The sequence below is a fragment of the Brevibacterium sp. UBA7493 genome, assembly GCF_002479565.1.
GTDB lineage: Bacteria > Actinomycetota > Actinomycetes > Actinomycetales > Brevibacteriaceae > Brevibacterium > Brevibacterium luteolum.
In genome coordinates, this window is record NZ_DLOD01000008.1 from 1 (window position 1) to 56,210 (window position 56,210).

Annotated in this window: 54 protein-coding genes, 1 tRNA gene and 1 pseudogene (1 of these 56 running past the window's edge); 21 read left to right on the plus strand and 35 right to left on the minus strand. The window is 67.9% G+C overall.

Going from position 1 to position 56,210, the window contains the following annotated elements:
- From B4E96_RS13365 to B4E96_RS05010, 3 genes are all read right to left on the minus strand, one after another.
- Positions 1-95: PTS transporter subunit EIIB (locus B4E96_RS13365; protein WP_414632674.1), on the minus strand; the 95-nt coding region annotated here is incomplete at its 3' end.
- Positions 92-1,024, minus strand: coding sequence for an N-acetylmuramic acid 6-phosphate etherase (murQ, locus tag B4E96_RS05005; protein WP_286956617.1), 933 nt, complete (start codon positions 1,022-1,024; stop codon positions 92-94). The genes murQ and B4E96_RS13365, both read right to left, overlap by 4 nt.
- Entirely contained in the window at positions 1,021-1,947 is a 927-nt protein-coding gene (locus tag B4E96_RS05010; RefSeq protein WP_286956618.1) for a MurR/RpiR family transcriptional regulator, read from the minus strand. Before B4E96_RS05010 ends, murQ begins: the two co-directional genes overlap by 4 nt.
- A 167-nt stretch (positions 1,948-2,114) precedes the next feature.
- On the opposite strand from B4E96_RS05010, the gene ptsP reads away from it, so the two are divergent.
- A complete protein-coding gene (gene ptsP / locus B4E96_RS05015) occupies positions 2,115-4,121 on the plus strand; it encodes a phosphoenolpyruvate--protein phosphotransferase (RefSeq protein WP_286956619.1) in 2,007 nt (668 codons plus the stop codon).
- Between the two features lie 49 nt (positions 4,122-4,170).
- On the opposite strand, the gene B4E96_RS05020 is transcribed toward ptsP, so the two are convergent.
- Entirely contained in the window at positions 4,171-4,629 is a 459-nt protein-coding gene (locus tag B4E96_RS05020; protein ID WP_349680641.1) for a PTS glucose/sucrose transporter subunit IIB, read from the minus strand.
- Between B4E96_RS05020 and B4E96_RS05025 the strand changes: the two genes are divergently transcribed.
- Positions 4,585-5,955 (plus strand): PTS transporter subunit EIIC, encoded by a 1,371-nt coding sequence (locus B4E96_RS05025; protein WP_286956622.1) that lies wholly within the window; start codon positions 4,585-4,587, stop codon positions 5,953-5,955. The two genes, B4E96_RS05020 and B4E96_RS05025, sit on opposite strands and share 45 nt — an antisense overlap.
- 234 nt (positions 5,956-6,189) lie before the next feature.
- Here the strand turns inward: B4E96_RS05025 and B4E96_RS05030 are convergent, their stop codons facing one another.
- The 4 genes from B4E96_RS05030 to B4E96_RS05045 all read right to left on the minus strand — a co-directional run bounded on the left by B4E96_RS05030 (position 6,190) and on the right by B4E96_RS05045 (position 9,877).
- Complete coding sequence (locus tag B4E96_RS05030) at positions 6,190-6,525, minus strand: TfoX/Sxy family protein (RefSeq protein ID WP_286956624.1); 336 nt, start codon at positions 6,523-6,525, stop codon at positions 6,190-6,192.
- Between the two features lie 74 nt (positions 6,526-6,599).
- Positions 6,600-6,672 (minus strand) — tRNA-Thr (locus tag B4E96_RS05035).
- A gap of 183 nt (positions 6,673-6,855) precedes the next feature.
- A complete protein-coding gene (locus B4E96_RS05040; RefSeq protein ID WP_102161988.1) occupies positions 6,856-7,737 on the minus strand; it encodes a DsbA family protein in 882 nt (293 codons plus the stop codon).
- Between the two features lie 139 nt (positions 7,738-7,876).
- Positions 7,877-9,877 (minus strand): protein kinase domain-containing protein, encoded by a 2,001-nt coding sequence (locus B4E96_RS05045; protein WP_286956625.1) that lies wholly within the window; start codon positions 9,875-9,877, stop codon positions 7,877-7,879.
- Positions 9,878-9,939: 62 nt separating this feature from the next.
- Between B4E96_RS05045 and B4E96_RS05050 the strand changes: the two genes are divergently transcribed.
- A complete protein-coding gene (locus tag B4E96_RS05050) occupies positions 9,940-12,363 on the plus strand; it encodes a trehalose-6-phosphate synthase (RefSeq protein ID WP_286956626.1) in 2,424 nt (807 codons plus the stop codon).
- A gap of 41 nt (positions 12,364-12,404) precedes the next feature.
- On the opposite strand, the gene B4E96_RS05055 is transcribed toward B4E96_RS05050, so the two are convergent.
- Together B4E96_RS05055 and B4E96_RS05060 are read right to left on the minus strand one after the other, a co-directional pair.
- The gene (locus B4E96_RS05055; protein WP_286956627.1) at positions 12,405-13,472 is read right to left on the minus strand and encodes a LacI family DNA-binding transcriptional regulator; all 1,068 of its coding nucleotides are present in this window, start codon (positions 13,470-13,472) and stop codon (positions 12,405-12,407) included.
- Complete coding sequence (locus tag B4E96_RS05060) at positions 13,472-14,524, minus strand: LacI family DNA-binding transcriptional regulator (RefSeq protein WP_286956628.1); 1,053 nt, start codon at positions 14,522-14,524, stop codon at positions 13,472-13,474. Before B4E96_RS05060 ends, B4E96_RS05055 begins: the two co-directional genes overlap by 1 nt.
- Positions 14,525-14,643: 119 nt before the next feature.
- Here B4E96_RS05060 and B4E96_RS05065 point away from each other — a divergent pair, with 119 nt between their 5' ends.
- The 3 genes from B4E96_RS05065 (at position 14,644) to B4E96_RS05075 (ending at position 18,391) form a co-directional block, all read left to right on the plus strand.
- Positions 14,644-16,014: a DUF4032 domain-containing protein gene (locus B4E96_RS05065; protein WP_286956629.1), complete on the plus strand. Its 1,371-nt coding sequence runs from the start codon at positions 14,644-14,646 to the stop codon at positions 16,012-16,014.
- Positions 16,011-16,805: an SDR family NAD(P)-dependent oxidoreductase gene (locus B4E96_RS05070; RefSeq protein ID WP_286956630.1), complete on the plus strand. Its 795-nt coding sequence runs from the start codon at positions 16,011-16,013 to the stop codon at positions 16,803-16,805. Before B4E96_RS05065 ends, B4E96_RS05070 begins: the two co-directional genes overlap by 4 nt.
- A 179-nt stretch (positions 16,806-16,984) precedes the next feature.
- Positions 16,985-18,391 (plus strand): MFS transporter, encoded by a 1,407-nt coding sequence (locus B4E96_RS05075; RefSeq protein ID WP_102161994.1) that lies wholly within the window; start codon positions 16,985-16,987, stop codon positions 18,389-18,391.
- A 412-nt stretch (positions 18,392-18,803) separates the two neighbouring features.
- On the opposite strand, the gene rlmB is transcribed toward B4E96_RS05075, so the two are convergent.
- The gene (rlmB, locus tag B4E96_RS05080) at positions 18,804-19,736 is read right to left on the minus strand and encodes a 23S rRNA (guanosine(2251)-2'-O)-methyltransferase RlmB (protein WP_286956631.1); all 933 of its coding nucleotides are present in this window, start codon (positions 19,734-19,736) and stop codon (positions 18,804-18,806) included.
- A gap of 115 nt (positions 19,737-19,851) precedes the next feature.
- Complete coding sequence (cysS, locus tag B4E96_RS05085; protein ID WP_286956632.1) at positions 19,852-21,306, minus strand: cysteine--tRNA ligase; 1,455 nt, start codon at positions 21,304-21,306, stop codon at positions 19,852-19,854.
- A 281-nt stretch (positions 21,307-21,587) separates the two neighbouring features.
- On the opposite strand from cysS, the gene B4E96_RS05090 reads away from it, so the two are divergent.
- The 4 genes from B4E96_RS05090 (at position 21,588) to B4E96_RS05105 (ending at position 25,339) form a co-directional block, all read left to right on the plus strand.
- Positions 21,588-23,234, plus strand: a complete 1,647-nt coding sequence (locus B4E96_RS05090; protein WP_102161997.1) for a sodium-dependent transporter — start codon at positions 21,588-21,590, stop codon at positions 23,232-23,234.
- Complete coding sequence (locus B4E96_RS05095; RefSeq protein ID WP_102161998.1) at positions 23,231-23,353, plus strand: methionine/alanine import family NSS transporter small subunit; 123 nt, start codon at positions 23,231-23,233, stop codon at positions 23,351-23,353. Before B4E96_RS05090 ends, B4E96_RS05095 begins: the two co-directional genes overlap by 4 nt.
- Positions 23,354-23,555: 202 nt before the next feature.
- Positions 23,556-24,650 carry an S-(hydroxymethyl)mycothiol dehydrogenase gene (locus tag B4E96_RS05100; RefSeq protein ID WP_102161999.1) on the plus strand — a complete coding sequence of 365 codons (1,095 nt, stop codon included), beginning with the start codon at positions 23,556-23,558 and terminating at the stop codon, positions 24,648-24,650.
- Complete coding sequence (locus B4E96_RS05105; protein ID WP_102162000.1) at positions 24,647-25,339, plus strand: MBL fold metallo-hydrolase; 693 nt, start codon at positions 24,647-24,649, stop codon at positions 25,337-25,339. Before B4E96_RS05100 ends, B4E96_RS05105 begins: the two co-directional genes overlap by 4 nt.
- Before the next feature lie 117 nt (positions 25,340-25,456).
- Here the strand turns inward: B4E96_RS05105 and B4E96_RS05110 are convergent, their stop codons facing one another.
- Entirely contained in the window at positions 25,457-25,918 is a 462-nt protein-coding gene (locus B4E96_RS05110) for an FABP family protein (protein ID WP_102162001.1), read from the minus strand.
- Between the two features lie 220 nt (positions 25,919-26,138).
- Here B4E96_RS05110 and B4E96_RS05115 point away from each other — a divergent pair, with 220 nt between their 5' ends.
- Entirely contained in the window at positions 26,139-26,669 is a 531-nt protein-coding gene (locus B4E96_RS05115) for a hypothetical protein (RefSeq protein WP_286956634.1), read from the plus strand.
- Between the two features lie 9 nt (positions 26,670-26,678).
- Here the strand turns inward: B4E96_RS05115 and ispF are convergent, their stop codons facing one another.
- The 3 genes from ispF to B4E96_RS05130 are packed head-to-tail and all read right to left on the minus strand — an operon-like array spanning position 26,679 to position 28,380.
- On the minus strand, positions 26,679-27,176 hold the full coding sequence (ispF, locus tag B4E96_RS05120; RefSeq protein WP_102162003.1) for a 2-C-methyl-D-erythritol 2,4-cyclodiphosphate synthase: 498 nt from the start codon (positions 27,174-27,176) through the stop codon (positions 26,679-26,681).
- The gene (gene ispD, locus B4E96_RS05125) at positions 27,173-27,904 is read right to left on the minus strand and encodes a 2-C-methyl-D-erythritol 4-phosphate cytidylyltransferase (RefSeq protein ID WP_102162004.1); all 732 of its coding nucleotides are present in this window, start codon (positions 27,902-27,904) and stop codon (positions 27,173-27,175) included. The genes ispF and ispD overlap by 4 nt, the downstream gene beginning before the upstream one ends.
- The gene (locus B4E96_RS05130) at positions 27,898-28,380 is read right to left on the minus strand and encodes a CarD family transcriptional regulator (RefSeq protein ID WP_102162005.1); all 483 of its coding nucleotides are present in this window, start codon (positions 28,378-28,380) and stop codon (positions 27,898-27,900) included. The genes ispD and B4E96_RS05130 overlap by 7 nt, the downstream gene beginning before the upstream one ends.
- 279 nt (positions 28,381-28,659) lie before the next feature.
- Between B4E96_RS05130 and B4E96_RS05135 the strand changes: the two genes are divergently transcribed.
- A complete protein-coding gene (locus tag B4E96_RS05135; protein WP_286956636.1) occupies positions 28,660-29,214 on the plus strand; it encodes a hypothetical protein in 555 nt (184 codons plus the stop codon).
- A 101-nt stretch (positions 29,215-29,315) separates the two neighbouring features.
- On the opposite strand, the gene B4E96_RS05140 is transcribed toward B4E96_RS05135, so the two are convergent.
- A complete protein-coding gene (locus B4E96_RS05140; protein ID WP_102162007.1) occupies positions 29,316-29,996 on the minus strand; it encodes a response regulator transcription factor in 681 nt (226 codons plus the stop codon).
- Positions 29,993-31,252 carry a sensor histidine kinase gene (locus B4E96_RS05145; RefSeq protein WP_257995104.1) on the minus strand — a complete coding sequence of 420 codons (1,260 nt, stop codon included), beginning with the start codon at positions 31,250-31,252 and terminating at the stop codon, positions 29,993-29,995. The genes B4E96_RS05140 and B4E96_RS05145 overlap by 4 nt, the downstream gene beginning before the upstream one ends.
- Positions 31,253-31,482: 230 nt before the next feature.
- On the opposite strand from B4E96_RS05145, the gene phoU reads away from it, so the two are divergent.
- Positions 31,483-32,148 carry a phosphate signaling complex protein PhoU gene (gene phoU, locus B4E96_RS05150; protein ID WP_102162009.1) on the plus strand — a complete coding sequence of 222 codons (666 nt, stop codon included), beginning with the start codon at positions 31,483-31,485 and terminating at the stop codon, positions 32,146-32,148.
- Between the two features lie 22 nt (positions 32,149-32,170).
- Here the strand turns inward: phoU and B4E96_RS05155 are convergent, their stop codons facing one another.
- The 8 genes from B4E96_RS05155 to B4E96_RS05190 form a co-directional block, all read right to left on the minus strand.
- A complete protein-coding gene (locus B4E96_RS05155; RefSeq protein WP_286956638.1) occupies positions 32,171-33,100 on the minus strand; it encodes an EamA family transporter in 930 nt (309 codons plus the stop codon).
- A gap of 96 nt (positions 33,101-33,196) precedes the next feature.
- Positions 33,197-33,940: a phosphoglyceromutase gene (locus B4E96_RS05160; protein WP_259798921.1), complete on the minus strand. Its 744-nt coding sequence runs from the start codon at positions 33,938-33,940 to the stop codon at positions 33,197-33,199.
- 84 nt (positions 33,941-34,024) lie between these two features.
- Complete coding sequence (locus B4E96_RS05165) at positions 34,025-34,543, minus strand: YbjN domain-containing protein (RefSeq protein WP_102162012.1); 519 nt, start codon at positions 34,541-34,543, stop codon at positions 34,025-34,027.
- 42 nt (positions 34,544-34,585) lie between these two features.
- Positions 34,586-35,824, minus strand: a complete 1,239-nt coding sequence (locus tag B4E96_RS05170) for a glycosyltransferase (protein ID WP_286956639.1) — start codon at positions 35,822-35,824, stop codon at positions 34,586-34,588.
- Complete coding sequence (locus B4E96_RS05175; protein ID WP_286956640.1) at positions 35,821-36,654, minus strand: alpha/beta fold hydrolase; 834 nt, start codon at positions 36,652-36,654, stop codon at positions 35,821-35,823. Before B4E96_RS05175 ends, B4E96_RS05170 begins: the two co-directional genes overlap by 4 nt.
- Positions 36,651-36,968 (minus strand): DUF2516 family protein, encoded by a 318-nt coding sequence (locus B4E96_RS05180; RefSeq protein WP_102162015.1) that lies wholly within the window; start codon positions 36,966-36,968, stop codon positions 36,651-36,653. Before B4E96_RS05180 ends, B4E96_RS05175 begins: the two co-directional genes overlap by 4 nt.
- Before the next feature lie 4 nt (positions 36,969-36,972).
- Positions 36,973-37,317: an AzlD domain-containing protein gene (locus B4E96_RS05185; protein ID WP_259844632.1), complete on the minus strand. Its 345-nt coding sequence runs from the start codon at positions 37,315-37,317 to the stop codon at positions 36,973-36,975.
- Entirely contained in the window at positions 37,314-38,012 is a 699-nt protein-coding gene (locus tag B4E96_RS05190) for an AzlC family ABC transporter permease (RefSeq protein ID WP_286956641.1), read from the minus strand. Before B4E96_RS05190 ends, B4E96_RS05185 begins: the two co-directional genes overlap by 4 nt.
- Before the next feature lie 64 nt (positions 38,013-38,076).
- Between B4E96_RS05190 and B4E96_RS05195 the strand changes: the two genes are divergently transcribed.
- The gene (locus B4E96_RS05195; protein WP_286956642.1) at positions 38,077-38,628 is read left to right on the plus strand and encodes a helix-turn-helix domain-containing protein; all 552 of its coding nucleotides are present in this window, start codon (positions 38,077-38,079) and stop codon (positions 38,626-38,628) included.
- 54 nt (positions 38,629-38,682) lie between these two features.
- Here B4E96_RS05195 and B4E96_RS05200 read toward each other — a convergent pair whose 3' ends face one another.
- On the minus strand, positions 38,683-39,834 hold the full coding sequence (locus tag B4E96_RS05200) for an FUSC family protein (protein ID WP_286956643.1): 1,152 nt from the start codon (positions 39,832-39,834) through the stop codon (positions 38,683-38,685).
- Positions 39,835-40,013: 179 nt separating this feature from the next.
- Here B4E96_RS05200 and B4E96_RS05205 point away from each other — a divergent pair, with 179 nt between their 5' ends.
- Positions 40,014-40,640 (plus strand): ClpP family protease, encoded by a 627-nt coding sequence (locus tag B4E96_RS05205; protein ID WP_286956644.1) that lies wholly within the window; start codon positions 40,014-40,016, stop codon positions 40,638-40,640.
- Positions 40,640-41,226 (plus strand): annotated as a pseudogene (locus B4E96_RS05210) (ClpP family protease). The gene B4E96_RS05205 and the pseudogene B4E96_RS05210 overlap by 1 nt, the downstream one beginning before the upstream one ends.
- A 28-nt stretch (positions 41,227-41,254) precedes the next feature.
- Here the strand turns inward: B4E96_RS05210 and B4E96_RS05215 are convergent.
- Entirely contained in the window at positions 41,255-41,617 is a 363-nt protein-coding gene (locus B4E96_RS05215; RefSeq protein WP_286956645.1) for a helix-turn-helix domain-containing protein, read from the minus strand.
- 158 nt (positions 41,618-41,775) lie between these two features.
- Between B4E96_RS05215 and pepN the strand changes: the two genes are divergently transcribed.
- On the plus strand, positions 41,776-44,430 hold the full coding sequence (pepN, locus tag B4E96_RS05220) for an aminopeptidase N (protein ID WP_286956646.1): 2,655 nt from the start codon (positions 41,776-41,778) through the stop codon (positions 44,428-44,430).
- A 275-nt stretch (positions 44,431-44,705) separates the two neighbouring features.
- Here the strand turns inward: pepN and B4E96_RS05225 are convergent, their stop codons facing one another.
- Together B4E96_RS05225 and B4E96_RS05230 are read right to left on the minus strand one after the other, a co-directional pair.
- The gene (locus tag B4E96_RS05225) at positions 44,706-45,158 is read right to left on the minus strand and encodes a hypothetical protein (RefSeq protein ID WP_180964749.1); all 453 of its coding nucleotides are present in this window, start codon (positions 45,156-45,158) and stop codon (positions 44,706-44,708) included.
- A gap of 358 nt (positions 45,159-45,516) precedes the next feature.
- Positions 45,517-46,587, minus strand: coding sequence for an LLM class flavin-dependent oxidoreductase (locus tag B4E96_RS05230; protein ID WP_102162024.1), 1,071 nt, complete (start codon positions 46,585-46,587; stop codon positions 45,517-45,519).
- Positions 46,588-46,680: 93 nt separating this feature from the next.
- Between B4E96_RS05230 and B4E96_RS05235 the strand changes: the two genes are divergently transcribed.
- The gene (locus B4E96_RS05235) at positions 46,681-47,670 is read left to right on the plus strand and encodes a bile acid:sodium symporter family protein (RefSeq protein WP_286956648.1); all 990 of its coding nucleotides are present in this window, start codon (positions 46,681-46,683) and stop codon (positions 47,668-47,670) included.
- 181 nt (positions 47,671-47,851) lie between these two features.
- Here B4E96_RS05235 and gabT read toward each other — a convergent pair whose 3' ends face one another.
- The 5 genes from gabT to B4E96_RS05260 form a co-directional block, all read right to left on the minus strand.
- A complete protein-coding gene (gene gabT, locus B4E96_RS05240; RefSeq protein ID WP_102162026.1) occupies positions 47,852-49,216 on the minus strand; it encodes a 4-aminobutyrate--2-oxoglutarate transaminase in 1,365 nt (454 codons plus the stop codon).
- Positions 49,217-49,333: 117 nt separating this feature from the next.
- Positions 49,334-50,521, minus strand: a complete 1,188-nt coding sequence (locus tag B4E96_RS05245) for a YgfZ/GcvT domain-containing protein (protein ID WP_286956649.1) — start codon at positions 50,519-50,521, stop codon at positions 49,334-49,336.
- Positions 50,522-50,607: 86 nt separating this feature from the next.
- Positions 50,608-51,390, minus strand: coding sequence for a hypothetical protein (locus B4E96_RS05250; protein WP_286956650.1), 783 nt, complete (start codon positions 51,388-51,390; stop codon positions 50,608-50,610).
- 6 nt (positions 51,391-51,396) lie between these two features.
- The gene (locus B4E96_RS05255; RefSeq protein WP_286956651.1) at positions 51,397-51,999 is read right to left on the minus strand and encodes an FABP family protein; all 603 of its coding nucleotides are present in this window, start codon (positions 51,997-51,999) and stop codon (positions 51,397-51,399) included.
- A 169-nt stretch (positions 52,000-52,168) separates the two neighbouring features.
- Entirely contained in the window at positions 52,169-52,957 is a 789-nt protein-coding gene (locus B4E96_RS05260; RefSeq protein ID WP_239557083.1) for an ammonia permease, read from the minus strand.
- Between the two features lie 169 nt (positions 52,958-53,126).
- Here B4E96_RS05260 and mshD point away from each other — a divergent pair, with 169 nt between their 5' ends.
- The 3 genes in view from mshD to B4E96_RS05275 are tightly spaced (at most 24 nt apart) and all read left to right on the plus strand, a layout consistent with a single transcriptional unit that may run on beyond the window.
- Positions 53,127-54,044, plus strand: coding sequence for a mycothiol synthase (mshD, locus tag B4E96_RS05265; protein WP_286956652.1), 918 nt, complete (start codon positions 53,127-53,129; stop codon positions 54,042-54,044).
- 1 nt (position 54,045) lies between these two features.
- Positions 54,046-56,181: an RNA degradosome polyphosphate kinase gene (locus tag B4E96_RS05270; protein ID WP_286956653.1), complete on the plus strand. Its 2,136-nt coding sequence runs from the start codon at positions 54,046-54,048 to the stop codon at positions 56,179-56,181.
- Positions 56,182-56,205: 24 nt separating this feature from the next.
- On the plus strand, positions 56,206-56,210 hold the start of the coding sequence (locus B4E96_RS05275) for an NUDIX hydrolase (RefSeq protein WP_259799009.1). 970 nt of this gene lie beyond the right edge of the window; 5 of the gene's 975 nt are visible here — the first part of the coding sequence; its start codon is at positions 56,206-56,208; its stop codon lies beyond the right edge, outside the window.

The window sequence follows — 56,210 nt, forward strand, 5'->3', positions numbered from 1 at the left end:
AGGCGGGTGATGCAGTTCTCGACGGAGTCGACATTGCCGGGCCCGCCGAGGGCTGCGAGCACCTCCTGGGAGATGGTCTGCGGGGATGCGGTCATGACTGCTCCTTCGGGGAGTTCGGGGTGTGGGTGGTGAGGGCTTCACGCAGTACGCCGCCGGCTGCGGCGAGTGCGTCTTCGGCTGCGGGCGCATCGAGGCCTGCGAGGATCATGAGGATGGCGGTCTTGGCCTTCCCGCCGGCGGCCTCGACGGCGGTGGTGACGGTGTCCTGGTCGGCGCCGGTGGCTTCGGTGACGATGCGGTGCACGCGGGTAGTGAGCTTGTGGTTGGTGGCATCGACGTCGACCATGAGGTTGCCGTAGGTCTTGCCCAGCCGGATCATCGTCATCGTCGAGAGCATGTTGAGCACGAGCTTCTGGGCGGTGCCGGCCTTGAGGCGGGTGGAGCCGGCGATGAGCTCAGCGCCGACGACGACCTCGATCGGCACCTCGGCGGCGGCACCCAATGCGGAGTCTGCATTGCAGGAGATCCCTGCGGTGAACGCGCCGGCTTCCCGGGCGGCGGTGACGGCGGCGACCGTGTACGGGGTTGCGCCGGAGGCGGCGATGCCGACGACGGCGTCATCGGGTCCGACTCCCTGGGCTGCGATATCGGCACGGCCTAAGGCGGTGTCGTCTTCTGCGCCTTCGACGGCGGTGATGAGGGCATCCCGGCCGCCGGCGATGAGCCCGATGACAAGACTCGGGTCGGTGCTGAAGGTCGGCGGGCATTCGGAGGCATCGAGCACGCCGAGCCGCCCGGCGGTGCCGGCGCCTGCGTAGATGAGTCGCCCGCCGCGGCGCATCCGCTCGGTGATCCCGTCGACCGCCTGGGCGATCTCGGCCAGGTGCGCGCCGACAGATGGTGCGACGCGGGCGTCTTCGTTGTTCATCACGCCGGCCAGCTCGATCGTGGTGAGCGTGTCGATGTGTGCGAACCGGGAGTCGATCGCCTCGGTCGTGGAGGTGGGGGTGGTCTCGTGGGTCATGAGGGGTCCTTTCGGTGCCGGCGCGGGGCGAGCATCTGGTGGGAGGTGGTGACGGCAGCGCCAGCCTGCTCGGCGCGGCGCTGGTAGACAAGGGCGAAGAGGGAGTCGACGATGAACAGCTGGCCGGACCGTGAGCTCATGGCCGCCGGGCGCATCCCGCTTTCGCGGGCGGCGACAGCGATGAGGACGTGGTCGGCTGCGGTGATCCGCGAGCGCGGGCGCACGGTGATCGCCACGGTGGGGATGCCGGCGGCCCGGGCGGCGTCGAGGGGTTCGAGGATGTCGGCGGTCTCACCGGAGGCGCTGATGACGATGAGCAGGTCGACCGGCTCCATGACCGCTGCGGCAGTGAGCGCGTGGTGGCCTTCGGTGATCGGCTGGCTGATGATGCCGATGCGCTCGAGCTTGGCTGACAGGTCGCGGGCGACGATACCCGAGGCGCCGATGCCGGTGATGACGACACGCCGGGCCGTGCAGATCGCGTCCGCCGAGGCGGTCAGCGCTGCGATGTCGAGGGCGGCTGCGGAGTCGGCCAGCGCCTGCTGCTCTTCGGCCAGCAGCTTGGCCACGACCTCGGCCGGGGCGTCGTCGAGTTCGATGTCGGCCGGCAGCCGGCCGGTGCCAGCCGGGCCTGCCGCTGCGGTCTGCACCGCGGTCGAGGCGGCGAGCAGGGCCCGGAATTCGCGGTAGCCGGTGCAGCCGATCGCTTGGGCGAGCCGGGTGACCGAGGCGTCGCTGGTGTCGGTGTGGGCGGCCAGCTGCCGCATCGTCATCGGCACGATCGCCTGCGGGTCAGCAAGCACCGCCCGGCCCACCTGTGCCGGGCCGCGGCTCAGCGTCGGCACGAGCGAGCGCAGGCTTGCGAGCAGCGCCTCCGGGGCGGGCGGCTGGCTCTGCCCCGGCTTTGAGGAGTTTTTCTCCACATAATTCGGCATAGACTGAAGTTTTCCACCTGACCTATGCTGTGTCAAAAGTCACAGCTTCATTCCATCGCCTCGGCTTCCACTGCAGCAGGCTTCGCGGCCTCTAGGATGAGCGGGGCAGCCAGCAGGCGCACCTGTCGGATGCGAGAGCAGAAGGAGACAGACATATGCGAGGCATCGGAGCCAGTGAGGGCTGCGCCCTCGGGCCGGTCCACCACGTCGATCGCAGCATCGCCGAACCAGCGGCAGACCCGCGGCCATCCGAATCCGACCCCACAGCGGAGGTCACCCGCTTCACCGAAGCCGCCGACGCCGTGACGACAGCCCTCGAGACCGCCGCCTCGAACGCCTCGGGCGAGGCTGCCGAGATCCTCTCGGCCACCGCCCAGATGGCCTCCGACCCCGCCTTGGCCGAATCGGCCAGCAGGCTCATCCGGGATGAGAACCTCACAGCCGAGCGCGCCGCCTGGGTGGCAGCCGGTCAGCTGCGCGAGAAGCTCGAGAGCCTCGGCGGCTACCTCGGGGAGCGCGCGGCCGATGTTGCCGATGTCCGCGACCGGATCATCGCCTCGCTGCGCGGTGAGGAGAGCAGCTTCGAGTCTCCCGATGAGCCGTTCGTGCTCGTCGCCGAGTCCCTCTCCCCTGCCGATACCGCCGACCTTGACACCGCACTCGTCCTCGCCCTCGTCACCGTGCAGGGTGGGCCGCAGTCCCATTCGGCGATCCTCGCTCGTGCGCTCGGCATCCCCGCCGTCGTCGGCACCGACCCTGCCATTACCCAGATCGCTGCCGGCACCGAGGTGTTCGTCGACGGCACCGAGGGCACCATCAGCACCGAACCCGGAGATGAGGAGAAGGACCGGGCCGCGCAGTGGCAGGCAAACCGCGAGCAGGCTGCCGCGTTCTCCGGCCGCGGTGAGCTGGCCTGCGGTCACCGGGTGCAGCTGCTGGCCAACATCGGCTCAGCGGCCGACGCCGAGACCGCCGCGAAGGCCGGTGCGGAGGGGGTCGGGCTACTGCGCACCGAGTTCCTCTTCCTCGACCGGGCCGATGAGCCCAGTGTGGACGAGCAGGCCGAGGTGTATGCCGCGATCTTCGCTCACTTCGCCGGCAAGCCGGTTGTCATCCGCACGCTCGATGCCGGTTCGGACAAGCCGATGCCCTTCATCACCGCAGCCCAGCGCAGCGAGGACAGCCAGGTGAGCGAACCGAACCCGGCGCTCGGGATGCGCGGCTTCCGCACCCACTCCTTCGCCCCGGCCGTGCTCGAACGCCAGCTGCAGGCCATCGCCCAGGCCGCCCAGCAGTCCGAGGCCGAGGTGAAGGTCATGGCCCCGATGATCACGACCGCAGACGAGGCCGCCGAGTTCGCATCGCTTGTCACTGCAGCCGGGCTGGAGACCGCCGGGATCATGGTCGAGACTCCGGCTGCGGCCCTGTGCGCGGCTGCGACGCTGGCGCCGGTGGCCTTCGCCTCGATCGGCACGAACGACCTGACCCAGTACACACTGGCCTTCGACCGTGAGCTGCCCGATTACGGTGGACTGCAGTCCTCTGGGCATCCGGCCGTGCTCAGCCTCATCGGCGCGACCGTCCGCGGCGCCGAACAGGCAGACGCGCAGACCGGTGACGGAAAGCAGCGCACCGTCGGGGTGTGCGGTGAGGCCGCAGCCGATCCGCGGCTGGCCGTCATCCTCGCAGGACTCGGCGTCACCTCGCTGTCGATGTCGGCCCCAGCGCTGGGCCGGGTCGCGGCGAAACTCGCCGAAGTCACCCTCGCCGAAGCACGTGAAACCGCCGCCGAAGCGCTGAGCGGCTCGGTTGTGACCGCCGCCGTCACCGCCCAGGACTCCCCTGCCGACGACACGGCTGATGCCGAGGCGCCCACCGCCTCTGGCGCGGGAGAGACCGACGTGCGCCGCACGATCGAGGTGACCGCACCGACCGGGCTGCACGCCCGCCCGGCCGCAGTGCTCGCCAAGGCGCTCAAAGCACTCGACGCGAGCGTGCAGATCACACACGCCGGCAGCGGCAACACCGCCGACGGCGGCAGCGTCATGGAGATGATGGCTCTCGGCGCCGACCCCGGCGACACGATCGACGTCCACGCCACCGGACCGGCAGCAGGCGAGGCAGTCGAGGCCGTCGAGGCCGCGGCCACCGGAGACACATGAGCCGGTGCTGAGATCTCAGCACCGGCTCACGGAAGGGAACAGACAGTGATCAGGGAAGCAGGTCCTTGATGTCGTCGACGAGGATGTCGGCCTCAGGACCGACGACGACCTGGACGATCTCGCCCTGGGAGACGACGCCGAAGGCGCCGGCGGCCTTGAGTGCGGCCTCGTCGACCTGGCTGCCGTCGGTGATCTCGACGCGCAGGCGCGTGATGCAGGCCTCGATGTCCTCAATGTTGTCTGCGCCGCCGAGCCCGGCGACAATCTGCTCCGCCTTGTCCATCTGTGACTCCTCTGTCGTAGGTGTGCGTGCCCCGGAGCGGGATCCGCCCGGGTCTCGTGTGCACCAGTCTACGGCCGTTGACGTCAGCGGCGGCGCAGCCGCGCAGCCCAGACCCACCGGTTCGCACAACCCGCGTTCCGCCGCACCCGGCGGGCGCCCACCTTGAAGGGAAGGACAGCGATGTCTACCGAAACAGCCTCCGGCGCAGGCAAGAAGAAGCGCCACATACCCGGGTTCGCGCAGCTCCAGCGCGTCGGCCGCTCGCTCATGCTGCCGATCGCCGTGCTGCCTGCTGCCGCCCTGCTCATGCGTTTCGGCCAGCCCGATATGCTCGGTGCCGACGGTCTGGCGCAGTACGCGTCGTGGCTGCAGCCGGTCGCCGAGGTGTTCGCTGCCGCCGGCAGCGCCCTGTTCGACAACCTGGCGCTCATCTTCGCCGTCGGTGTGGCGATCGGGTTCGCGAAGAGGGCCGACGGATCGACGGCACTGGCCGGCGTGGTCGGCTACCTTGTCCTCACCAATGTCTTCAAGGCCCTGGCCCCGTACTTCGGCTCCGATGGCGGGGACGGTCAGAAGGTCATCAACTACGGTGTGCTCGCCGGCATCATCATCGGCATCATCGCCGCGGTGCTCTACCAGCGCTACTACCGCATCAAGCTGCCGGACTACCTCGGGTTCTTCGGCGGGCGCCGCTTCGTGCCGATCGTCACCGCGGTGGCCGCGATGGTCACCGGTGTCATCATGGCGATCATCTACCCGATCTTCGACGCACTCATCAACAAGGGCGTCGGCGGATTCCTCATGGAGCACGGCTCGAACCCGGCCACCGGGTTCATCTTCGGCACCATCAACCGTCTGCTCATCCCGTTCGGCCTGCACCACCTGCTCAACAACCTGCCGTGGTTCCAGCTCGGATCGTGCAAGAACGCCGCCGGTGAGACGCTGCACGGCGACATCACCTGCTTCTACAGTGGTGTCGACGGGACAGCTGACTGGACCGGTTCGTTCATGACCGGGTTCTTCCCGATCATGATGTTCGCCCTGCCGGCTGCTGCCCTGGCGATCTACCACACCGCGCACAAGTCCCGCCGCAAGCTGGTCGGTGGCATCATGCTGTCGGTTGCCCTGACAGCTTTCGTCACCGGCATCACCGAGCCGCTGGAGTACGCGTTCGCCTACGTGGCGTTCCCGCTCTACGCCGTCCACGCTGTGCTGACCGGCACCTCGCTGGCGCTGGTGAATGCGCTCGGCATCAAATCCGGGTTCGGGTTCTCCGCCGGTGCGATCGACTATCTGCTCAACCTCGGCCGAGCCGCAGAGCTCTCCGGCGGCATCGGCAAGGTGCTGCTGCTCATCGTCATCGGCCTGGTGTATGCCGCGATTTACTACTTCCTGTTCCGCTGGGCGATCATCAAGTTCAACCTGCACACGCCTGGCCGTGAAGAGGAGGGCGACGCCGGTGAGGGCGCTCCCTCGGTCTTCGACGAGGCGCAGGAAGCTGCCGCTGAGTCGACCGGCAAGAAGCGTGCGCAGAAGGAGGGCAGGCAGTAGTCCTTCGTGACTGACTGCGCGTGACCCGCGCGCGTGACCAGTTCTGTGGAGCAGCTCGTCTGAGCTGCTCCACAGTTCTTTTCGGCCGAGGTGCGCACTTGAGCCCGCTCATCTGAGCTGCTGAAGGGAAAGTTTGTAGAGTTGTTCAGATTTCCGACCCTGGAAAACCTGAACACCGCTACAAACCTTTCAGGCCGGGACGAGGCAGCCCGGTATACGAACCTGCAGGCACCCTCAGCCCGCTGCGCGGTTGTGCTTAATCGCGACGTCCAGCCATGCGGCCAGACCCTCTTCACTGTCGATCGCAGCGGCGTCGACTTCAATCCAGCCAGGACCCATCTCACGGTCGGCGCCCATCGTCGCCTGCTGCGCGCCGGGCCGGGTCAGCAGGTCGTCATGCTGTTCGGCGCCCACCCGCACGAGCAGGCCGCCTGACTTGAGCGCACTGACGGCCAGCTTCTCATTGACCATGAACGACCGGCCGCCGAACATCGACACCTCACGCAGCACCGGTTCGTCCGCAAGCAGGCTCCGCAGGCGATCGACGAGAGCTTCTTGTGCAGGGGTCATGACTGGGCCCTTCGGTTCCGACCAGAACAGACATCAGGATATCGGACCGCAGGCAGGTGTCAGGGCATGAGAAGAGCCCCCTGTCAGACTCGAACTGACGACCTTCGCTTTACAAGAGCGGTGCTCTACCAACTGAGCTAAGGAGGCGCGCTCACCGCAGTGAGCCTAAGACAGTGTAGAACATCGGCCTGCCGTCCGCCACGCACGCCCCCACGACTGCGCCCCAATCTTCTCGGCACCAGCCCCACAACCGCACCCGCCAACGACTGACGCCCGCCGGTCACGAATTCCGTGACCGACGGGCGTCTGCCAGCTCAAGCGCTCAGGCGATCAGTTGCCGCCGGCGGCGCGCAGCACCTCAAGCGGGAACTTCTGCGGATCCTGCTCGCGGAAGGACTCGGTCTCCTTGCCGTTGATGAGCACACGCGGGGTGCCGGAGAGTCCGCGCTCGTCGAACGCGGCCTTCGTCTCCTTCTCCACCGACTTCGCGAAAGCCTGCTCGGTGATGCAGCTGCGCACATCCGAGGCATCCGAATCCTCGGGCTCGACCTTCGCGCTGACATCGACGCCGGCGTCTTCGGCGATCTTGATGATCTGGTCATCCTCCATGCCCTCAGCACCTTCCTGCGGCTGCTGAGCGAACATCGCCATGACGAAGTCCGAATATCTCTGTACCTGGCCAGAGTCGGCGACACAGGCAGCAGCGTTGGCCGCACGAGTGGAGTACTTGTTGCCGCCCGAGGCGTTGTCGAGGAACGCGACCGGCGCGTACTGCAGGGCGATCTTGCCCTCCTCGACGAGCTTATTCAGCGTCTTGCCGTGGGTGTCCTCGAAGGCCTTGCAGGCCGGGCACTGGAAGTCGAAGTACACCGTCACGACAGCAGCGTCGGAGCCGAGCGGAGATTCGGCGATCGGCGGCGGCGGGTTCTCGCCGGGCTCCTCGATGCCGGGCGCGGTGTAGGCCTTGAGCTCATCGCCGTCCTTGGCCACGGTCATCGTGCCCTCGGCGTAGTTGCGGGGGCCGGCCACCGGCTGCATGCTCTGGAAGATGAGGAAGCCGACGACGGTGAGGAAGGCGACGACGACGACACCCACCGAGGTGAAGAGGATCGTCTTGGCCTTCTTCTCCCGCCGCGCGTCGTTCTCTGCGATCTGCCGCGCCTTCTCGCGCGCTGCCTGTCGGCGATCGGCGGCCGATGAGTTCTTCGCCATGTTTCCTCACGTGATGTCGGGCGCTGCGCGGGCTTCGGCGCAGGCGCTTACTGGTTCGACAGCTATCTTAGATCCTCGGCCATCCTACGCGGTTCAGCAGTTCTTCAGGGGGATCCGCTCCCGAGGCGGTGGCTGGGTCCTACAGTTCGGAGGCGCGTGGGATGAGCTCGAGTGGGTTGAAGGTCAGCGGCCACCAGGTGACGCCGGCGGTGGAGAGGATGACGCTGACGGCCATGACGAACAGCAGCGCGAGCACCCCGAACATGATCCATTCGCCGGTGCGGTTGCGGGCGATCGAGGTGAGCGCGGCCCGTGAGCCGACGCGCAGGTTCGCCGATCCCGGCCCGAACCACAGCACGAGCGCATAGGACAGCCCGGCTGCCCACAGGGTCCATTCGAAGGACCGGCCAGAGGGCACGATGCCGGCGATGTCGAGGCGCATGAGCACGGCGACTGCGACGAAGGCGATGGCCGGCAGGATCATCGAGAACAGCGAGGTGAACACCGACCGGAACAGCGCACCGGGCAGGCTGGCGATCGAGGACCACACCGATACACCGGAGGGTCCGTCGTTGAACTGCCGCCAGTTGCGCACCTGGGCCATCGACCCGGTCGTGCGGGCGGCGACCTGCCACAGGTAGGAGGCAATGAGCATGATGACCGGCCCGAGCGCTACGAGCGTGACGGCCAGCAGGTTGAGCATGAGCAGCGGCCATGCTCCGCCGAGGCGCGGCGGACGCGGCGGGCCGGGCGCCTGCAGCTGCTGGGGTTGCCAGGGCTGCTCGGCCGGCACCGGGGCGCCGGCATGCTGATAAGGCTCGACCTGCTGGTGCGGCTGGGGCCGCGGGTCGATGCCGAGCGGGCCGTAGGCCGGCGGTGAGCCGACGGCAGCATGCGCCGGGCCCGAGGCGTGCGCCGGCGGGCCCGAGGCATGTGCTGAACCTGAACCAGCTGGCTGGCTGCCCTGCATGCGGCCTTGCTGGCTGCCGTAGGGGGCTGCTCCCCCGTAGATGCTGCCGCCGGGTGTGCCAGACGAGGGCTGGACAGGCTGCGGGCGACCGCCGGGAGCGTTGCCGTGGCGGGGAACCCCGTGCTGGTCGGGGCGGTGGCCGGCGAAGCCGCCGGCCTGGAAGCCCTCCATCGCGCCGGGTTCGCCGCCGAGCTGGTAGGCGCCACCGGGTCCGGTGCGGCCCATCGGGCCGGTCGGCGGGGCCAGTGGATCATAGGCTGCCCCGGCTGCAGCACCGGCAGCGCCTGCCGCACCGACGGCAGGCAGGTCGACCCGGGTGCCGCCAATATCGCCGCGGCCGGGTCCGGCTGCGTGGCGGGGGCTGCCGAGTGCAGGCAACTGCCCAGATTCGATGTCGACGAGGGCGTCGAGGATCATAGCCCCCGATGGCCGCCGTTCAGGTTTGGGGTCGAGGCAGGCCTGCAGCAGCGGCACGAACAGCTCCGGTGCCCCTTCGAGGTTGTGCCGCCCGGTGGCCACGCGTCCGAGCACTGCTTCGAGCGGGCCGGAGCCGTACGGGTTGCGGCCGGTGGCCGCAAACGCCATCGTCGCCGCCCAGCCCCACCAGTCGGTCTTCTCGCTGGCTTCGCGGCCGTCGGCGATCTCGGGGCTGAGATAGCCCGGGGTGCCCATGACGAGGCCGGTGGCGGTGACCTTGACCTCGTCGGCGGCCTGGGCGATACCGAAGTCGATGACCATCGGCTCACCGTCCATGATCATGACGTTGGCCGGTTTGAGGTCGCGGTGGATAACGCCGGCTTCGTGCACGGCGTTGAGCGCATCGAGCAGCGCATGGCCGAAGTGGACGAGCTCATCCTCGGCGAACGGGCCGTTGTCGCGCACATCGTCAGACAGCGTCTGCCCGTCGACGAACTCGGTGATGATGAACGGCTGGGCGGTCTCAAGTTCGGCGTCGAGGACCGCTGCGATCCGCGGATGCTGAATCCGCCTCAGTGTCCGCACCTCACGGGCGAGCCGCTTGCGGGCGGTCTCGTCGTTGGCGATGTGCGCGTGCAACACTTTGACGGCGACCGGGTTGTTCTCAGCATCCACCCCGAGGTGGACGACGCCCATGCCGCCGGAACCGAGTTCATTCAGCAGCCGGTAGCCGCCGAGTTCCTGTACTGCCACTCAACCCAGGTTAGCTGAGGCGGTAGAGTTTCTCATGAGGATCGAGTGCTGATAGGAGTAACGTGATTCACACCTCCGCCCCGTTGGAAGCTCGTTCAACCCTGGTGGCCCCGCCGGAGGATGGGGCCGACTTCATCGTCGTGGCCAACCGGCTCCCAGTGGACCGCGATACCTCAGGTGAGACGCCGTCCTGGCGCACCTCACCTGGAGGTTTGGTCACCGGCGTCGCCCCGGTCATGCAGACCCACAAGGGCGCTTGGATCGGCTGGGCCGGAGTCGCCGATGAGGAATTCGATCCGTTCCACATCGACGGCATGCACCTCGTGCCGGTGCCGCTGAGCTCGGAGGAAGTCCGCCGCTACTACGAAGGCTTCTCCAATGCCACGCTGTGGCCGCTCTACCACGACGTCATCGTGCCCCCGGAGTTCCACCGCACCTGGTGGAACAGCTACCGGACGGTCAACCGACGCTTCGCCGAGGCGGTGGCGCGCACCGCCTCGGAAGGGGCGACTGTGTGGGTGCACGACTACCAGCTGCAGCTGGTGCCCTATCTGCTGCGCGGCATGCGCCCGGATGTGCGCATCGGCTTCTTCAACCACATCCCGTTCCCGCCGTGGGAGATCTTCGCGCAGCTGCCGTGGCGCGCCCAGATCCTGCGCGGCCTGCTCGGCGCCGACCTCATCGGCTTTCAGCGCCCGGCCGATGCCCAGAACTTCCGCCGTGCCGTGCGCATCTGCCTGGGCCTGCCGAGCTCGGGCAACCTCGTGAAGATCCCGGCGGCAGAAGACCCGGCCAGCGAACTCGGTGATACGACGACGATCACCCGCACCGCCGAGGCGAGCGCGTTTCCGATCTCGATCGACACCGAACATCTGGCCCAGCTCGCCCGCGACCCGAGGATCTGTGCGCGGGCCAAGGAGATCCGCGCCGAGCTCGGCAACCCGGAGACGATCCTGCTCGGTGTCGATCGGATGGACTACACCAAGGGCATCCGCCACCGGCTCAAGGCCTATGGCGAGCTGTTCAACGACGGTGTGCTCGATCCGGGCACGGTGACTCTTGTGCAGATCGCGACCCCGAGCCGTGAGCGCATCGACCAGTATCAGCAGATCCGCACCGATGTGGAGCTGGCGGTCGGCCGGATCAACGGCGAGTACTCCGGGATGGGGCATCCGGTCATCCACTACTTCCACCACTCCTATCCGCGCGATGAGATGACCGCGCTCTACATCGCCGCCGACGTCATGCTCGTGACCGCCCTGCGCGATGGCATGAATCTGGTGGCCAAGGAATACGTCGCCTGCCAGACTGATGACGACGGAGTGCTCGTGCTCTCCGAGTTCGCCGGTGCCGCCGAGCAGCTGACCCAGGCGGTGATGGTGAATCCGCATGACATCTCCGGCCTCAAGTCCCGCATCGCCGCAGCGGTGACGATGGATCCCGGTGAGAAGCGCGCCCGCATGCGCGCCATGCGCGAGGGCCTCGCTGAGGAGGACGTGCGCGCCTGGTCCGATGCCTTCCTCGCCCGCCTCCAGCAGACCGACCGGGCCGGCCTGGCCGAGGCCGCAGCCCACATGCGCACCGACCAGCACCCGACCGACGCTGATGCCCAGCCGGATTCCGCCCCCGGCTACTCGGATCCCGACGACATCGACATCACCGCGCTGGCAGCGGCCGACCGGCTGCTCGTCGGCCTCGACTTCGACGGGGTCATCGCCCCGCTGGTCGACAATCCGATGGACGCCGCGCCGCTGCCGGCCTCGGCTGCCGCGGCCGAGGCGCTGGCTGCTGAACCGAACACGGTCGTCGGCTACATCTCCGGGCGCAACCTCTCGGTGCTCAAGCAGCTGTCGAACGCACCCGAGGGTGCGATCTTCATCGGCTCGCACGGGGTGGAGAGCGATTTCAGTGCAATCGGCGGGGAGGACATCGGCCCTGCCGACGGTCGCCGCTCGGGCGGCAATCCGGCCGCAGGCACCTACGCGAGCGGGCCGAGCAATGATGAGCAGGCGCTGCTCGATGAGCTTGATGCCGCCTTCACCGACATCCGCACCCGCACCCCCGAGGAGGGCCACGGGCTGCTGCGCATCGAGCGCAAGCCGCTCGGCCGGACCTTCCACACCCGCGGCTGCTCGGAGAACCGCACCGCCTTCTATGCGACCGAGCTCGAGGCGCTGGCCAAGCGGCTGGGCCAGCTGCGATTCCTCACCGGGCATGAGATGTTCGAGTTCGCGCTGCGCCACCAGACGAAGGGCAACGGCCTGGAGCGGATGATCCGCCAGACCGGTGCGACTGCCGCGCTCTACATCGGCGATGACCGCACAGATGAGGATGCGTTCAAGAAGCTGCGCACCTATCCGGAGGACTTCCCGCGCCTGTCGATCAAGGTCGGGCCCGCTGGCACCGCCGCCGAGGTGCGCCTCCAGTCCCCCGATGACGTCGCCGTGTTCCTCGGCCGGCTCGCCGCCGCCCGCGCCGGACGCTGACCACCGGGCTCTGCGGTTCCGGCTGGTGCTGACCGGCTGGTTCAGCGCCGGCCGATGGCCCGTTCGGACGCCCGCAGGACGAGTTCGGGGCTGACGCGGTAGTCCGGCAGCTGGGGTGTGCGTCCACCGCCGGCACCCGCCGCGCCGACACCGGACCCGCCGGCACCGGATCCAGCAGCCCCTGCACCATCGGCGCGCATGAGCCGTTCGAGCTCGCGCAGTGCGGCCTCCGCCAGGGCGGCCCAGTCGAAGGTCACCTGCGACATCGGCGGGTGGATCACCTCGGCGTCGGGCATATCCCCGACCGTCAGCAGCGAGAAGTCCTGCGGGACTGCCAGGCGCAGCCGGCGGGTCGATTCGAGGAACCCGAAGGTGATCGCCGGCGCGCAGCTGATCGCCGCCGAGCACTGTGCCTCCAGCAGCTCATCGGCTGCCTGCGAACCGGCCAGGATCCCCGGACCTGCCACGACGACCGGGGCCTGGTCGCGGGTGGCGGGGATGTGCAGCACATCGGCCATTGCCCGCCGGAATGCACTCACCCTGGTCGAGGCGGCTGAGTCCTCGGGCACGACGAGCCCGATGCGCCGGTGGCCGAGGTGGATGAGGTGGCGGACAGCCGTGCGGATGCCCTCCCCGGAGTCGAGGACGAGCTGGGCGAAGCCTGCGTGCCGGGCGTTCGAGACGCGGATGACCGGCACACCGTGGGCGGCAAGCTGCTGAGCCTCGGGACCGGCCGAACCGCCGCCGAGCACCACCGCACCGGCGACGCCGAAGGACTCGAGCACCTCGGCGGCCGATGCGAGGTCCGGGCCGGTCTGGATGCGCACGGCCACCCAGCCGAGGGCGAAGATCCGCTCGACGATCTCCAGGTACAGGCTTTCGAACGGGTCGACGTCACCGGCGAGCGGGGCGGCGTGCACAACCGCGATGACGGTGCCGCTCCGGGCCGCCTCATCCCCGTGCCGCACACCGAGCGTGCCGAGGGCGACGGCGACCGCGCGGCGGGCGGCAGCCGAGGTGCCCGGCTGTTCGCGCAGCACCCGGGAGACGGTGGAGACCGACAGCCCGGAGGCCGCGGCGATCTGCTTGAGTGAGATGTCTGAGCGCATCAGGTCCTCGCTGCCGCTGTCGACTGGCGGGCCAAGAGTCTCGGCCGCAGGGTCGGCGGGACCGAGGCGAGCTGCCGGCCGGGCAGGCCGAGGACGCTGCGAACCCCGGCGGCGAGCGCCTCGGCGAGCGCCTGGTTGTCGAGTCTGAGCACGGTGGCCGGCGGGTTGGTGTAGCGCATCGTCGAGAAGTCACCGAAGCCCACCACGGACAGGTCGCGTGGGATCGCCAGCCTGCGGCGGCGCACGGCGGCGAAGACGCCGTGCAGCTGCAGGGCGGATTGGACGATGACAGCGGTGCAGGTGGCGTCGCGCAGCTGGGTGGCTGCGGCGATCCCGCCGGAGTGGGATTTAGGGACGGCGGCGATCCACTCATCGAGCCGGTCGGTGACATCGCGCATCGGGTGCTCACGCCGGAACCGGTTCTTCAGCTGCTCGGCCAGCGCGCCGGAGTCGTTGCACACGAGCCCGATGCGCCGGTGGCCGAGCGCGTGCAGATGCTCGAACGCCAGGCTCATCCCGCCGGACAGGTCGACGCGGGCGGCGATCCACTCAGCGTCGATCGCTGGGCCGGCCACCGCCTCGGGAGCGGTGTCCCCCGTGCCCGAGGTGTCGCTCGCCTCGGTGCCGGTGGCCGCGGTGGGCCAGGCGGCGGTCGCCTCGGCGAAGCGGACGACGGGGACGTCGACGTCGAGTGGGGTGAAGGTGGGGGTGACGACGAGGGCGGCGCCGGCGTCGATGCAGGCGCGGACCTCCGCGATGTCCTCGTCGAGGAACGGGGTGGCGGCGATGATGCCGGCGTCCTGGAGCTGCATCGACAGCGAGCGGCACACCTCGATCTGCCAGTGCTCCGGCTGGGCGGGCGCGCACACGGCGACCAGCCGGGCGGCCTGCCGGTGCAACAGGGTCGAGCGGTCGTAGCCGAGGGAGCGCACGGCGTCGAGCACCCGGGTGCGGGTCGCCTCGGCGACGGTGCCGCGGCCGCCGAGCACCCGCGAGACCGTCGTGACCGACACGCCTGCCGCCTCGGCGACGTCCTCCAGCCGAACTCTCATAGCGCCAGTCTACGGCGGGCGCACGGGCGGCAGCGGTGGCCCGGCCAGCGGTTTCGCTACGATGGAAGCGCAGCTGCGGCCGCCGACGCCTGGCGGCCAGCCGGCCTGCGGGAGGACACGTGAAGATCCACGCCGATCAGTTCGCTGAGCTCGTCGAGACGCTGCCGTGGGATGTGCCGCTGCAGCGGTGGAAGCCCGAGCTGCTCATCGGCCTGCCGCGCGGCATCTCCCGGCATGTGGTGCGCTTCGTCGAGTTCGAAGGCACGATCCTAGCGGTCAAGGAGACCCAGGATGCGATCGCAGTGCGCGAATACGAACTGCTCACCGCACTCGCCGATCTCGACGCGCCTGCCGTGCGGCCGCTGGGGTACGTCACCGGGCGAACCGATGCCGACGGCCAGCCGCTGCCTGGGGCGCTGCTGACTCCGCATCTGTCGTATTCGCTGCCGTTCCGCGATCTGTGCGGCTCCCAGGTGCCCCCGCACATGGCCGATCTGCTCGTCGACGCCCTTGCGGTGCTCATCGTCAGGCTGCACCTCGTGGGGTTCTTCTGGGGTGATGTGTCACTGTCGAACACGCTGTTCCGCCGGGACGCCGATGCGCTGGCCGCCTACCTCGTCGATGCCGAAACCGGGGAGCTGCACGACTCGCTGTCAGCCGGGCAGCGCAGCCACGACCTCGATCTGGCGCGCACGAACATCGCAGGCGAGTTCCTCGACCTGCAGGCCGGTGGCCTGGCCGACCCGGATGTCGATCCGATGGCGATGAGCAACCGGCTGTGCGAACGCTATGACGAGCTGTGGGCTGAGCTCACCGCACCCGAGGCGTTCAACATGTACGAGCGCTGGCGGATCGATCAGCGCATCGAGCGGCTCAACGAGCTCGGCTTCGATCTCGGCGAGCTGACGGTCACGACCGATCTCGACGGCGTCACGACCCGCATCGAGCCGAAGGTCGTCGCCCCCGGGCACTTCCAGCGCCGGCTCAGGCGGCTGACCGGGATCGAGGCGGAGAAGCAGCAGGCCCGCCGGATGCTCAACGACCTCGATGTCTACCGGGCGGCGAAAGGGCTCGATGATGAGGACGAGGCAATCGTCGCCGAGCGCTGGCTGGCCGATGTGTACCGGCCGGTGCTCGAGGCGATCACCGATGAGTACAGCGGCCGGCTGGAGCCGCCGCAGGTGTTCCACGAGTTCCTCGACCACCGTGCGGAGATGTCCGAGGCCGCTGGCCGGGATGTCTCCACGCCCGAGGCGGTGGCCGCCTACCGCGACGAGAAGCTCGCCCACTACCCGCGCGAGGCGCATCTGCTCCGCGATCCGGACACCGCGGTGCTGCGGCGGCTCGCAGAGGCAGAATTAGCGCAGGCAGAGCCTGCTTCGGCAGAATCAGCGGAGACAGACCCTGAACCGGCAGAGTCCGGGCATAAGCAACCGGAGACACCGGAACCGCCGGCTGCGGCGGATGAGACGAGAGAAGGACCCCGATGAGCGCATCTCCCCGCATTCCCGACCTGTTCGACCTGACCGGGCGCACCGCCGTTGTCGTCGGTGCCGCCTCGGGCCTGGGCCAGGCCTCGGCACTTGGGCTGGCCGACGCCGGTGCCCACGTCGTGTGCGCCGACCTCGACCTCACCGGCGCCGAGGCGACCAGCATGATCATCGAGCAGCGCACCGGCAGTGCTGCGACCGCCGTCGAACTCGATATCACCTCGACTGCCGCCGTCGACGCCCTCGTTGAGCGCTTCCCCGCTGCCGAGGTGCTCGTCATGACCCCGGGCATGAATGTGCGCAAGAGGATGACTGAGACGACCGATGACGAATTCGACCGGGTCATCGACATCAATCTCAAGGGCACGTACCGGCTCATGCGCAGTTTCGGCCGTGAGATGGCTGATAAGCAGCGCGGCTCGATCATCACGTTCGCGTCGTTCCGCGCGATCGTCGTCGAACCCGGGCAGGGGCTCTACGCTGCGGCCAAGGCCGGAGTCGTGCAGCTGACGAAGACGCTGGCCAGCGAACTCGGTGCGGCAGGCGTGCGGGTGAACTCGATTCTGCCTGGGCCGTTCGAGACCCCGCTGACCGAGCAGATCAAATCCGACGCCGAGTGGTGGGATGCCTACGCCCAGAAGGCCGCGCTCGGCCGCTGGGGTCTGCTGCACGAGATCGCAGGACCGGTGCTGTTCCTCGCTTCGGATGCTTCCAGCTACGTCACCGGGCACTCGCTGCTCGTCGACGGGGGCTGGATGGCCCAGGACGGACGCTTCACCCCACGGGTGTGACACCTCGGGACGGGTGACTGCGACCGACGACTATGACCCACGTCTCATTCAGTGGGACGCGGGTGGCAGCAGGAAGCCGGCGGCGATATACCTGACCGAAGCCAACGCGGACGGCGGGCGAGAGCACGATCTGCACTCACTGCCGGGCCGCGCACTTCTGCCGACAAGGACCGCCCTCGATGACGACGTCCCGCCACCCCGCACCGACCGCAGCCCACGCCGAGCTGCGCAGGCGAACCCTGCGCAAAGTCGCCCTCCGGCTCACCCCGTTCCTCGGGCTGCTGTACTTCATCAACTACCTCGACCGGACGAACATCGGCTTCGCCGGGCCCAACGGGATGAACGACGAACTCGGTCTGACGCAGACGATGTTCGGCCTGGCCTCCGGGGTGTTCTTCATCGGCTACCTGCTGCTGGAGATCCCTTCGAACCTCGCGCTGCACAAGTTCGGGGCCCGCCGCTGGATCGCCCGCATCCTCGTCACCTGGGGCATCATCGCAGCCCTCATGGCGTTCATCCCGGCCGGCAGCTGGCTGGGCATCGGCGGCGAGTGGTGGCTGGTCATCCTGCGGGTGCTGCTCGGCATCGCCGAGGCCGGGTTCTTCCCCGGCATCATCCTGTACCTGACGTTCTGGTTCCCCAAGCGGGAGCGGGCGAAGGCGATCTCGTTCTTCATGCTCGCCATCCCCGCCTCCTCGGTGCTCGGCGCGCCGCTGTCGGCCTGGCTCATCGAGCACGGCGACGGCCTGCTGTGGGGCATGACCGGCTGGCGGTTCATGTTCCTCATCGAAGGCCTGCCGGCAGTGCTGCTCGGCTTCATCTGCTGGTTCTTCCTCACCGACCGCCCGCACGATGCGAAGTGGCTGGCCGATGACGAACGCGCCTGGCTCAAGGCCGAGATGGACCGCGAGGAAGAGGAGACCGCAGCGACCTACCATGTGCCGCTGCGCACCTCGCTCACCAGCGGCCGGGTCTGGGCGCTGGCGTTCGTGTACTTCGGTGTGGTCTACGGCCTGTATGCCATCAGCTTCTTCCTGCCGACGATCATCAGCGGTTTCCAGGAGCGCTTCGGGGTGGAGTACTCGCTCATGGAGCGCGGCCTGCTCACCGCCGTGCCGTTCGCCTTCGCCGCTGTTGCGATGATCTTCTGGGCCCGCCACGGCGACAAGACCGGCGAGCGGGTGTGGCACGTCGCCCTGCCGACCCTCGTGGCCGCCGCGGTCATCCCGGTGACCTCGTTCGTCAACTCGCCGTTCCTGGCGATGGTGTGCGTGTCGATCTTCGCCTGCGGTGTCATGTGCGCTCTGGCGACGTTCTGGCCGCTGCCCACCGCGTTCCTCTCCGGTGCCGCAGCTGCTGCCGGTGTCGCCCTGGTCAACTCGATCGGCAATATGTCCGGTTTCTTCGCCCCGTACATCACCGGCTTCCTCGCTGACACGACCGGTTCGCAGTCGGCGGGCATGTGGGCGATCAGCGTAGCGATGGTCATCGCTGCGATCATCACGATCTCACTCGGCGCGCTGCCGAAGACGAAGACTGGTGGCACGCAGCCGGCGGTCGACCCGCGCAACGTCGACGTCAGCTGAGCAAGCGGCGGGCTGGGATCGTCGGCGGTGCGCCGGGGCTGGGTAACGGTCGGCGCTGGCCGGCCCACCCATGATGGTTCTGGGCCGTGCGATCGCACCAGTAGTCGTTGAGTGCCGAATCCTCGCTCGTGGATTCTGCACTCAACGGCTATATTTTGGCCGATTCGTAGCCGTTGAGTGCAATATCGAGTGTCGTCGATTCAGCACTCAACGCGATCCGCTGAAATGGCGGACACTCAAGCCCCGGCGGGCACAGCACGTGGGCGTGCACTTCGTGCCGACTCGAGCACCGTCGATTCCACACGAGAAGCACGCTGCAAGCGCCGAACCCGTGCATTTCGTGTCGACTCGAGAGGCGTCGGTTCCACACGAACGACACGCTCAGGTCGCCGTGCAGGTCAAGCCGTCGGCGTTACCCCTCGGCAAGCCCTTCGGCCCGGCGGGTGCGGGCGACTTCGTAGAGGCTCACGGCTGCGGCGACGCCGGCGTTGAGCGACTCCATCTGCCCGGCCATCGGGATCGAGACAATCTGGTCGCAGATGTCGCTGATGAGCCGGGACAGCCCCTTGCCCTCGGAACCGACGACGATGCACACCGGCTCCCGGGCGAGCGCGACCTCGGGCAGTTCGACGTCGCCGTCCATGTCAAGGCCCAGCACGAACACCCCCTGCTTCTTCAGCGCCTGCAGCGCGCGGGCGAGGTTGACGACCTGGGCGACCTTGATCCGGCCGGCGGCACCGGCGGCGGTCTTCCACGCCGAGGCGGTCATGCCGGCCGAGCGGCGCTCGGGGATGATGACCCCGTGCCCGCCGAAAGCGGCGGTCGAGCGCACGATCGCCCCGAGGTTGCGCGGGTCGGTGATCCCGTCCAGCGCCACGAGCAGCGGCGTCTCGACAGCCTCGGCGGCAGCCTCCATGAGGTCGTCGGGGTGCGCGTACTCGTAGGCCGGCACCTGCAGGGCGATTCCCTGGTGGACGGCACCGTCGGTGAGGCGGTCGAGATCCATCTTTCCCGCTTCGAGCATCGGGATGCCGCGGTCGGCGGCCAGGGCGATCGCCTCGCGCACCCGGTCATCAGCATCGGCCTTGTGGGAGATGTACAGCGCGGTCGCCGGCACCGCCTCCCGCAGCGCCTCGACGACGGAGTTGCGGCCGGCGATGATGTCCGAACCGGGGTCCTTGCGCCGCCGCTTGGGCTGGACGGCCTCTCGCCTGAGTTTGGCCTGCTTGGCCTTGTGCGCCTTGTGGTAGACGCGGTCCTCGGCTTTGGGCGTCGGCCCCTTGCCGGCCAGCTTGCGGCGGCCATGGCCACCGGTGCCCTTGGCAGGGCCCTTCTTCGTCGCCATCGCGGCTCCTTCGGTTCGTGTCGGTGGGCTGGGGTCGTGCACCCGGCCTGTCTCTGTCGCCGGCCTGGCTCGGCAGGCCAGCAGCGGTCAGGTTCGGCGCCGGCCGGCAGGCACCTCAGCCCTTGAGGCTGTAGCGGTAGCCGCCGGGGGTGTCCTCCAGCTGCACGCCGGCGCGGGTGAGCATATCGCGGATCTCATCTGCCCGCGCATAGTCCTTGGTCTGCTTGACGGCCAGGCGCTCAGACGCCAGCTCCTCGACGAGCACGCGCAGCCCGGTCTCAGCAGCGCTGTCCGCGCCCGAGGCGGCAGTCCAGTCGGCAGCCAGCGGGTTGACGCCGAGCACATCGAGCATGAGCTCGAGTTCGGCCACCGTGCGGATGAGCGCCCCTCGGTCGGGGTCCCCGGACTCCAGCAGCCGGTACCCCTCACCAACGGCGCTGAACGCAACCGAAAGCGCCTTGGGCACCGACAGGTCGTGGTCCATCGCGGCGGCGAAGTCGGCCGGCACATCGAAGGCCCGGCGGCGATAGCCGTCCTCCACCTCGGGAGCCGGCGGAGCGTCTTCGCCGAGGATCTCTCTGGCGCGGGTGAGGAAGTTCTCGAAGCGCTCGAGCGCATTCTCCTGCTTGGCGACCAGTTCTTCGGAGAACTCGAGCACTGAACGGTAGTGCGCGGTCGAGAGCGCATAGCGCACCGCCAGCGGATTGGAGGCGGCGAAGAGATCATGGGCGAAAACGGAGTTGCCCAGGGACTTCGACATCTTGTCCCCGCCGATGTTGAGCAGTCCGGAGTGCATCCAGATCCGGGCGAAAGGATCGCCGGCGGCATTCGACTGCGCGCGCTCGTTCTCATGGTGGGGGAAACGCAGGTCGAGCCCGCCGCCGTGAATGTCGAACTCCGCACCGAGGTACTTCGTCGACATCGCCGAGCACTCGATATGCCAGCCCGGCCGGCCGCGTCCCCACGGCGACGGCCACGAGGCGGTGAGCGGATCGCCGTCCTTGTGCGCTTTCCACAGCGCGAAGTCCCGCGGGTCCCTCTTGCCGCGCAGCGGGGCGTCATCGGCTGCGGCCATGTCGTCGAGCTGCTGGTTCGTCAGCGAACCGTAGTCCGGCCAGGAGTGCGCATCGAAATAGACATCAGCGGAGCCGTCGAGGGCCGGATAGGCGTGTCCGGCGGCGATGAGACGGTCGATGAGCTCGATCATCTCCGTCATGTGCCCGGTGGCCAGCGGCTCATAGGTCGGGCGCAGCACGCCGAGGGCGTCGTATGCGGCGGTGAATTCTTGGAAGTAATGGTAGGCGTGGGCCCACCACGGGCGGGACTCCTCGACCGACTTCGCCAGGATCTTGTCGTCGATGTCGGTGACATTGCGCACGAAGGTGACGTCATAACCGCGGTAGAGCAGCCACCGGCGCAGCTGATCGAACACGACAGCGGTGCGCATGTGGCCGATGTGGGGCGAACCCTGCACGGTGGCCCCGCAGACGTAGAGCCCGGCATGTCCGTCGGTGACGGGGGTGAAGGGTTCGAGGCGGCGCGTGGCGGTGTTGAAAAGCTGTATGGTCACAGCCCCAGTCTAGCCAGGCACGCGGGTCCGCCGCGATGCACTCTCAGGATAACCCCGCCGCGACGGCGACAGGCACGTATAACTTTTCGAGCTCAACTCGCAGCGCCCGCCGTCTGAGAAGTGACAATCCCCGCCCGCCGAGTTAACTTTGGTGTGAGTTCAATCTCAGCTGTGAATTTCGTGAACATCCTCCCGAAATCCTGGACTGCGAGGGCCAGGTCTGCTTCACCCTGCTGGACACAGCGCTGTGTCTGTCCTCGCTCACCACCAGAAAGGACACCATGTCGAATAAGTCGCTACAGCGCGAGGTATTCCCGACCCGAATGGCTTTCATCCTGGCCGCCGTCGGCTCTGCCATCGGCCTGGGAAACATCTGGCGCTTCCCATACGTCGCGTTCGAAAGCGGCGGCGGCGCCTTCCTCATCCCGTATCTCATCGCACTGCTGACAGCAGGCATCCCGATCCTGTTCTTCGACTATGTGCTCGGACACCGTTCGCGGTCTTCGGCTCCGATGTCGTTCCGGGTCATCTCGAAGAAGTTCGAGCCGCTGGGCTGGTTCCAGACCGGCGTCGCCACGGTCATCGCGATCTACTACGCCGTCATCATCGGCTGGGCACTGAGCTACACCATGTTCTCTGTGACCGAGGCCTGGGGCGATGACGCCGGCACGTTCTTCGAGGCCACCTATCTGCATGCCGGTGAGCTCTCGCTGGGCAATGCCTTCAGCTTCGTACCCGGTGTGCTCATCCCGCTCATCATCGTGTGGGTAGTGGTGCTGGGCATCCTGTTCCTCGGCGTGCAGGGCGGCATCGCCCGGTTCTCGAAGATCTTCATCCCGGTTCTCGTCGTGCTGTTCCTCGCACTCGTCATCCGCTCGCTGTTCCTGCCCGGCGCCGTCGACGGCCTCAACGCCCTCTTCACCCCGGACTTCGCAGCATTGGCGGATCCGCAGGTGTGGGTCGCCGCCTATGGCCAGATCTTCTTCTCGCTGTCGATCGGCTTCGGCATCATGATCACCTATGCCGCCTATCTGCGCCGGCGGACGAACCTCACCGGTTCCGGCCTTGTCGTGGCGTTCTCGAACTCCAGCTTCGAGATCCTCGCCGGCGTCGGTGTCTTCGCTGCCCTCGGCTTCATGGCCCACTCTGCTGGCACCGGCGTCGAGGACGTCGCCGCCGGCGGTGTCGGACTGGCATTCGTCGGCTTCCCGACGCTCATCTCGCAGATGCCGGGAGGGGCGCTGTTCGGCGTGCTGTTCTTCCTCAGCCTGGTGTTCGCCGGTCTGTCCTCGCTCATCTCGATCATCCAGGTGCCGATCCAGGCAGTGGCAGAGAAGTTCAACATCTCCAACCGCGCCTCGCTCGGCATCGTCGGCGGCGGCATGGCAGTCGTCTCCCTGCTGTCGATGCCGACGGCCACCGGCCTGACCGTGCTCGATGTCGTCGACGCCTTCGCCAACAACATCGGCATCGTCGGCGGCGCGCTGCTGTCGATCATCCTCGTCGTCTGGGTCAAGCGCGCCACCCCGCTGCTGCGCGATCACCTCAACGCGATCTCGTCGTTCCGCATCGGCACGGTGTGGATCGTCTGCCTGGCCGTCGTCACCCCGATCGTGCTCGGCTTCATGCTGATCTCGCAGATCATCGCCTTCATCACCGAGGGCTACACCGGAACCTCGGCCGATGCGATCGGCTGGATAGTGCTGGCGGTGCTCGCAGTGGCGGCCGTGGTGTTCACGTTCATCCCGTGGCCGAAGGCCTCGGTGGACTTCAGCGCACGGGCCGTCGAGGCCAATGACGCCGACACCAAGAAGTATCCAGAGCTCTACACTCCGGCGCGGATGACCGGATACGACGACACCCCCGGCGCCGCCGGCACCACTGACCCGCAGGCGGCCGAGCGCCGCACGGAAGGAGACAACCGATGACACCGGAAGCACTCATCATGATGGTCCTGGCGCTGTTCATCGTCTGGGGCGGCCTCGTCGCCTCCCTCGTCCACCTCAAGGGACACCCGGACGAGATGGGCCACGAGGACATCATCTGATCCACACACCCTGACAAGCGGCACCAGCCGCCACCGCAGCCGAGGCGCCGGGAACCTGCCATGGTTCCCGGCGCCTCGGGCGTGGACAGGGGTTTCCTGCCTGGTGAGAACGCACGCGGATTTTCCTGCAGGCCGCACGCCGGTTCCGTAGACTGACCGATGTACGCATGAGCACGTATTCATCTCTGCTGAAGGAGGCATCATGCCCACGACCGTCAAGGGAATCGTCGCCATGGCCAAGGGGAAGCCGGTCGAGCTGACCGACGTCGTCATCCCGGATCCCGGCCCCGGTGAGGTGATCGTCGATGTGAAGTCCTGCGGTGTCTGCCACACCGACTTCCACTACCGCGAAGGCGGCATCGGCGATGACTTCCCGTACCTGCTCGGTCACGAGTCCGCCGGCATCGTCTCCGAGGTCGGCGAGGGTGTCACCAATGTCGAGGTCGGCGACTTCGTCATCCTCAACTGGCGGGCGATCTGCGGTGAGTGCCGGGCGTGCAAGCGCGGCGAGCCGTGGTACTGCTTCGACACCCACAACGCCTCGCAGAAGATGACCCTGGCTGATGGCACCGAGCTCGAAGCCGCACTGGGCATCGGTTCGTTTGCCGAGAAGACGCTCGTGGCCGCCGGCCAGTGCACGAAGGTCGACGAGGCCGATCCGGCCGTCGTCGGACTGCTCGGCTGCGGCATCATGGCCGGCATCGGCGCTGCCATCAACACCGGCGAGGTCACCCGCGGCGACTCGGTGGCAGTCATCGGCTGCGGCGGCGTCGGCTCGGCAGCCGTCGCCGGAGCGCACCTGGCCGGAGCCAGCCCGATCATCGCCATCGACTTCGATGAGCGCAAGCTCGATGCCGCCAAGGAACTCGGCGCGACCGAGACGATCTGCTCGAAGGGCATGAGCGAAGACGAGCTCGTCGAAGCCGTCCAGAAGCTCACCGGCGGATTCGGTGCCGATGTCGTCATCGACGCCGTCGGCCGTCCCGAGACCTGGCGGCAGGCCTTCTACGCCCGCGACCTGGCCGGCACGGTCGTGCTCGTCGGCGTGCCGACCCCGGAGATGGAGCTGACCGTCCCGCTGCTCGACGTGTTCGGCCGCGGCGGCAAGCTCAAGTCCTCCTGGTACGGCGACTGCCTGCCCGAACGCGACTTCCCGATGCTCACGCAGCTGTACAAGGAGGGCCGCCTGCCGCTGGAGAAGTTCGTCACCGAGCGGATCACAGTTGACCAGGTTGAGGAAGCCTTTGACAAGATGGGACGCGGAGAAGTCCTTCGATCGGTAGTGGAGTTTTCATGAGCGCACGCATTGACCACCTCGAGACATCCGGCACGTTCTCGCTTGACGGGGGCACCTGGGATGTCGACAACAACGTCTGGATCGTCGGCGACGACTCCGAGGTCGTCGTCATCGACCCGGCCCACTCGCCTGAGCAGGTCGCCGAGGCCGTCGGCGACCGGAAGGTCACCGCGATCCTGCTGACCCACGGGCATGACGACCACATCCGCGCGGTCGCCGAGACGCAGAAGCTGCTGGGCAACCCGCCGGTCCACCTCAACCCCGAGGACATGGTCCTGTGGGAGATGGTCTACCCGGATGCCAAGCCGGAGGAGAAGCTCGAAGACGGGCAGACGATCACCGTCGGCGGCGCCACGCTCACGGCCCTGCACACCCCGGGCCACTCCCCTGGTTCGACGTGCTTCTACATCGCTGATGGGGTCGCCGTTCCCGAGGTGGCCGCGGAGGCCGCCGGGAAGGTCGGGACGGGTGCGAACAACCCGATCCTCATCTCCGGTGACACCCTGTTCCAGGGCGGACCGGGTGCCACGGGCCGGTCGTATTCGAGCTTCGAGACGATCATCGACTCGATCTCAACCCGCCTGTTCCAGCTGCCGGAGGAGACCGTTGTGCTCACCGGACACGGTCCGGCCACGGCGATCGGGCTGGAGAAGCCGCACCTGCAGGAGTGGATCGACCGCGGCGAGTGAGCCGCTGACCGGATTCCTGAACTGAGAAGACCGGCGGGTGAGAGCGCAGCAGCGTTCTCACCCGCCGGTTCTGTATCTGGGTCCGGTGACTGCGTCCCCGCGGTGACGTCGCCGGCTTCAGGGGGTGCGCATGAGCTGGGCGGTCAGGTGCCGGGTCATCTGGCAGCCGACAGCGGCCATGTCGAAGTTGACGGTCAGGTCGTTGCCGGCGAAGACGAAGCGGCGCTTGGTCATCTCCACGTTCTTCGCCGTCGAGGTGTTGAGCACCCGGCCGGTGAGGTGCAGGACGATCCGCTCGTCGGTGAGATCGATGTGGCCTTCGAGCAGCTCGGTCTGACCGGTCGGCTGGGCGATGGTGAACTCCGCCCAGTCACCGACCAGCCGCAGGTACCCTGTCTCGACGTGCATCGGCGTGCCGTCAGGTGACCAGGTGCGCTGGGAGTAGGCGAGGAACGGCTTGCCGACATCGCGGAACTCCGTCTCCTCCCGGTACTCGAAGTCATCGATCGTCGGGTACTCGCCGAAACCGCTGCCGCTCCAGGCGCCGGCGATCCGTTCGAAGGCGGGGTGTGAGGTCATAGCTGAATCGTATCCGCGGCCGTCCCCGGCCGGTAGACCGAGGAGCCGGGGACCCCGGTCTGGATCCCGGCCTCGGGCATATGGCGCGGGTGGATCCGACCCGCCGGACGGGAAGCAATCGGACTGTGAAACGGTTGTACCTGACAGCTGCTGTTTCCCATCCCAGCGGCTCCGTCCCCAGCAGTGTGTCAGCACCGCTTCGATCGCTAGGAGTGATTCCGTGAGCACCCCGCAGACCCCGCTCAGCCGCAACGAGCAGATGTGGGTCACCGAACGCGTCAACGCCCCCGGCTGGGGTGTGTTCTACGGTCTCGTCGCGATCGTCTTCGGCATCGTGCTGGCGATCTCCTCCTGGATGGCCGACATCAGCCAGGCTGCGCTCATCATCTGCCTCATCGCCTGCGCCTTCATCATCGGCCTCGGCGTGTGGATCACCCTGCGCGCGGCCACCCGGATCACACCGCTGCAGCGGCTGCGCAGAGGACGCGAACCCGATCACGTCGATGACGTCGAGATCGTCTCGATCTCCGATCTGCGCGGCATGGCGCTGCGCTACGCCAACGGCGGAGAAGTCACCCTGCGCGGCCCCGCCCCGACCCCGGCCGAGGGCAGGGATACTGTGCCGGTCAGCCTCGGTGAGACGGTGACGCTGAGCTCGTGGGTGCCGGCGAACAGGTCGGCGCCGATGATCGGCCGCGTCGACTTCAGTGATGGCGCCCGGGCGATCGGCGAACTCGAAGAACCGCTCTGAGGAAGCGCCTCAGCTGCGCTGAACGACGACGGCGGTTGCGATCGCTGCGATCCCCTCGCCGCGGCCGGTGAGGCCGAGCCCATCGGTTGTCGTGCCAGAGACCGCGACCGGTGCACCGGCGGCAGCCGAGAGCACCCGCTGCGCTTCGTCGCGGCGGGTGCCGATCTTGGGCCTGTTGCAGATCGCCTGCACGGCGATGCTGCCGATCTCGAAGCCGGCCGCGCGCACGAGACGGGCGGCCTCCGTCAGGAGCTCCGCTCCCGAGGCGCCGGCGAGTTCCGGCCGGTCGACGCCGAAGTGCGCGCCCAGATCCCCGATGCCGGCGGCTGTGAAAAGCGCATCACAGCAGGCATGGGCGACGGCATCGGAATCCGAATGTCCCTCAAGCCCGACTTCGCCTTCCCACAGGAGACCGGCGAGCCACATCGGCCGGCCGGGATCCTTCGAGAAGGCGTGCACGTCGGTGCCGATGCCCACCCGCGGCAGGATCGGAGTGTTCTCGCTCATCGGTTCTGCCCTCCAGCAGTCGCGTCTTCCAGCAGCAGTTCGGCGATGCGCATATCGAGCGGGTGGGTGATCTTCAGCGCCCGCTCATCACCGGCAACCGCCCGCACCTCGTGGCCGAGGCGCTCGGCGAGCATCGCGTCATCCGTGGCAGTGATCGGGTCGCGGGCCTGCAGAGCGTGGGCCTCTTCGAGCACCTCGACGGCGAAGCCCTGCGGGGTCTGCACTCGTCTGAGCTGCTCGCGGTCGATGTCGCCGATGACGCGTTCGTCACCTGCGGCCGCGCATGGGCTGCGCAGCGTCTCGACGCGTTTGATCGTATCGGTCACCGGCAGCACCGGCACGACTGCCTGGGCACCGGCGCCCAGGGCATCGGTGACGCGGGTGAACACCTCGGGAGGTGTCAGGCAGCGGGCGGCGTCGTGGACGAGCACGGCTTCGATGCCGGGATCGGAGCGCTGGGCGGCTGCCAGGGCTGCACGCACGCTGGCGACGCGATCAGCGCCGCCGGCCACCACCTCGGCGGCGGTGCCGAGGGTGTCCCGTGCGGAGGCGAGGAACGCCTCGGGAACGGCGACCACGATGTGATCGGCGACTCCCGAGGCGTGTGCACCGCGAACGCAGTGCTCAAGCAGGGTCGTTCCGGCCAGTTCGGCAAATGCCTTCGGAATGCCGGCTCCCAGGCGGGTGCCCGAGCCGGCGGCCGGGATGACGATGCAGGTTCTTATGATGCGAGGACCTCGTCGAGCAGGGCCTCGGCTTCTTCCTCTTCCTTCTTCTCAGCCAGGGCGAGCTCGGAGACGAGCACCTGGCGGGCCTTGGCGAGCATGCGCTTCTCGCCGGTGGAGAGCCCACGGTCCTGCTCGCGACGCCACAGATCGCGGACGACTTCAGCCACTTTGATGACGTCGCCGGACTGGAACTTCTCGAGATTTGCCTTGTAGCGGCGGGACCAGTTGGAGGGCTCTTCTGAAATGTCAGCCCGCAGCACCTGGAAGACCTTTTCCAGCCCCTCTTCGCCGACCACATCGCGCACGCCGACGAGATCGCAGTTCTCGGCTGGCACTTCGATGGTCAGATCGCCGTGGGATACCTGAAGCTTCAGATAGAGCTTGTCTTCGCCCTTGATCGCCCGGGTCTTGATCTCCTGGACTGTGGCTGCCCCGTGGTGCGGATAAACAACTGTGTCGCCGACCTGAAAACTCATGTTCTTCATTTTCCCCTTTCGCGGACTTCCAGTTTACCACGAACACGCCGCTTCAGACGGTGTACCGGGGGCCGAATCGTGCTAAGGTGCACGCCTTGCATCGGCCGGATCCAGGCGGTACGCGGGCGCACGTTGGACTCCCGGGCACGCGACCACCTCGGGCACGGGGCTGAAGATGGGGATGCGGTCAGCGGGTGAGTTCTACGTGCGGTCAAAAAGCAGGTAGGATATCCAGTGATTCTGTCATTTCACTCCGTCGTCACTCCAAGGAGCTTGAACGTGAAACGGTCCACTCGTGCGGCACTCGCGGCCGCTGCCGTCGCCCTCGTGATCCCTGCCAGCGGCTGTGCCAGCCTGCTGTCGGCGCAGCAGACCGCGGAGTATCAGTACAACGGCGGCGACGGGGCCTGGAACGTCGAGAACGAGCAGGTCAAGGTCCGCGGACTACTCCTCATCGCCAATGACGACGATGTCGCGCAGGTGTTCTTCACTGTCGTCAACAACTCCGATGAGGACGCCGACGTCGAGATCTCCGTCGGCTCCGCAACCGCCTCGGAGACGGTGCCGGCCGGTGGCCGCTGGGTGCAGAACCCGGAGAACGCCGCTACTGAGTCCGAGCCGCTGCTGACCGAGAACTACGGCGGCAAGCCCGGCGACAAGGTCGACGTCGAGGTGACGATCAACGGCGAGACCGAGGTCGTGCGCGCCCAGGTGCTCAACGGCGCCCACCCTGACTACCAGGATCTTGAGCCCACCGGCGCTCCCGGTGACGAGAACGCTACCGGTGTCGTCGAGACCCCCGGGCCGGAGGAGTCGCCGACCGCGACCCCCTGATCCGCTCAGACATAGAAGGGGAGGCAGAGCAGATGCTCTGCCTCCCCTTTTCGTATGCCGTGCGATCTGTGCCGTGGGCTGGTGGCTGCCCGCCGGCGGGCTCAGCCTTCGAACTTGTAGCCCAGCCCCCGGACGGTGACGAGCAGCTGCGGGCGTGAGGGTTCGACTTCGACCTTGGCGCGCAGACGCTTGATGTGCACGTCGAGGGTCTTGGTGTCGCCGACGTAGTCCTGGCCCCAGATCCGGTCGATGAGCTGGCCGCGGGTCATGACGCGCCCGGCGTTGCGCACGAGCATCTCGAGGAGTTCGAACTCCTTGAGCGGCAGGGACAGCTCCTCACCGCGCACACTGGCGACGTGCCGGTCAACGTCGATGCGCACCCCGCCTGCTTCGATGACGGAGTCCATGAGGTCATCGGGTTCGGCGTTGCGGCGCAGCACGGCGCGCACGCGGGCGAGCAGCTCACGCGAGGAGTAGGGCTTGGTGACGTAGTCGTCAGCGCCGAGCTCAAGGCCGACGACCTTGTCGATCTCGGAGTCCTTGGCCGTGAGCATGATGATCGGCACGTTCGACTTCGCACGCAGCTGGCGGCACACCTCGGTCCCGGAGGCGCCGGGCAGCATGAGGTCGAGCAGCACGAGGTCGGAGCCCACCCGGTCGAATTCGGCGATGGCCTCCAGGCCGTCGGCGGCAACGGTGACATCAAACCCTTCCTTGCCGAGCAGGTACGACAGGGGGTCGGAGAATGATTCTTCGTCTTCGACGAGCAGAATGCGGGTCACGTCGTCTGTTTCCTTTGTTCTTCAGTTGTCTCACGGCCAGCCGTGCCGTCCACGGCGCGTCCGTCTTCTTCCTTCGCCGGTACCGAGCCCGGGCGGGCCTCCGGCTCGTCGGCGATGAGGATGCCGGATTCGGCAGCCTCTGCGATCACCGGATGCTCCTCGGTGTGAGCCAACGGTAGCACCACGGTGAAGGTCGATCCCTGCTTGGGCTTCGACCACACGCGCACCTCACCGCCATGGGTGGCGACGATGTGCTTGACGATCGACAGGCCCAGCCCAGTTCCGCCGGTCGCCCGGGAGCGGGCCGGGTCGACGCGGTAGAACCGTTCGAAGACCCGTTCGGTCTCCTCGCCGGTCATGCCGATGCCTTGGTCGCTGACGGCGATGAAGACGCGTTCGTCGCTGACCCTGACCCCGATGCCGACCTGGGTGCCGGGATTGGAGTAGTTCACGGCATTGTCGACGAGGTTGCGGATCGCGTTCGACAGCAGGTCGGGGTTGCCCTCGACGCACCAGTCGGCTGGGCAGTCGACGGTGAGCGAGATGTTCTTGGCATCGGCTGCGGTCATGGCACGGTCGACGGCGTCGTCGATGATGTCGGCGACCGGGATGATCTCACCTGAGGGTGCCTCGTGGTCCTGGACGGCTGAGAGGTCGATGATCTCCTGGACGAGCTGGGAGAGCCGGTGGGATTCGCGCTGCATGCGACCGCCGAAGCGCTCGACGGCCTCGGGGTCGTCGGAGAAGTCGGTGACCGCCTCGGCTAAGAGCGCGATCGCGCCGATAGGGGTCTTGAGCTCATGCGAGACGTTGGCGACGAAGTCGCGGCGCACGGCCTCCAGCCGGTGGGCGTCGGTCTGGTCGTCGCACAGCACGAGGACGAATGCCGCACCGAGCGGGGCGACGCGGGCGTGCAGGTAGCGCAGCGCCTGGCGGGAGCGGCCGCGCTGGGTTTCGAAGTTCGTCTCCTCGATGAGCCCGCGGGTGCGGACCCGGTCGATGACTGCGGCGAGTTCGGAGGCGACGATGCGGTGGCCGCGCACGAGCCCGAAGGTGTAGGCGGCCGGTGAGGCCTTGATGACGTCATTGCCGGCGTCGACGACGATCGCGGCGCTCGGCAGCACGGCCAGCACCTCGGCAATGCCGTCGGGAAGCTCGTTGTTCGAGTGCAGATCAGCGGAATCGCGCGTGCGATCGGAGAACCGGAACGCCAGGATGGCGACGATGCCGATCGCCAGGCCCACGAGACCTGTCACTGCAGCTATGAACAACGGATCTTCCACACACACCAGCATACGGGCCTGCTGTTGAGAGGCTGGTCGGATATAATGACGGCGGTTCTGACATTAGCGAACTGTTCACCCAGCCGTCAGCATGGATTCACTGCTGACTGGGAAGGTGAGAACGATTCACGGCCCCGTGGCCGCAGCCGTGCATGCGCTGCAGCCAGGGGTCTGACGCTTCAATCTGAAAGGAAGCATTCCGAATGCGCGAGGTCTTCAAGGCCGAGCTCGAGAACATCGCCGACGAGCTCGTCGAAATGGCAGCCAAGGTGAGCGAGGCGATGCGCTCAGCGACTGAAGCTCTTGAGAACAACGACCTGGAGCTGGCGGAGAAGGTCATCGACGCCGATACCGAGATCGACAATATGACCGCCGGTCTCGACCAGCGCTCCGCTGAGCTGCTGGCGCTGCAGGCACCGGTTGCCGCTGACCTGCGTGTTGTCATCTCCGCGCTCAAGATGAGTGTGGCCCTCGAGCGGATGGGCGACCTCGCCCGTCACATCGCCTCGCTGGTGCGCATCCGCCACCCACAGCCGGCGCTGCCGGAGGGCTTCCGCGACGTGTTCCTGCGCATGGGCGAGGCCGCGATCCGGATCGGCGAGGAGATGGAGCAGCTGCTCGACAACCCGGGTCTGCGCGGTGTCCCGCTCATCAACGCCATCGACGAGGAGCTCGACCAGCTGCACCTGCGGGTCTTCGCGCTCATCGCCGACTCCGACCACGGCGCGCTCTCGCCCGCCCAGATCGCTGACATCACGCTGCTTTCGCGCTACTTCGAGCGCTTCGGCGATCAGGCCGTCAACGTCTCCCAGCGGGTCGAGTACCTGCTCACCGGCAGCTGGGTCCCGGATCTGTCCGCCAAGGACTGAGGCCTTCTCGCTGAGATGAGGCTCAGCTGCCGGCCGGTTCAGCATCATCGTCAGGGTCGCACTCAATCTGGGTGCGGCCCTGACGTTTCTGTGTGCGCCGGCGGCCGATGACACCGGTCGTCACGGCGACCCCGAGCAACAGCAGGCAGCCGCCTGCCACCTCGGCGGCGGTCGGCACATCGCCCTTGACCAGCCAGGCGGAGGTGACCCCGACGACGGGGACGAGGAGGGTGAACGGGGCGACCTCGGCGGCAGCGTAACGGCCGAGCAGTGTGTTCCAGGCGACGTAGCCGATGAGTGAGGCGCACAGTGCGGTGTAGGCCGTCGAGGCGACGACACCCCAGGTGGGGTTGGCCAGTGCGGTGCCGACGGCGGCCGGTCCGTCGATGATGAGGGAGAGGACGAACAGCGGAATCGGCACGACAGTGGCCGACCAGATCGTCAGGCTCACCCCGCCGACCCCGGCACCACGGGCGGCGACGTTGCCGATGCCCCACGACAGGGCGGCGGCGAGCACGACGACCACTGCGATGGTCGGCACGTCTGCGGTGCGCCCGGCGATGATGACCGCGAGCCCGGCGACACCGATGATGATGCCGATGACGCTGCGGGCGCGCGGCCATTCGCGCAGCACGATGACGGCGACGATGGTGGTGAACACCGCCTGCATCTGCAGCAGAATCGAGGCCAGGCCTGGCGGCAGGCCCATGGACATGGCGACGTAGAGCAGACCGAACTGGCCGGCGGACATGAACAGGCCCACGAGCAGGACCCGGCCGAAGCGCCCGCGCGGGAATGGGACGAAGAACACGGCGGGGAAGACGACGACGATGAAGCGTGCGACGACGAGCAGCAGCGGCGGCCAGTCCTGGACGCCGAGGTCGATGAAGAGGAAGTTGATGCCCCACAGCACGACGACGCCGAGGGCGATGAACACATCGCGGACGCTCATGCCCTGAGGCTACACCCGCCGGCAGCGACGCGAAGACGCCATCTCACCTGCGCGTGTGCTCGCGAGGTGAGATGGCGTCTGCGATGCTGGTGCGGTTCAGCGTCCCTGGTTGGCGACCTGGCCGATCGCCGCTTCTGCGGCTGCGGCGTCGAGGTAGGTGCCGCCGGGGTTGAGCGGTGCGAAGCTCTCGTCGAGTTCGTAGTGCAGCGGGATGCCGGTCGGGATGTTGAGGCTGGGGATGTCAGCGTCGGAGATCCCGTCGAGGTGCTTGACGAGTGCGCGCAGCGAGTTGCCGTGGGCGGTGACGAGCACGGTGCGGCCGAGCTGCAGGTCCGGCACGATCGAGTCGTACCAATACGGCAGCAGGCGCACGATGACATCGGCGAGGCATTCGGTGCGCGGGATCGCATCCCCGAGGTTGGCGTAGCGTGGGTCGCCGGCCTGGGACCATTCGGAGGAGTCGTCGAGGACTGGCGGCGGGGTGTCGAAGGAGCGGCGCCAGGTCATGAACTGCTCTTCGCCGAACTCGTCGCGGATCTCCTTCTTGTTCTTGCCCTGCAGCGCACCGTAGTGGCGCTCGTTGAGCCGCCAGGAACGCTTGACGTCGATCCAGGCGCGGTCGGCGTGCTCGAGGGCGATGTCAGCGGTGATGATCGCGCGCTTGAGCCGGGAGGTGTGCAGCACCTCGGGCAGCAGGTTCTTCTCTGCCAGCAGCTGGCCTGCGCGAGCGGCCTCGGTGCGACCCTGTTCGGTCAGCGGCACGTCGACCCAGCCGGTGAAGAGGTTCTTCTGGTTCCATTCGCTCTGCCCGTGGCGCAGCAGCACAAGGTTGTACGTCATATCTCCATTGTGGCACAGCGCCACCATGCAGAACGGGGGCAGGTCAGGCGGCCCAACGGCGGGCGGCATCAGCCGCCGGCTGCCTCACACCTTGAGGTATTCGTTGTCCTCGGCCAGCAGGTGTTCGAAGGCGGCGAGGTTGCGGGTGGACTCCCCGCGGCTGACCCGCCAGGCCCATTCCTTCTTCATCGAGGTGAGGAACCCGATGACGAGGAGTTCGTTGAAGCTCTCGTCGGCAGCTGAAAGGAACTTGCCGAGGATCTCGTCGATGAGGTCGTCGTCCCAGGCGCGCGGCGGGATCGAGGCGTTGAGGTAGACGTCGCCGAGCTTGTCGGTGGCGAACGCCAAGCCTTTGAGGCGGGAGTTCTTGTGCAGCAGCCAGGCGTGGAACTCGCCGTGGTTCTCATCGGCATGCCGGATGACGAAGGCCTGCAGGTCGATGCTGCGCGGGCTGCATTTGACCGACACAGTCGTCTTGAGCTTCTTCTCCCCCGGCAGGCTGACGACCGCGTGGGTGTCGGCGAGCCGGTCGACTTCGAGCCCGGATTCCTCAGCCCAGGTCACCAGCCGGTCGGCGGCGGCAAGCGGGTCGGTCGTGCGCATCTGTCGCTCCTGCCTCAAACGGTCGAAACTGCTGTTCTCAGCCTACGCTGTGGCACCGACACCGGACAGCCCATTGAGCACAGTGTCGACACAGTGCTCCCAGGTGAACCGGGCGGCCTGACGCACGGCTGCAGCAGCCATCTGCGCCCGGGTGTCGTCATCACCAAGCAGCCTGGCGATCGCCTGCGCCCACACCTCGGGGTCGTGCGATTCGAGGAGGACGCCGGTGGCGGGTGTGACGATGTGGCGCAGCCCGCCGACGGCGGCGGCGATGACCGGCGTGCCGCAGGCGGCGGCCTCGGCGGCGGCGAAGCCGAAGGACTCGCTGCGGCTGGGCACGAGCACCGCATCGGCGGCCCGGTACCAGTCGGCCAGCCGCTCGGCCGGTTCCGGGGGCAGCACAGTGATCGCCGGTTCGGCTGTGGCCGCCTCGGCCATCGCCCCGGCGGTCTGGGTGTCGGTGCCACTGGCGGCCCCGAGCATGTACAGCCGCGCGGACGGCAGCTGATCGCGCAGCTCTTGCATCGCTGCGATCGCGACATCGGTGCCCTTGATGTGCTGCATCCGCCCAACGGCCAGCAACACGGGGTCTGTTCCGAGCCCGAGGCGGTGGCGGGCGGCGTGACGGTCGCCGGGTGTGTAGACGGTGTGGTCGATGCCGGGCACCGCGGCGATGACGCGTGCCGGTGGCGTACCGAGCAGGTCGATGATGTCGCTGCGTTCGGCAGGAGTGTTGGCGATGGCGAGGTCGACAGCAGCCGCGATGCGCGGTTCGGCTGCCAGTCGGCCGGCCGGTTCGCGCCGGGTGCCGGTGTCGCGGTCCTTGACCGCGCCGATCGTGTGGAAGGACACGACGAACTTCGCGCCCGTACCGTGGGTCTCGCGCATCCGCAGGACGGCGGCGGCCGAGATCCAGTAGTGCGCCCAGATGACCTGGCAGTCCGCGAGCTGCGGCAGCTCGGCCAGCGCGGAGGCGATTCCATCGAGGTGTGTCAGCAGGTCCTCTTTGGTCCGGGCGGGGGTATGCAGCCGGTGGACCCGCACGCCGGGCCCGAGGTGGGAGCTGGCTGCCCAGGTGATCGGCGCCTCGGGCGCGGGGCCAGGGCGCGCAGTTGCCTCATCGACACTCAGTGCGGGGTCGGCGGTGATGATCTCGACCTGGTGACCGCGGGCTGCCAGTTCGGTGGCTGTGGCGCGGACGTAGACATTGAGCCCGCCGGCATCGCCCTGCCCGGGCTGGGCGCCGGGGGCGGTGTGCAGGCTGATGAGCGCGATGTTCACGCTGGTGGGGTGTCCTCTTCGTTGAAGAAGCCGGTGAGGATGCGGCGGACTTCTGAGCGGCCCTTCCACAGGATGGATCCGGCTGGCAGCAGGATGAGCTCGGCGGTCGGGAAGGCTTCGGCGTACCGCTGGGCCATCTCGACGGGGTGGGCGGGGTCGTCTTCGTGGGTGAGAACGAGAACCTCGCCGGAGAACTCGGCAGCGGCCTCCGGATTGTCGACGGCGATCTCACCGGCGAGGCCGACGCCGTCGGACATGTCGGTGTCGAAGAGAGCGTCGACCTTCTGGCGCACCCAGTCCTGGACCGGTTTCGCGGCGGTGAGGTCCTCCGGTTCAGTGGCGAGCAGCGCCTCGTACAGGCCCTCGCGGTCACCGGCCTTGAGCAGGCCGCGCATGAGGTGCAGGTGTTCGGCGTTGCGGGCGGCGATGTGGGCGGGGAAGCCGTCGAAGGACGCCGGCAGCACAAAGGCAACCTTCTCCAACTTGGTCGCTGCCGGGTGGCGGCTGGTGATGAGGCGGGCGAGGCCGCCGGCACTCATGGAGACGCCGAGGGCGCGGGTGGCCCGCGTGCGCTCGAGTGCGTCGGCCAGCTGGTCGGCGATCGTCTGATACGTCCAGGGCCGTCCCGGTGAGGGGCGGCCGCCGTGCCCGCCGAGGTTGACGAGCGCTCGCGTGCCGTCGACACCGGTGGCGAACGGGCGGGTGTCGCGGATCGCGCCGGAGAACCCGTGGCCGAACAGGGTCACAGGAGTGCCGTCGCCGAAGGTCGAGACATAGCCGGTGTCAGGACCGGGATGGTTGCGATCCGGTGCTGTCGCGGTATCGGTCATCGGCCGCGGAACCGGGGGTCGACGGAGCGCAGAGCCTTGCGCACATCAGCGAAGTACACGGCTGCAGCGACGAAGCCGAGCAGGGAGAGGAAGAACGGAAAGCGCACGCCGGCACCCAGCGGCAGGGCGAGGAATCCGACGACGGCGGCAACACCGAGCAGCACCGTCCAGAACACCTTCGACTTCTTATCCGCAGCACGGTAGACCTCGTCCTTGTAGCGCAGCGAATCGAGGAATGCGGCGATCTCGACGACGAAGGCGACGACGACGATCGCCAGGTAGAGAAGGCTCTGGATGTTGGCGAGGACCTGCATGCCCTCAGCCTAGCAAGCCGGACACCCGCAGCCCGCCGGTCACAGCCATGGCGATGATCACGGCGATGAGCATCGGCACCCGGCAGATGAGTGCCACGACGCCGGTGCCCACTCCGATGAGCCGGGCCGGGTCGGCCAGCTCCTGGCCGTCGAAGACCGCTGTCGTGAGTGCCACGGCGGCGATGAGGACGACGGCAGACCTGTCGAGCCACGTGCGGGCGGGGCTCGGGGCGGTCTCATCGGGACCTGCGGTGCGGGTCATGCCGCCGAGCCGCACGCCGGTCAGGCGCAGCAGGTAGGTGCCGCCGGCTAAGCCGGCGAGGCTGATGAGGAAGACGAGCGGGCTCACTGGCGACCACCGCCTCGGGAGCGGAGCGCTGCCCAGATGCCGAACGGCACCAAGGCGAGCAGCCCGGAGACTGGGCCGAGGCCCAGCGGCAGCAGCGGGGTGAGGGCGAAGGCGATGGCCATGCCGATGAGGGCGGTTGGGCCGGTGATGCGGTGTTTGAGGTCGGAGGCGATGAGGGCGAGCAGGATGACGGGGAAGGCGGCGTCGACGCCGAGGGCGTCGGCATCGACGATGCGGCCGAGCAGCTGGCCGGTGGCCGCGCCGACCGGCCAGCAGATGAAGATCGCGATTCCCGTGATGAGGAAGCCGTGCCAGCGGGTGCGTTCGGTGGGCTGGGCGCGGGAGAAGGCGACGGTCTCGTCGTTGACGAGGTGGGCGGCGAACAGTGAGCGGATGTCCTGCGGGATCCAGGCGCCGACGGTGAGGCCGAAGGGCAGGTTGCGGGTGTTGACGAGCAGGCCGGCGAGCACAGCGAGGATCGGGGCGCCGCCGGCGGCGATGACGCCGACGAAGGTGAGTTCGGCTGCCCCGCCGAGGGCGAAGATGGCGAGCGTGACGGTCTGCCAGACTGGGAAGCCGGCGGCCCCGGAGATCGCGCCGTAGGAGACTGCGACGGCGAAGATCGTCAGGGTGATGACCGCGATGGTGCGGTAGGCGCTGGCCGGCAGTTCGCTGCCGGCGGGTGTCGGGACCATGAGCACATGGTGCACGAGCCCACGGCGTTCGTCAAAGCGAACAGGCGTCCATTAGACTGGCCGCATGACCTCGTCCCCGCTGCCCCAGATCGCTGCCGCCCTGCGCCGTGAGCGCGCCCGCCTCGGGCTGAGCCTGTCTGAGGCAGCTAAGCGCGCAGAGGTGTCGAAGTCGACGCTGTCCGGCCTGGAGGCTGGCACCGGTAATCCGAGCATCGAGACGATGTGGGCGCTGGCGACTGCCTACCGGGTGCCGCTGGCCCAGCTGCTCGATCCGCCCGCTGCCGAGGTGTCGGTCATCCGGCGCGGTGAGCTTCCGCAGCTGGCCTCGGGGTCGGCGGACTATGCTGCGGTGCTGCTGAGCTCGTGCCCGCCGCATGCGCGCCGGGACCTGTATCTCATCACAGCCGAGCCGGGTTCGGTCAAGCATTCCGAGCCGCATGAGGCTGGCACGGTCGAGCACGTCATCATCGGCTCCGGATCGGCCCGGGCGACGGTGGCTGACGAGACGATCGAGCTGGGCCCCGGTAGCTACCTGCGCTATCCCGGCGATGCCGCCCACAGCTTCGAGGCACTCGAGCCCGGCACGCTGGCCGTGTTCGCCGTGCAGACCGGGTGAGCAGACAGGGCCGGGTGAGCCAGCGGTCCAGGTGAGCACCGCCTCGGGCGCGGGTCACTCGACCGGTGGGCCCTCCGAGCTGTCGCCTTCCAGGGTCGGCAGCTGCTCGCGGGCGTGACCGTCGGTCATGCCGGCGGCCTGCAGCAGGTCGGTGGCCAGCGGGCGGAGCAGCAGCACGAGTGTTTCGTCCTGGGAGTCGCGCACGGCCTCACCCTTGGGGTCGAGCCGGGCAGCGGCCTGCGACAGGTACTCCTCGGCCGGGACCCGGGAGGTGCCGCGGCGCAGCGCGACCCGCAGCCGGTTGGCACCCTCGCCGAGGTCGGCGACGATGGCGGCCATCTCCGGGCGCGGCTGGCCGAGTTTGGCCACGGCGAGGATGCGGCGGGCGATGACGCGCACGAGCCGCATCGCCCGGTCGGCGTATTCGCAGGCCTTCGCCAGGCGGGTGACCTCGGCGGCGTAGCGGCGAGAGCGGGCGTTGATGCGGGCGGCCTCCTGCGAGATCCGCAGCGAGGAGCGCCAGGAGTCGATCATCGCCTGGGTGTCACGTGCCCGGGAGAGGGTCCGCTCGGCGGCGTGGGCGTCGGCGCGCTTGAGCGCATCGGCGGCTTCGATGAGCAGTTCGGAGATCTCCTGCAGCAGCGCTGAGGCGCGATCGCGCGGGGCCTTGCGGGCATCGTGCGGGACGATGAGGGCCATGATGATCGCCACGGTCGCCCCGACGAGCGCGTCGATGGTGCGGTCGAAGGGCTGGGCGGCTACTGCCGGGGGCACGGTGACGACGTAGACGGACTGCACGCCGATCTGGGTGATGAAGATGCCCCCGGAGTTGATCATCGTGCCGATGAGCAGGCCGATGAACAGCACGATCATGAGCTGGATGATGCCCTGGCCGAACAGGTGGACCATCACCTCGCCGGTGAGCACCCCGAGGGTGGCACCGAGCCCGATCTCCATCGCCCGGCGCAGCCGGCGATCGGCCATGACACCGGTGCCCACGGCTGCGGCGACGGCGGCGAGGAAGGGGTATTCGTGGCCGAGGACGAGGTAGCAAAACGCGTAGGCGGCTGTCGCGCCGATCGTGACCTGCAGCAGCTGGGAAATGTTCGTCCGGATCCGGCGCGCGCCGATCCGCGAGCGGTTCTCCGCGACGCTGCCGAGGTGGCGGGGCCAGTCGGTCGGGCGGGCCCACGAGGGCTGCTGCATCGGCTCTCCTCCTGCCCTTCGGCGCTGCGGACTGAGATCAACAGCTGGCTGACCAGCGGCGGTCACCTGGCTGCACATCATTGAGTCTACTCCGGTGACATGGGGCTTCTCTGCTGTGGGCGGCTCTGCTGTGAGACGAGATCGGCCGGTTGCAGCGCAGAGTCGGTGACGATGAGAGCATGACTGATGCACCAACCGCGCCGCTGTTCAGTGAGACCGTGCGGCGCGAATTCTACGACCGCCGAGTTCTCGTCCTCGACGGCGCGCTCGACGACGACAACGGCACGCTGCTCGCCACCCAGCTCATCACCCTGGCAGCCGACGACCCCACCTCTGACATCTCCCTGTGGATCCACTCCCCCGGCGGTTCGGTGCCGGCCATGCTGGCGATACGCGATGTCATGCACACGATCCCGAATGACGTCTCGACGCTGGTGCTCGGCATCGCCTACAGTGCAGGGCAGTTCCTGCTGTCTGCCGGGACGAAGGGAAGGCGCAGGGCCCTGCCGCACGCGCGCGTGCTCACGCACCAGGGTTCGGCCGTCATCGGCGGCTCTGCTGTCGACATCTCACTCCAGGCAGACGACCTGCGGCACACGCGCGACACCGTGCTCGGACTCATCGCAGCAGACACCGGGCAGCGGCTCGAGCAGGTATTCGAGGATTCGCTGCACGACCACTGGTATACGGCGCAGGAGGCGCGTGACTACGGCTTCATCGACGTGATCGTCGAATCGTTCTCCGACTACCGCCCGCAGGCACGTTCGACAGCCGGCTTCACACCTCAGAAGGAGGCTGATGCCTGATGGGCAGCTACACCATTCCCAATGTCATCACCCAGCACCCCCGCGGCGAACGCATCGTCGACGTCTACTCCCACCTGCTCACCGAACGCGTCATCTACCTGGGCACAGGAATCGACGCCGGCGTGGCGAATGCACTCATCGCGCAGCTGCTGCACCTGGAGACCGAGAGCCCCGAGCGCGACATCCAGCTCTACATCAACTGCGAAGGCGGTGACCCGAGCGCCATGCTCGCTGTCTACGACACGATGACCTTCATCAAACCCGATGTGGCCACCACCTGCGTGGGGCAGGCCGTGGCGGTCGGCGCGGTTCTGCTGGCAGGCGGTGCCCTCGGCAAGCGTGCGGCCCTGCCCCACGCGCGCATTGTGCTGCATCAGCCCGCCGCCCAGGGACGGGGCACGATCCCGGACCTCATCCTGAGGCAGACGAGGTGATCCGCTTGCGCTCGGACATCGAAGAGGTGCTGGCACACCACACTGGTCAGAGCCTCACGACGCTGCGGGCTGACACTGACCATGATCGGGTCTTCACCGCCCGGCATGCCCGCGACTACGGCCTGCTTGATCATGTGCTCACTCAGCGGTGAGCAGAACGGGGCTCCAAACGCGATTCGCTCACGCAGCGAGCGCACACGACATGGTGACGGAGGTGACCTGCGCGTGCGGGGTGCGCGACGATGAGAGCGATCGTGCGACATCGGCGGTGAGATCGAGCAGGCTGGCGCCCAGGGCGCCGCTGACTGCGGCGAGGATCTCGCTTGAGGGGTCTTTGAGGCTGCGTTCGATCTCAGACAGGTACTGCGGCGAGACCCCCGCCCGGCCTGCAACCTGATCAAGTGTCTGGCAGCGAGCGTTCCGCCGCTGCCTCAGCGCCTGGCCGGCCATCTGCCGCCACAGCGGTTTGCGCGAGCGCGCGGTGACCGGGCCTGTGGCAGGAGGTGCGTGATCGACGTCTGCGACGACGTATATCTCAGTCATGCTTCATGGTAGGCCGCACGCTCTCAGCCTGTCTGCGAATCTGCTGACAGCAGAGATGGGTGGTCCGGCCCGTCGACCGCTGTGCTGCGAATCCCATTGATCACCTGCCCGGCACGGTCGGTTATGTGACATGCTGGGACTCGGCGACAGGAGGACAGATGACCACGAATCTCACGCGCGCGCAGGCGCGCTCCCGTTCGGAGCTGCTCAGTGTCGAGCTCTACACCGTCGACCTCGATCTCAGTGCGGCCACAGATCCTGATGCGGAGACGTTCGCCTCGACGACGATCGTCGATCTCGATGCTGTGCGCGACGGTGAGACCTTCATCGACCTCATCGCCGACTCGGTCTCATCGGTCACGATCAACAATGAGCCGCTCAATCCGCGTGCGGCCTTCGACGGCGCCCGCGTCCACTTCCCTGTCACCGCCGGGGCGAACCGGCTGGAGATCACCGCCGCCTGCCTGTACTCGCGTTCCGGTGAGGGCCTGCACCGGTATGTCGACCCGGCCGATGACAAGGTCTATCTCTACACCCAGTACGAGCCCACTGACGCCCGGCGGGTGTTCGCGAACTTCGACCAGCCCGACCTCAAGGCCCGGTTCCAGTTCACCGTCACCGCGCCGAAGGACTTCTCCGTCCTCAGCAACTCCCCGGTTGCCAGCGTCTCGGCACCGGCGCAGGGTCTGCTGCGCCACGAGTTCGGTGTCACCGGCGTGCAGTCCTCCTACATCACCTGTGTGACCGCTGGCCACTACGCCTCGGCGACGGACACCTACACGCATCCGAAGACCGGGCAGACGATCGAACTCGGCATCCACACCCGTGCCTCACTGGCCGAGCACATGGATGCCGCGTCGATCTTCACCGTCACCAAGCAGGGCCTGGACTTCTTCCACGAGCAGTTCGACTACCCCTACCCGTGGGGCAAGTACGACCAGATCTTCGTGCCTGAGTACAACCTCGGCGCGATGGAGAACCCGGGCCTGGTGACGTTCACCGATTCCCTCATCTTCCGCGACAAGGTCACCCGCGCCTCCTATGAGGCGCGCGCCAATGTCATCCTGCATGAGATGGCGCACATGTGGTTCGGCGACCTCGTGACGATGGCGTGGTGGGATGACCTGTGGCTCAAGGAGTCGTTTGCCGACTACATGGGCGGCCTCGCTCTGGCTGAGGCCACCGAGTTCGATGACGGCTGGGTGACCTTCGCCCTGCAGCGCAAGGGCTGGGCGTACCGGCAGGACCAGTATCCGACGACCCATCCGATCGTCGCCGACATCCCCGATGTCGAGGCCGCCAAGCTCAACTTCGACGGCATCACCTACGCCAAGGGCGCCTCGGTGCTCAAGCAGCTCGTCGCCTACGTCGGCCAGGACGCCTTCATGGAAGGCACCCGCCAGTACTTCCGCGCCCACGAGTTCGGCACCGCGACTCTGACCGACTTCCTCACCGCGCTCGAGACAGCCGCCCCGGACCGCGATCTGGCCGCCTGGGCCGACGCGTGGCTGAAGACGACCGGGGTCTCCGAGCTCAGCTTGGAGATCGACACGGATGACGAGGGCACCATCACCGCCGCTCAGGTGGTGCAGCAGAACTCCGGGACCGGCACCTCGGGTGCGGGTGAGGCCGGCGCCGAGGTGGTGCGCCCGCACCGACTCCAGCTCGCCGGATTCGTCCGCAAGAGCAGTGTGCTCACACGCACGCAGACGTGGGAGATCGACTTCGATTCGGCGCGTGCCGAGATCCGGGAACTGGTGGGCGTCGCGCGCCCGGATCTGCTGCTGCTGAACTACGGTGACGACGACTTCGTCAAGGTCCGCCTCGATGACACGTCCACGCAGACCGCGCTCAGGCACGTGTCCCGGTTCGCTGATCCGATGGACCGGGCACTGGTGTGGTCGGCTCTGACGAATGCGATGCGCGACGGACTGCTGCCGGTCACTGACTACCTCACCGCCTACAGCCGGTCGCTCAGCCGCGAGACCCACGCCGGGATCTCGGCTGCGCTCATGCGCACGATGCTCACCGCGCTTGATGAGTGGCTGCCGGAGCGGTTCGTCGACCCCGCCCTCGACGGGCTGCTCGGTGTCAGCTTCGATGCGCTGGCGGCCTCGAAACCGGGTTCGGATGAGCAGCTGGCGCTGGCCCGCACGCTGCTCTCCCTCGTGCTGCGCAGCGCGAAGGTCCGCACATCGACCCCGCCGGTGCGCGCCGGCCGGGAGCTGGCTCAGGCGATGCTCGCTGTCGAAGCCGGTTCCGATATGCGCCCGGACTTCCCGGGCCTGACGATCGACCATGCGCTGCGCTGGCATGCGCTGACCGCGCTGGCGACTCTCGGCTGGGCCGATGTGCCCGATATCGATGCGGCGCTGGCGGCCGACCAGACCGGTTCGGGTCGGCTGCACGCGCTGACCGCCGAGGCCGCCCGGCCGCTGCCGATCGCCAAGCAGCGGGCATTCACCGCGGCAACGAGTGATGAGTCGCTGAGCAATGACGTCATCTCCGCGCGCATCGCCGGGTTCACCGTCTCCTCTGGACTGCCGATCACCGAGCCGTTCGTCGAGGAGTACTTCCGGCTGCTCGCAGGGTTCTGGGATCGGTCGATCGAGATCGCCCGCCGGCTCGTCAACGAGCTCTACCCCAGCTGGTCGATCCGCCCGCGCGAGGTGCTGCAGATGACCGATGACTGGCTGGAGTCGAACCCTGACGCCCCGGCAGCACAGCGGCGCCTGCTTATCGAACGCCGCGATGACCTCGCCCGCTCCATCCGGCTCAGGGCCGCCGATGAGGACACCGCTGGCAAGCACTGAACGATCGCCAGCAGACCTCCCGCTGGGAGCCGGTGGTGACAGCCGTGTTCATTCGGCCAGATGACCCGCGGTGCCGGTTCGCTGGAGTGCGGCTCACGCGCGACGACATGCAGGCAGTCGAACCAGGCGACAGAACCACAGCGTCGAACAGCCCCGCCGGCCCCGGTGTGCGAATCGGGAGCGATGGGGTTGCTCGGCGGCATCGGCTCATATTCTCGGGAAGCGGCGCTTCTCGTCGAACGGCTTGACTTCGAACATGTCGATCCCGCGATCTTTCAGCCCCTGAAGTACGCGTCGCTGCCGATCCACGCATAGCTGTGGGCTCGCTCGCGCCAGGCGTATGAGCTGATCTCGCTCGTACCCTCGGTGTTCTCAGCGAATCCGACGTAGCCCTCGACTCGCCCTTCGTTCACGCTGAAGAGGTCAACGTCGAACGTTGAGCATCCTGTCACACCGAGGTCGGCCACTGCGTCGGCGAAGCGCTGGGACACAAGCGTCGGAGGACCACCCCAGAGAATATCGCCGCGGCGCTTGCCGCGACTGTCGGTACTGCGTTCGAACCACACAGGAAACGGGATCTCTTCGAGTTTCCCGTCGGCTACGACATCGAACACCTCTCGTCCGTCGTCGAGCCTCGGAGAACCCAGATCCGGACGGCCCTCCCAGTTCGTGTGAATCCAGAAGTCCCGCTGAGTGCTCAGCGGCTTGATTTTGTACCACGCGGTCACCATGCACTCCTTCCGTCAGCACTGATAGTACGTGTCGGAAGCGTTGTGCGTTTCTGCGCGCGGATCTGGAGACGCAGCCCGGCCACGGCTCCTGGAACAGACCGAACCGGGTCTGGGATCACGGATCGGCACCCGTGTGGCTGAGGTGCGGAGTGCGTTCCTCGCCTTCACAGGGGCGTGGCTTACTCCCGTGTGTGCGAGCTTCAAGCAGGCTCACGCAGCAGTCTGGCCGAGCCGCGTCCTGCTTCCGAAGCTCACGTTGAGAAGGCTGGCCGCCGAGTCTCCGTGTGTTGCCAGCGCCGAAACCGCAGAGCACCTGCGCACGGATGGAAGCACCGGTGCGGTGTACGCATCTGCCTCAGTCGGCGAGCGCCTCAGCGACGAGCTCGAGGGTGCGCACACGTGCCGGTGCCGCATCGAGCGGATCGGACTCGTAGGAGCCGGCGACCGGCTGGAGCATGATCTCGTCGACGCCGAACCGCTCGGCATCGGCCCGCAGCTTGGCTGCTACCTGATCCGGAGTGCCGATCGCCCACGGGGCGGTCATCTGCTCCGCCAGCGCGCGGTGGCCATCGGTCATGAGCTCATCGACGCGCGCGCCGACGGTCGGCAGCGGGCGCATCGGGTCGCCGACGCGCAGATTCGCCATCGTGTACTGGTAGGGGCCGGCGAGCTTCCACGCCTCTTCTTCGGTCTCAGCGGCGATCGTGTTGACGGTGACGAAGGTCTTCGGCGTGCTGCCGTACTCGGTGGCGGTGAACTCGCTGCGGTAGAGCCCCAGCGCCGTCTCGGTGCCGCGGCCGGCGAAGTGATGAGCGAAGACGTACGGGAGGCCGAGGACGGCAGCGAGCTGAGCGGAGTACCCGCTCGAACCCAGCAGCCACACCTCGGGCGCGGCATCGAGATGCGGAGTCGGTGAGAGCCGGTGCACCCTGTCGCCGAACATCGGGATCTCCGCACCACCGGGGCTGAAGAGGCTGAGGATGTCGACGATGTGCTGCGGGAACTGCTCGACCGGGTCGAGAGTGTTGCCGGCACGGTCGACCATGCGGCCCTCGCCGAGGTGACCGCGCATCGCCGCTGAGGTGATCGGGTCGGTGCCCGGTGCCCGGCCGATGCCCAGGTCGATGCGGTCGCCGTAGGCGGCGGTCAGCAGGGCGAACTGCTCGGCAACGGCCAGCGGTGCGTGGTTGGGCAGCATGACGCCGCCGGAGCCCAGCCGGATCTGTTCGGTGTCCTGGCCGAGGTACATCAGCTCGGTGGCCGGGGCTGTCGAAGCGACTGAGGGCATGTTGTGGTGCTCGGCCACCCAGTAGCGGGTGAAGCCGAGACGGTCGGCGGTGTCGACGAGCTGTTTGGAGGCGCGCAGGGCCTGACCGGTCGTCTGGCCATCGCGCACAGAGATGAGATCGAGAACGGAGAGCTTCATATCCGAACGAACAGTGTGCGCAGGCCGAACATTCCCGCTCACAGTGCGGACAGCAATGGCCTGATTGTGAGACACATGGCACCCTCGGGGACTATGACGAAGCCGCCCGAATCCACCGCCGCAGACACTGCGGCCGTGCAGCCGCCGATCGCCCGCGACCCGCGACAGGAGCGCAATGCCCGAATCGCGGTGACGATCTTCCCGCTGCTCGTCCTCGGCGGCGGCATCATCGGCTTCCTCGCCCCCGGTGCCTTCACCCCGATGGCTGCGGCGGTGCCGTGGCTGCTTGGCGTCGTCATGTTCTTCATGGGCCTGACGCTGACGCTGCCGGACTTCACCCGCATCGCCAAACGGCCATGGGTCGTGGCGATCGGCCTGGGCGCCCAGTACATCATCATGCCGCTGGCCGGATGGCTGGTGGCCACCGCGCTCGGTCTGCCGCCGGAACTGGCCGTCGGCGTCATCCTCGTCGGCTGTGCACCCGGCGGCACTGCCTCGAATGTCGTGACCTACCTGGGACGCGGCGATGTCGCCCTGTCGGTGACGATCACCACCTGTTCGACGCTGCTCGCCCCGCTGCTGACACCGGTCCTAACGCTGTGGCTGGCCGGGCAGTTCATGGAGGTCAGCGCTACCGCGATGATGATGTCGATCGTCAAGACCGTCTTCGTCCCGGTCGTCGCCGGTGTCCTCATCCGCGCCTTGGCCGGGCGTCTGGTCGATGCGATCATGCCGGTGCTGCCGTGGCTGTCGACCCTGGCGATCACACTCATTGTCGCGATCGTCGTCGCCGGCTCCGCCGGCGCCCTCGTCTCAGCCGGCGTGCTCGTCATCGTCGCGGTCATCCTGCACAACTGCGTCGGCCTCAGCATGGGGTATGCCGTCGGCCGACTCACCGGCCTGAGCGCACCGGAGCGCCGCGCCCTGACCTTCGAGGTCGGCCTGCAGAACTCCGGTCTGGCAGCGACCCTGGCCACAACCTACTTCTCACCGCTTGCCGCCCTGCCGGGCGCAGTGTTCTCGGTGTGGCACAACGTCTCCGGTGCCGTCATGGCGGCATTCTTCGCCCGCCGCGCCGACTGAAGGCCGAAACGCGATACCGTCTGAGCACCGGCCTCAATACCACCGGCCTCAAGCGCACTGACCTCCTCGAGCATGGGCACCCGGTGCGCGCCTGCGCACGGGCAGGACGCCGTGCGAAGGCGGCCGCCGGGATTCCCCCAAGCGGCCGCCTTGTCAATGCCTCAGCTCAGCTGAGCTCAGCTCACTTGGCTGCCTCGTCGAAGGCGGCTTCGAGCACGTCGAAGGCATCGGCGAGCAGCTCATCGGAGATCGACAGCGGCGGCAGGAAGCGCAGCACGTTGCCGAAGGTTCCGGTGACGAGGACGAGCACGCCGTTCTTCGCGGCGTAGTCGGCCACGGCCTTCGCGAGCTCCGGCTTCGGCTCGGAGGTCTCGGCGTCGACGAGCTCAACGGCCTGCATGGCGCCGCGGCCGCGGATGTCACCGATCTCCGGGTGGGCCGACTGGATCTTCGTCATCCGGTCGACGATCGTCTCACCGATCGCAGACGCGCGCTCGACGAGGCCGTCGTTCTCGTAGGCCTCGATCGCACCGAGGGCTGCGGCCACGGCGGTCGGGTTGCCGCCGTAGGTGCCGCCGAGCCCACCGGCGCCCACAGCGTCCATGATCTCCGCACGGCCGGTGACAGCCGAGAGCGGCAGGCCGCCGGCGATGCCCTTGGCGGTGGTGACGAGGTCGGGCTCGATGCCCTCCCATTCGCTGGCGAACATCTTGCCGGTCCGGCCGAAGCCGGCCTGGACCTCATCCGAGATGAAGACGATGCCGTTCTTATTGGCGTATTCGACCAGTGCCGGCAGGAAGCCCTCGGCCGGGACGATGAAGCCGCCCTCGCCCTGGATCGGCTCGATGAGGATCGCGGCGACGTTCTCGGCGCCGATCTGCTTGTCGATCATCGTCATGACGCGCTTGGCCGCGTCCTCACCGGAGACCTTGGTGCCGTAGGTGAGGTTGTCGCGGTACGGGTACGACATCGGTGCGCGGTAGACCTCGCCGGCCAGCGGGCCGAAGCCTGCCTTGTACGGGTGGGCCTTGGCGGTCAGTGCCATCGTGAGGTTGGTGCGGCCGTGGTAGGCGTGGTCGAAGGCGACGACGGCGTTGCGCTTAGTGTGGGCGCGGGCGATCTTGATCGCGTTCTCCACCGCCTCGGCACCGGAGTTGAACAGCGCCGAGCGCTTCTCGAAGCTGCCTGGGGTCAGGCGGTTGAGCGCCTCGGCGACCTCGACGTAACCCTCATACGGGTTGACCATGAAGCAGGTGTGGGTGAAGGCGCCGAGCTGCTCGGTGGCGCGCTCGACGACACGCTCATTGGAGTTGCCGACGGTGGTCACGGCGATGCCGGAGCCGAGGTCGATGATCTGGTTGCCGTCGATGTCCTTGAGGATGCCACCACCGGCGGCGACGATGTAGGCCGGGAGGCTGACGCCGACGCCGCCTGCCACAGAGGCCTTGCGACGCGACTCGAGCTCCTGGGACTTCGGCCCGGGGATCTCAGTGACAAGTTTGCGTTCCTGCGGCAGTCCAGCGCCGCCCTTTTCCAAAGTGGTCATATCCGCATCGTAGACCCCGCATGCCAGTCAGGGCACGTCAGGTACCAGCACGCGAAACGCCCCTTCTCGCCAGGCTCCCGTGCCCGAGGTGTGGGTCACGTTGCCGTGCCCGAGGTGTCAGCGGGCTCCGGGCAGCCTGCGCGGGTCGACAGCGGGGTTGCGGGGGATCCGCGGTGGGGCTTCGCGGGTGCGGGTGGGGGTGACGATGACCTCGGCGTTGGCGGCGATCCGCTCCTCGGTCTCCTCCCCTGACTCGTCTGCTTCGGTGACGCTCGTGGCGACCATCAACTCAGCGTCGACGGGCAGGCTGCGCTTGATGAGGGCGAGCGCGATCGGTCCGAGCTCCCAGTGCACCGCCGCCGAGGTGACAGCTCCGACCGCGCGCTGGGCGCCGCGGACCTCGGCATAGATCGGCGAGCCGGGTTCGGGCAGGGTGTGGGCGGAGCCGTCGAGGTGGAGGAAGACCAGCCGGCGCGGGGGCTGGCCGAGGTTGTGGACGCGGGCGACGGCCTCCTGCCCGCGGTAGCAGCCCTTGGCCAGGTGGACGGCTGAGCGCAGCACGTCGAGTTCGCCGACGAGGGCCTTGTGGTCGGCATCGGCTGGGCCGGGTCGCCAGGCTTCGATGCGCAGCGCTTCGAAGGCATCGCGGCCGACGACCTCGACGCCGTCGGCTGCCGGGTCCCAGTCGAGCAGCTGCTTGACCGGTGCGACGGCGATGCGCATGTCGACAAGGTGGCCCGGATGTTCGGGGCTTGGAGTGGCCTGCTGTGCGGAGACGTCGAGTTCGGCGTCAATCGCAGCATAGGAGGCTGAACCGGCGCCGATGTTCGGCCACGGGTCGTCGAAGACGAAGGCGGCCGGCAGCGAGGCCGGCGGGTCGCCGATGATGCCGAGGCACTGGAATTCGCTGCTGCGGTCGGTGAGTTCGATGCGCATCATGAACTTCATCGATTCGAGGAACGCGATCGCATCAGCCGGGTCGGTCTCGCTTAAGAGCCACAGGGTCTCGCCGTCTTCGTAGAGCTTGAGCCAGTGCTCGATGTGCCCGGTCGGTGAGAGCACGAGCGTCTCACTCGACTGCCCAGCAGTCAGGGTGTCGATCTTCTGGGTGGTGAGCGTGTTGAGCCAGGTGAGCCGGTCGGGGCCGGTGAGGGAGAGGACGCTGACAGAGGACAGGTCGGCCACAGCCTTGCCGTCGGCCAGGCGGCGCTGTTCGCGCAGCGGGCTGCCGAGGTGGGCGACCTCATTCTCCCGGTGCCCGGTTCCGAACACGGCGGCTGAGCGGTTGAAGCGCAGGGCGTTCACGGCATTCTCCTCTTCACTGACATCGGTCCTTCCGGCTCCACCGTACGCGACTGCGGTGGGCACGGCACTCAGCGGCGAGGCGGGGTTCAGCCGCCGCGGCCGATGGGTGTGCGGACCTTCTTGAGCTGCTCTTCGAGCTCACGGAACATGCTGTCGAGGTCGATCTTGCCGATCGCATCGCCGATCCCCTCGATCGCCCCGGACAGCAGCCGGTAGAGGTCGCTGTCGGCCAGCTTGCGCATGACATTGAGCAGCGGGCGCAGCTCGTCGGCGGCCTCGGTGAGCGTGGTGTCGAGTTCGTCGATGGCGTCGCGGACCGGTGGCAGCAGGCCTGCGGTGTCGATGTCGTGGATCTTCTGCTGGGCGGCGTCGAAGGCCTCGATCGCGGCTGGGGCGTCGCGGATGACGTCGGTGGCCTTGTCGATGGCCTGGCCGGCATCGTCGATGGACTCGAACCAGGTGCCGGAGTCCGGCAGCGGCCGCAGCTTCTGGGCCCGGAAGTCGACCACCTCGGCGGCGGTCGAGAGGACCGGGCCGGCATCGCTGAGCAGCGTGTGCATCTCGTCGGTGACGGTGCGAACGGCGGCGACATTGTCGCCGAGCTTCGGGGTCTGCGACAGTCCGGTCAGCGTCCAGGTGTCGAGCCCGTGTTGGGCGGATTCGAGTTCGTCGATCGCAGCCTGCAGGTGCCTGGGGGCTGCCTCGGGTTCGTCGTAGAGCGCAGCGACGTACTTGTCAGCGGCGTCCGAGGCGTCCTGCAGGTCCTGGGCGACGGCGCTGATGCGCACATAGGCGAATGCTGCCAGCGCCGCGATGGCGAGCAGGATGACGATGAGGGTGAGGCTGATGCCCAGCGTGCGGCGACGCACGTCTGCTCAGCTCACCTTCTTCAGCCGGGCGGAGGCGTGGCTGGTGAGTTCGGTGCCGAGGGCGGCCATGTCCCACGCCCACATGAGCTCGCCATTCACGAGCCCGTACATGCGGGTCGAGGCGGTGTACTCCTTGGCGCTGCGGGTACGGGCGACGACGTCGGTGCTCAGGTCGATGCGCGGGCCGTTGACCCGGCCGGCGTAGAGCTCCATGATCCCGTTTGGGTGCACGATCGAGACGTCGAGGTCGAAGTCGCCGTTGTCGTTGCGCAGCCCTTCGACCGCCTCGGCGGTGGTGTAGGGGGATTCGCCGGTGGGGACCATGAGGCCGGGGCCGGCGTCGAAGTCCTGCCGGTCGCGCACGAGCTGCCAGATCCCGGTCTCGATCGAGAGCGTGTCGGCCGGCTTGCCGTCCTCATCGAGCGTCCACGCGTGTGCGGAGTACGCCAGATAGGGCACGTCGCCGGGCACGGTGAAGTCGACGCGCTGGCCGAACTGCTTCTCCGGGGTGCCGGGGTAGCCGACGACGCCCACGCCTTCCCAGGAGCCGATCAGCCAGGACAGCGGGACGAGCTCGCGGTTGAGGTTCGCGTCGATCTCAAGCGGCATGACTGCCGATCACCGGTTGGTCTTGAACAGGTTGGTGATGACCTTGACGGCCACGCCGAGCGTGCCGAGGGCGGCGAGGCCGACGAGTCCGGTGAAGACGATTTCCAAAGCAGCAATGTTGTCCATGCGCTCGATTGTACCCACCGGTCAGCAGCGCTGCACTCGCGGCTCAGCGGTAGAGCAGGATCCGCTCCAGCAGGTAGACGACGGTGCCGCCGAGGGCCACCGGGGTGGCGCCGACGGCCAGCTGCACGGCGAACCGGCGGGCCTTGTCGCGGCGGCGCTCGCGCTGGATCCGCACGGCCTGGAACTTCGCGACCGCCATAATCGACAGCATCCGGTCGACGGCTGCCACGAGTAAACCCATCGCCCCGCCGAGCACGAGTGAGACGAAGAGGGTGACCGATCCTGAGTGCATGAGGGCTGCGACAACTCCGGCGCCGAGCACCGCGACAGCGAGTGCCAGCGGGGAGGTGTAGCGGGCCGGGAACGGCAGCGCGGTCGCAGCCTGGGCGAGGATGATCGCCACCAGAGCGACGACCACACCCTCCCGGTCACCGGGCACACTGAGGGCTGCGATCCAGCTGGCGGCCGAGAGCACGATGACCAGGCCCGCGACCTGGGCGGAGACGTTGGCGACAGCGTGGGAAGCATCGACGCCGCGGGCGAGGTTCTGCACGAACGCCCACAAAAGTCCGATGCCGGTGATCGTCGGCAGCCATTCGACATAGGGGGCGGATTCCTGCGCCCAGACGGCGGCCATCCCGGCCAGGCCGAAGAGCAGCAGCATGACGCCGGTGGCCCGCGGCTGCGGCGAGTCCGTCAGCCTCGGCCAGCCGTAGGCGAGTGCGGCGACGAGCACGGCAGCGGCAGCAGCCAGCGGCCCATAGCCGAGGAAGCTGGTGACACCCAGCCCAACGGCCAGGCCCAGCGCCACAGCAACACGTATCCATCTCATCAGCTTCATTGTGCCGTACACCGCACTGATCCGACACTCAGGCACCGGCCTCACCGGCGCACCCACCTCGTTATACTGACGCCAGAGCGTCTCCCTCCACCGGGCCCGGCGGCGGCCGGCCCGCAGTGTCCGGGGAGGCAGGGAATGCGTCGCGTGGAGGAGATTGCCCATGGTTCCATCCGCTCCCGAGGCGGTTCTCACCGAAGCCGCGGAGCTCACCGATGACGTGCGTGCGCTGCTGTCGCAGGCCGCTGCCGCTGACGGCATCGCCCCGATCTCCGATGGGCTCCTGGAGGCCGCCGGTGACGACCCGTGGATCATGCTCGAAGCCCGGGCCGGTGATGAGCTCATCGGCTTCGGCATCGCCGCAGCCCAGGGCGAGCGAGGTGCGCTCGAAGCCGTCATCGCCCCGTCCGCCCGCGGCAACGGCTACGGCCGCACGCTCGTCGATGCGCTCATCGCACGTGCCGGCCGCCCGGTGTGGATGTGGTCGCACGGTGACCACCCGGCTGCTGCGACGATCGCGACGACCCACGGCTTCTCCCGCGCTCGTGAGCTGCTGCAGCTGCAGACCGGGCCAGTGGGAGAGCTCTCGCTGCCCGACCGCCCGGCCCCGGACGGGGTGACGCTGCGCTCCTTCGCCCCCGGTGATGAGCCCGGCTGGCTGGCGGTCAACAACGCCGCCTTCGACTGGCACCCCGAACAGGGCCACCAGGAGCTTGCCGACATCGAGGCGATCGTCACCGCCCCCGGCTTCGACCCGGATTCGGTCATCATCGCCACCACTGCTGGCGAGGATGGCCGCGAGCAGATCATCGGATTCCACCAGACGAAGCTCTCCGACGACCACCCGTCGGGTCAGCGGGTCGGGGAGATCTACGTCATCGCCACCGACCCTGCCGTCCATGCCCGCGGCGTCGGCCAGGCGCTGACCGTGGCTGGGATGCGCTACCTCATCGACGCCGGTGCCGAGTTCATCGAGCTCTACGTCGAATCCGACAACGACCCGGCCCGCCGGCTCTACGCCCGGCTGGGCTTCGACCGGGAGATCATGCACGTCAGCTACGCCCCACCGCAGGAGTCCTGACATGTACGACGTCTCCGCCTTCGGCGCCACCCACGACCTGCCTGCACCGGCCGACCGGTTCCTCGACCGTGAGCTGTCGTGGCTGGCGTTCAACGAACGCGTGCTCGCCCTGGCTGCTGATGAGACGATCCCGCTTTTGGAGCGGGTGAACTTCCTGTCGATCTTCGCGTCGAACCTCGATGAGTTCTTCATGGTCCGCGTCGCCGGGCTCAAACGCCGCATCGCCACCGGTTTGGCCGTCCCCTCGGTCACCGGCGCGCAACCGCGGGCGGTGATGCGTTCGCTGGGCAAGCACACCCACGCGCTCATGGAGCGCCACGCCGCCCTCTTCACCGAGGACATCGAACCAGCCCTCAGCCGCGAGGGCATCCGGCTCGTGCGCATGGACGAGCTCACCGGTGAGGAGCAGACGATCATCGACGAGATGTTCGACACCCAGGTGTTCCCGGTCCTCACCCCGCTGGCCGTCGACCCGGCGCATCCGTTCCCCTACATCTCCGGGCTCTCGCTCAACCTCGGGGTGCTGCTGCGCCACCCGCAGGCCGGCAATGAGGTCTTCGCCCGCGTCAAGGTCCCGCAGTCGCTGCCGCGCTTCGTCGACGTCGCCGCCTCCAACCGCACCCAAGGGGTCTCGCCCGAGGCGCCGGCCCGGTTCGTGGCGATGGAGGACATCATCGCCGCCAACCTCGACCGGCTCTTCGAGGGCATGGACGTCATCGGCTATTCGCTGTTCCGCGTCACCCGCAACGAGGACCTCGAAGTCGAAGAGGACGACGCCGAGAACCTCCTCAAGGCCCTGGAGAAGGAACTGACCCGCCGCCGCTTCGGTCCCGCAGTGCGCTTGGAGGTCACCGAGGAGCTGCACCCGCGAGTGCGCCGCATCCTCGTCCAGGAACTCGAGATCGACGAATCGGAGATCTACGAACTGCCCCGGCCGCTCGACATGCGGGGCTTGAACGAGCTGGCCTCGATCGCCCGCGAAGACCTGCACTTCCCGCAGGCGGTGCCGGCGATGAACCGCTACCTGTCCCAGGCGGAGACCTCCGACCAGGTCGACATCTTCGAGGCGGTCAAGGAACGCGACATCCTCCTGCACCACCCCTACGATTCGTTCTCCACGAGCGTGCAGGCCTTCATCGAGCAAGCGGCCAACGACCCGAACGTGCTCGCCATCAAGCAGACCCTCTACCGCACCTCCGGCGACTCCCCCATCGTCGATGCGCTCGTCGACGCCGCCCAGGCCGGCAAGCAGGTGCTCGCCGTCGTCGAGATCAAGGCCCGCTTCGATGAGGAGGCCAACATCACGTGGGCGCGCAAGCTCGAACGCGCCGGCGTCCACGTCGTCTACGGCATCGTCGGGCTGAAAACACACGCCAAGCTGTGCCTTGTCGTCCGGCAGGAGGCCACCGGGCTCGCCCGCTACTGCCATGTCGGCACCGGCAACTACCATCCGAAGACCGCCCGCCTGTATGAGGACTTCGGACTGCTCACCTGCGACCCGGAGGTCGGCCAGGACCTGACGAAGCTGTTCAACCAGCTCTCCGGCTACGCCCCGCAGTCCGAGTACGCCCGGCTGCTCGTCGCCCCGACCCGGGTGCGCGAAGGACTGCTCGAGCTCATCCGCGCCGAGACCGCCCATGCCGAAGCCGGCCGGGAGGCGTCGATCCGGCTGAAGGTCAACTCGATCGTCGACGAGCGGATCATCGATGCCCTCTACCTCGCCAGCCGAGCCGGGGTGCGCATCCAGCTGTTCGTGCGCGGCATCTGCGCGATCCGCCCGGGCATCCCGGGGTTGAGTGAGAACATCGAGGTCCGCTCGATCCTCGGCCGCTACCTGGAGCACTCCCGGGTGTTCGTCTTCGCCAACGGCGGGCACACGATCGCCTACATCGGCTCCGCCGACCTCATGCACCGCAACCTCGACCGCCGCGTCGAGGCACTCGTGAAACTGCGCGACCCCGAGCACATCGCCGAGGTCAGCGGGCTGTTCGACCTCGCCTTCGACGATCGCACCGGTTCCTTCCATCTCGGCTCCGGCGGCATCTGGACGCGTGAGGCCAACGGCGAGGATCCGATCGACTATCAGGCCGAGCTCATCCGCCGGCACCACCGCAAGCGCGCGACCGCGCAGGCGTGAGCGCACCGTCATGAGAGGAGTGCTGTGAG

What these genes read in the sequence shown, in the direction of transcription:
- murQ (WP_286956617.1), bottom strand. Translation starts at nt 1,024, where the DNA reads ATGACCCACGAGACCACCCCCACCTCCACGACCGAGGCGATCGACTCC.
- ptsP (WP_286956619.1), top strand. Translation starts at nt 2,115, where the DNA reads ATGCGAGGCATCGGAGCCAGTGAGGGCTGCGCCCTCGGGCCGGTCCAC.
- B4E96_RS05025 (WP_286956622.1), top strand. Translation starts at nt 4,585, where the DNA reads ATGTCTACCGAAACAGCCTCCGGCGCAGGCAAGAAGAAGCGCCACATA.
- B4E96_RS05030 (WP_286956624.1), bottom strand. Translation starts at nt 6,525, where the DNA reads ATGACCCCTGCACAAGAAGCTCTCGTCGATCGCCTGCGGAGCCTGCTT.
- B4E96_RS05040 (WP_102161988.1), bottom strand. Translation starts at nt 7,737, where the DNA reads ATGGCGAAGAACTCATCGGCCGCCGATCGCCGACAGGCAGCGCGCGAG.
- B4E96_RS05055 (WP_286956627.1), bottom strand. Translation starts at nt 13,472, where the DNA reads ATGCGCTCAGACATCTCACTCAAGCAGATCGCCGCGGCCTCCGGGCTG.
- B4E96_RS05060 (WP_286956628.1), bottom strand. Translation starts at nt 14,524, where the DNA reads ATGAGAGTTCGGCTGGAGGACGTCGCCGAGGCGGCAGGCGTGTCGGTC.
- B4E96_RS05070 (WP_286956630.1), top strand. Translation starts at nt 16,011, where the DNA reads ATGAGCGCATCTCCCCGCATTCCCGACCTGTTCGACCTGACCGGGCGC.
- B4E96_RS05075 (WP_102161994.1), top strand. Translation starts at nt 16,985, where the DNA reads ATGACGACGTCCCGCCACCCCGCACCGACCGCAGCCCACGCCGAGCTG.
- rlmB (WP_286956631.1), bottom strand. Translation starts at nt 19,736, where the DNA reads ATGGCGACGAAGAAGGGCCCTGCCAAGGGCACCGGTGGCCATGGCCGC.
- B4E96_RS05090 (WP_102161997.1), top strand. Translation starts at nt 21,588, where the DNA reads ATGTCGAATAAGTCGCTACAGCGCGAGGTATTCCCGACCCGAATGGCT.
- B4E96_RS05095 (WP_102161998.1), top strand. Translation starts at nt 23,231, where the DNA reads ATGACACCGGAAGCACTCATCATGATGGTCCTGGCGCTGTTCATCGTC.
- B4E96_RS05100 (WP_102161999.1), top strand. Translation starts at nt 23,556, where the DNA reads ATGCCCACGACCGTCAAGGGAATCGTCGCCATGGCCAAGGGGAAGCCG.
- B4E96_RS05105 (WP_102162000.1), top strand. Translation starts at nt 24,647, where the DNA reads ATGAGCGCACGCATTGACCACCTCGAGACATCCGGCACGTTCTCGCTT.
- B4E96_RS05110 (WP_102162001.1), bottom strand. Translation starts at nt 25,918, where the DNA reads ATGACCTCACACCCCGCCTTCGAACGGATCGCCGGCGCCTGGAGCGGC.
- ispF (WP_102162003.1), bottom strand. Translation starts at nt 27,176, where the DNA reads ATGAGCGAGAACACTCCGATCCTGCCGCGGGTGGGCATCGGCACCGAC.
- B4E96_RS05130 (WP_102162005.1), bottom strand. Translation starts at nt 28,380, where the DNA reads ATGAGTTTTCAGGTCGGCGACACAGTTGTTTATCCGCACCACGGGGCA.
- phoU (WP_102162009.1), top strand. Translation starts at nt 31,483, where the DNA reads ATGCGCGAGGTCTTCAAGGCCGAGCTCGAGAACATCGCCGACGAGCTC.
- B4E96_RS05155 (WP_286956638.1), bottom strand. Translation starts at nt 33,100, where the DNA reads ATGAGCGTCCGCGATGTGTTCATCGCCCTCGGCGTCGTCGTGCTGTGG.
- B4E96_RS05160 (WP_259798921.1), bottom strand. Translation starts at nt 33,940, where the DNA reads ATGACGTACAACCTTGTGCTGCTGCGCCACGGGCAGAGCGAATGGAAC.
- B4E96_RS05165 (WP_102162012.1), bottom strand. Translation starts at nt 34,543, where the DNA reads ATGCGCACGACCGACCCGCTTGCCGCCGCCGACCGGCTGGTGACCTGG.
- B4E96_RS05175 (WP_286956640.1), bottom strand. Translation starts at nt 36,654, where the DNA reads ATGACCGATACCGCGACAGCACCGGATCGCAACCATCCCGGTCCTGAC.
- B4E96_RS05180 (WP_102162015.1), bottom strand. Translation starts at nt 36,968, where the DNA reads ATGCAGGTCCTCGCCAACATCCAGAGCCTTCTCTACCTGGCGATCGTC.
- B4E96_RS05190 (WP_286956641.1), bottom strand. Translation starts at nt 38,012, where the DNA reads ATGGTCCCGACACCCGCCGGCAGCGAACTGCCGGCCAGCGCCTACCGC.
- B4E96_RS05195 (WP_286956642.1), top strand. Translation starts at nt 38,077, where the DNA reads ATGACCTCGTCCCCGCTGCCCCAGATCGCTGCCGCCCTGCGCCGTGAG.
- B4E96_RS05200 (WP_286956643.1), bottom strand. Translation starts at nt 39,834, where the DNA reads ATGCAGCAGCCCTCGTGGGCCCGCCCGACCGACTGGCCCCGCCACCTC.
- B4E96_RS05205 (WP_286956644.1), top strand. Translation starts at nt 40,014, where the DNA reads ATGACTGATGCACCAACCGCGCCGCTGTTCAGTGAGACCGTGCGGCGC.
- B4E96_RS05215 (WP_286956645.1), bottom strand. Translation starts at nt 41,617, where the DNA reads ATGACTGAGATATACGTCGTCGCAGACGTCGATCACGCACCTCCTGCC.
- pepN (WP_286956646.1), top strand. Translation starts at nt 41,776, where the DNA reads ATGACCACGAATCTCACGCGCGCGCAGGCGCGCTCCCGTTCGGAGCTG.
- B4E96_RS05230 (WP_102162024.1), bottom strand. Translation starts at nt 46,587, where the DNA reads ATGAAGCTCTCCGTTCTCGATCTCATCTCTGTGCGCGATGGCCAGACG.
- B4E96_RS05235 (WP_286956648.1), top strand. Translation starts at nt 46,681, where the DNA reads ATGACGAAGCCGCCCGAATCCACCGCCGCAGACACTGCGGCCGTGCAG.
- gabT (WP_102162026.1), bottom strand. Translation starts at nt 49,216, where the DNA reads ATGACCACTTTGGAAAAGGGCGGCGCTGGACTGCCGCAGGAACGCAAA.
- B4E96_RS05255 (WP_286956651.1), bottom strand. Translation starts at nt 51,999, where the DNA reads ATGCCGCTTGAGATCGACGCGAACCTCAACCGCGAGCTCGTCCCGCTG.
- B4E96_RS05260 (WP_239557083.1), bottom strand. Translation starts at nt 52,957, where the DNA reads ATGAGATGGATACGTGTTGCTGTGGCGCTGGGCCTGGCCGTTGGGCTG.
- mshD (WP_286956652.1), top strand. Translation starts at nt 53,127, where the DNA reads ATGGTTCCATCCGCTCCCGAGGCGGTTCTCACCGAAGCCGCGGAGCTC.
- B4E96_RS05270 (WP_286956653.1), top strand. Translation starts at nt 54,046, where the DNA reads ATGTACGACGTCTCCGCCTTCGGCGCCACCCACGACCTGCCTGCACCG.